Annotated in this window: 53 protein-coding genes, 3 tRNA genes and 1 pseudogene (1 of these 57 running past the window's edge); 39 read left to right on the top strand and 18 right to left on the bottom strand. The window is 65.3% G+C overall.

Annotation, left to right across the window (positions count from 1 at the left end):
* The 11 genes from A6M56_RS04415 to ftsB all read left to right on the top strand — a co-directional run.
* On the top strand, positions 1 to 178 hold the end of the coding sequence (locus A6M56_RS04415) for a DNA internalization-related competence protein ComEC/Rec2 (protein WP_102079620.1). 2345 nt of this gene lie to the left of the window's left edge; the window shows 178 of its 2523 coding nt (coding positions 2346-2523); its start codon lies off the left edge, out of view; the stop codon is at positions 176 to 178.
* A 104-nt stretch (positions 179 to 282) separates the two neighbouring features.
* Positions 283 to 1767, top strand: a complete 1485-nt coding sequence (locus tag A6M56_RS04410) for a circularly permuted type 2 ATP-grasp protein (RefSeq protein ID WP_045786495.1) — start codon at positions 283 to 285, stop codon at positions 1765 to 1767.
* Between the two features lie 46 nt (positions 1768 to 1813).
* The gene (locus A6M56_RS04405) at positions 1814 to 2764 is read left to right on the top strand and encodes an alpha-E domain-containing protein (protein ID WP_062739266.1); all 951 of its coding nucleotides are present in this window, start codon (positions 1814 to 1816) and stop codon (positions 2762 to 2764) included.
* Positions 2765 to 2821: 57 nt separating this feature from the next.
* Positions 2822 to 3658, top strand: a complete 837-nt coding sequence (locus A6M56_RS04400) for a transglutaminase family protein (RefSeq protein WP_045787834.1) — start codon at positions 2822 to 2824, stop codon at positions 3656 to 3658.
* Between the two features lie 97 nt (positions 3659 to 3755).
* Positions 3756 to 4658, top strand: coding sequence for a proteasome-type protease (locus tag A6M56_RS04395; RefSeq protein WP_045786497.1), 903 nt, complete (start codon positions 3756 to 3758; stop codon positions 4656 to 4658).
* A 17-nt stretch (positions 4659 to 4675) separates the two neighbouring features.
* Positions 4676 to 5497 carry an alpha/beta fold hydrolase gene (locus A6M56_RS04390; protein ID WP_102079621.1) on the top strand — a complete coding sequence of 274 codons (822 nt, stop codon included), beginning with the start codon at positions 4676 to 4678 and terminating at the stop codon, positions 5495 to 5497.
* Positions 5498 to 5576: 79 nt separating this feature from the next.
* A complete protein-coding gene (gene pyrG / locus A6M56_RS04385) occupies positions 5577 to 7241 on the top strand; it encodes a CTP synthase (protein ID WP_045786499.1) in 1665 nt (554 codons plus the stop codon).
* A 22-nt stretch (positions 7242 to 7263) separates the two neighbouring features.
* On the top strand, positions 7264 to 8118 hold the full coding sequence (gene kdsA, locus A6M56_RS04380; protein ID WP_045786500.1) for a 3-deoxy-8-phosphooctulonate synthase: 855 nt from the start codon (positions 7264 to 7266) through the stop codon (positions 8116 to 8118).
* 73 nt (positions 8119 to 8191) lie between these two features.
* Positions 8192 to 8482: a DUF1330 domain-containing protein gene (locus A6M56_RS04375; protein ID WP_062739265.1), complete on the top strand. Its 291-nt coding sequence runs from the start codon at positions 8192 to 8194 to the stop codon at positions 8480 to 8482.
* A gap of 56 nt (positions 8483 to 8538) precedes the next feature.
* Positions 8539 to 9822 (top strand): phosphopyruvate hydratase, encoded by a 1284-nt coding sequence (eno, locus tag A6M56_RS04370; RefSeq protein WP_045786502.1) that lies wholly within the window; start codon positions 8539 to 8541, stop codon positions 9820 to 9822.
* A 91-nt stretch (positions 9823 to 9913) separates the two neighbouring features.
* Positions 9914 to 10249 (top strand): cell division protein FtsB, encoded by a 336-nt coding sequence (gene ftsB, locus A6M56_RS04365; RefSeq protein WP_045786503.1) that lies wholly within the window; start codon positions 9914 to 9916, stop codon positions 10247 to 10249.
* 36 nt (positions 10250 to 10285) lie between these two features.
* On the opposite strand, the gene A6M56_RS04360 is transcribed toward ftsB, so the two are convergent.
* The 3 genes from A6M56_RS04360 to A6M56_RS04350 form a co-directional block, all read right to left on the bottom strand.
* Complete coding sequence (locus A6M56_RS04360; protein WP_102079622.1) at positions 10286 to 10690, bottom strand: hypothetical protein; 405 nt, start codon at positions 10688 to 10690, stop codon at positions 10286 to 10288.
* A 101-nt stretch (positions 10691 to 10791) separates the two neighbouring features.
* The gene (gene hslO, locus A6M56_RS04355; protein WP_102079623.1) at positions 10792 to 11805 is read right to left on the bottom strand and encodes an Hsp33 family molecular chaperone HslO; all 1014 of its coding nucleotides are present in this window, start codon (positions 11803 to 11805) and stop codon (positions 10792 to 10794) included.
* Positions 11802 to 12329 (bottom strand): gamma carbonic anhydrase family protein, encoded by a 528-nt coding sequence (locus A6M56_RS04350; protein ID WP_102079624.1) that lies wholly within the window; start codon positions 12327 to 12329, stop codon positions 11802 to 11804. The genes hslO and A6M56_RS04350 overlap by 4 nt, the downstream gene beginning before the upstream one ends.
* 114 nt (positions 12330 to 12443) lie before the next feature.
* Here A6M56_RS04350 and A6M56_RS04345 point away from each other — a divergent pair, with 114 nt between their 5' ends.
* A complete protein-coding gene (locus tag A6M56_RS04345) occupies positions 12444 to 13274 on the top strand; it encodes a ferritin-like domain-containing protein (protein WP_045786507.1) in 831 nt (276 codons plus the stop codon).
* Between the two features lie 79 nt (positions 13275 to 13353).
* Positions 13354 to 14271 carry an alpha/beta fold hydrolase gene (locus tag A6M56_RS04340; protein ID WP_045786508.1) on the top strand — a complete coding sequence of 306 codons (918 nt, stop codon included), beginning with the start codon at positions 13354 to 13356 and terminating at the stop codon, positions 14269 to 14271.
* A 9-nt stretch (positions 14272 to 14280) separates the two neighbouring features.
* On the opposite strand, the pseudogene A6M56_RS04335 reads toward A6M56_RS04340, so the two are convergent.
* From A6M56_RS04335 to A6M56_RS04325, 3 genes and pseudogenes are all read right to left on the bottom strand, one after another.
* A pseudogene (locus A6M56_RS04335) lies at positions 14281 to 14669 on the bottom strand (thiol-disulfide oxidoreductase DCC family protein).
* Entirely contained in the window at positions 14666 to 15208 is a 543-nt protein-coding gene (locus A6M56_RS04330; protein ID WP_102079625.1) for a DUF4166 domain-containing protein, read from the bottom strand. The pseudogene A6M56_RS04335 and the gene A6M56_RS04330 overlap by 4 nt, the downstream one beginning before the upstream one ends.
* Complete coding sequence (locus A6M56_RS04325) at positions 15205 to 16284, bottom strand: NAD(P)/FAD-dependent oxidoreductase (RefSeq protein ID WP_102079626.1); 1080 nt, start codon at positions 16282 to 16284, stop codon at positions 15205 to 15207. The genes A6M56_RS04330 and A6M56_RS04325 overlap by 4 nt, the downstream gene beginning before the upstream one ends.
* 148 nt (positions 16285 to 16432) lie before the next feature.
* On the opposite strand from A6M56_RS04325, the gene A6M56_RS04320 reads away from it, so the two are divergent.
* From A6M56_RS04320 to A6M56_RS04285, 8 genes are all read left to right on the top strand, one after another.
* Positions 16433 to 17293, top strand: a complete 861-nt coding sequence (locus tag A6M56_RS04320) for a 3',5'-nucleoside bisphosphate phosphatase (RefSeq protein ID WP_045786512.1) — start codon at positions 16433 to 16435, stop codon at positions 17291 to 17293.
* A gap of 13 nt (positions 17294 to 17306) precedes the next feature.
* Positions 17307 to 17930 carry an L-threonylcarbamoyladenylate synthase gene (locus A6M56_RS04315; RefSeq protein ID WP_045786513.1) on the top strand — a complete coding sequence of 208 codons (624 nt, stop codon included), beginning with the start codon at positions 17307 to 17309 and terminating at the stop codon, positions 17928 to 17930.
* Positions 17931 to 17986: 56 nt separating this feature from the next.
* Complete coding sequence (locus A6M56_RS04310) at positions 17987 to 18652, top strand: site-2 protease family protein (RefSeq protein ID WP_045786514.1); 666 nt, start codon at positions 17987 to 17989, stop codon at positions 18650 to 18652.
* A gap of 21 nt (positions 18653 to 18673) precedes the next feature.
* The gene (locus tag A6M56_RS04305; protein WP_045786515.1) at positions 18674 to 19876 is read left to right on the top strand and encodes a tryptophan--tRNA ligase; all 1203 of its coding nucleotides are present in this window, start codon (positions 18674 to 18676) and stop codon (positions 19874 to 19876) included.
* Positions 19877 to 19886: 10 nt separating this feature from the next.
* Positions 19887 to 20453 carry a class I SAM-dependent methyltransferase gene (locus A6M56_RS04300; protein WP_045786516.1) on the top strand — a complete coding sequence of 189 codons (567 nt, stop codon included), beginning with the start codon at positions 19887 to 19889 and terminating at the stop codon, positions 20451 to 20453.
* 118 nt (positions 20454 to 20571) lie between these two features.
* Positions 20572 to 21456 carry a 4-hydroxy-tetrahydrodipicolinate synthase gene (dapA, locus tag A6M56_RS04295; RefSeq protein WP_045786517.1) on the top strand — a complete coding sequence of 295 codons (885 nt, stop codon included), beginning with the start codon at positions 20572 to 20574 and terminating at the stop codon, positions 21454 to 21456.
* Between the two features lie 61 nt (positions 21457 to 21517).
* Entirely contained in the window at positions 21518 to 22726 is a 1209-nt protein-coding gene (gene bamC / locus A6M56_RS04290) for an NlpB/DapX family lipoprotein (RefSeq protein WP_102079627.1), read from the top strand.
* 34 nt (positions 22727 to 22760) lie between these two features.
* Positions 22761 to 23546, top strand: coding sequence for an MBL fold metallo-hydrolase (locus tag A6M56_RS04285; RefSeq protein ID WP_062739259.1), 786 nt, complete (start codon positions 22761 to 22763; stop codon positions 23544 to 23546).
* A gap of 133 nt (positions 23547 to 23679) precedes the next feature.
* Here the strand turns inward: A6M56_RS04285 and A6M56_RS04280 are convergent, their stop codons facing one another.
* Together A6M56_RS04280 and A6M56_RS04275 are read right to left on the bottom strand one after the other, a co-directional pair.
* Entirely contained in the window at positions 23680 to 23928 is a 249-nt protein-coding gene (locus A6M56_RS04280) for a hypothetical protein (RefSeq protein WP_045786520.1), read from the bottom strand.
* A 227-nt stretch (positions 23929 to 24155) separates the two neighbouring features.
* Positions 24156 to 25397: a ribosomal protein uL16 3-hydroxylase gene (locus A6M56_RS04275; protein WP_102079628.1), complete on the bottom strand. Its 1242-nt coding sequence runs from the start codon at positions 25395 to 25397 to the stop codon at positions 24156 to 24158.
* A gap of 11 nt (positions 25398 to 25408) precedes the next feature.
* Between A6M56_RS04275 and A6M56_RS04270 the strand changes: the two genes are divergently transcribed.
* Positions 25409 to 25936: an FKBP-type peptidyl-prolyl cis-trans isomerase gene (locus tag A6M56_RS04270; protein WP_045786522.1), complete on the top strand. Its 528-nt coding sequence runs from the start codon at positions 25409 to 25411 to the stop codon at positions 25934 to 25936.
* 45 nt (positions 25937 to 25981) lie between these two features.
* Here the strand turns inward: A6M56_RS04270 and A6M56_RS04265 are convergent, their stop codons facing one another.
* Entirely contained in the window at positions 25982 to 26971 is a 990-nt protein-coding gene (locus A6M56_RS04265; RefSeq protein WP_238587595.1) for a metallophosphoesterase family protein, read from the bottom strand.
* 53 nt (positions 26972 to 27024) lie between these two features.
* On the bottom strand, positions 27025 to 29673 hold the full coding sequence (gene mutS, locus A6M56_RS04260) for a DNA mismatch repair protein MutS (RefSeq protein ID WP_102079629.1): 2649 nt from the start codon (positions 29671 to 29673) through the stop codon (positions 27025 to 27027).
* A 266-nt stretch (positions 29674 to 29939) separates the two neighbouring features.
* Between mutS and A6M56_RS04255 the strand changes: the two genes are divergently transcribed.
* Complete coding sequence (locus A6M56_RS04255; protein WP_102079630.1) at positions 29940 to 31784, top strand: methyl-accepting chemotaxis protein; 1845 nt, start codon at positions 29940 to 29942, stop codon at positions 31782 to 31784.
* Here A6M56_RS04255 and A6M56_RS04250 read toward each other — a convergent pair.
* Together A6M56_RS04250 and A6M56_RS04245 are read right to left on the bottom strand one after the other, a co-directional pair.
* Complete coding sequence (locus A6M56_RS04250; protein WP_045786526.1) at positions 31781 to 32482, bottom strand: MOSC domain-containing protein; 702 nt, start codon at positions 32480 to 32482, stop codon at positions 31781 to 31783. The genes A6M56_RS04255 and A6M56_RS04250 overlap by 4 nt on opposite strands.
* A gap of 342 nt (positions 32483 to 32824) precedes the next feature.
* Positions 32825 to 33637, bottom strand: coding sequence for an inositol monophosphatase family protein (locus A6M56_RS04245; RefSeq protein ID WP_045786527.1), 813 nt, complete (start codon positions 33635 to 33637; stop codon positions 32825 to 32827).
* A gap of 122 nt (positions 33638 to 33759) precedes the next feature.
* Here A6M56_RS04245 and A6M56_RS04240 point away from each other — a divergent pair, with 122 nt between their 5' ends.
* Complete coding sequence (locus A6M56_RS04240; RefSeq protein WP_045786528.1) at positions 33760 to 34632, top strand: RNA methyltransferase; 873 nt, start codon at positions 33760 to 33762, stop codon at positions 34630 to 34632.
* A gap of 145 nt (positions 34633 to 34777) precedes the next feature.
* A complete protein-coding gene (gene cysE / locus A6M56_RS04235) occupies positions 34778 to 35524 on the top strand; it encodes a serine O-acetyltransferase (protein ID WP_045786529.1) in 747 nt (248 codons plus the stop codon).
* Between the two features lie 16 nt (positions 35525 to 35540).
* Here the strand turns inward: cysE and A6M56_RS04230 are convergent, their stop codons facing one another.
* From A6M56_RS04230 to A6M56_RS04215, 4 genes are read right to left on the bottom strand one after another with little or no spacing between them, the layout of a single operon-like run.
* Complete coding sequence (locus A6M56_RS04230) at positions 35541 to 36359, bottom strand: UDP-2,3-diacylglucosamine diphosphatase (RefSeq protein ID WP_045786530.1); 819 nt, start codon at positions 36357 to 36359, stop codon at positions 35541 to 35543.
* Positions 36356 to 36862: a peptidylprolyl isomerase gene (locus tag A6M56_RS04225; protein WP_045786531.1), complete on the bottom strand. Its 507-nt coding sequence runs from the start codon at positions 36860 to 36862 to the stop codon at positions 36356 to 36358. The genes A6M56_RS04230 and A6M56_RS04225 overlap by 4 nt, the downstream gene beginning before the upstream one ends.
* Positions 36863 to 36887: 25 nt before the next feature.
* Entirely contained in the window at positions 36888 to 37460 is a 573-nt protein-coding gene (locus A6M56_RS04220; RefSeq protein ID WP_045786532.1) for a peptidylprolyl isomerase, read from the bottom strand.
* Positions 37461 to 37501: 41 nt separating this feature from the next.
* The gene (locus A6M56_RS04215) at positions 37502 to 38164 is read right to left on the bottom strand and encodes a tetratricopeptide repeat protein (RefSeq protein WP_045786533.1); all 663 of its coding nucleotides are present in this window, start codon (positions 38162 to 38164) and stop codon (positions 37502 to 37504) included.
* 252 nt (positions 38165 to 38416) lie between these two features.
* Here A6M56_RS04215 and cysS point away from each other — a divergent pair, with 252 nt between their 5' ends.
* The 6 genes from cysS (at position 38417) to A6M56_RS04185 (ending at position 44694) form a co-directional block, all read left to right on the top strand.
* A complete protein-coding gene (cysS, locus tag A6M56_RS04210; protein ID WP_045786534.1) occupies positions 38417 to 39808 on the top strand; it encodes a cysteine--tRNA ligase in 1392 nt (463 codons plus the stop codon).
* Positions 39805 to 40686, top strand: a complete 882-nt coding sequence (locus A6M56_RS04205; protein WP_045786535.1) for a DNA-3-methyladenine glycosylase family protein — start codon at positions 39805 to 39807, stop codon at positions 40684 to 40686. Before cysS ends, A6M56_RS04205 begins: the two co-directional genes overlap by 4 nt.
* Positions 40687 to 40772: 86 nt before the next feature.
* Complete coding sequence (locus A6M56_RS04200) at positions 40773 to 41741, top strand: acetyl-CoA carboxylase carboxyltransferase subunit alpha (RefSeq protein ID WP_045786536.1); 969 nt, start codon at positions 40773 to 40775, stop codon at positions 41739 to 41741.
* A complete protein-coding gene (gene tilS / locus A6M56_RS04195; RefSeq protein ID WP_102079631.1) occupies positions 41710 to 43116 on the top strand; it encodes a tRNA lysidine(34) synthetase TilS in 1407 nt (468 codons plus the stop codon). The genes A6M56_RS04200 and tilS overlap by 32 nt, the downstream gene beginning before the upstream one ends.
* 96 nt (positions 43117 to 43212) lie before the next feature.
* Positions 43213 to 44463, top strand: a complete 1251-nt coding sequence (locus A6M56_RS04190) for an aspartate kinase (RefSeq protein ID WP_045786538.1) — start codon at positions 43213 to 43215, stop codon at positions 44461 to 44463.
* Between the two features lie 137 nt (positions 44464 to 44600).
* Positions 44601 to 44694, top strand: a tRNA-Ser gene (locus A6M56_RS04185).
* Between the two features lie 466 nt (positions 44695 to 45160).
* On the opposite strand, the gene fabI is transcribed toward A6M56_RS04185, so the two are convergent.
* Complete coding sequence (fabI, locus tag A6M56_RS04180; protein ID WP_045786539.1) at positions 45161 to 45955, bottom strand: enoyl-ACP reductase FabI; 795 nt, start codon at positions 45953 to 45955, stop codon at positions 45161 to 45163.
* A 293-nt stretch (positions 45956 to 46248) separates the two neighbouring features.
* On the opposite strand from fabI, the gene A6M56_RS04175 reads away from it, so the two are divergent.
* From A6M56_RS04175 to A6M56_RS04155, 5 genes are all read left to right on the top strand, one after another.
* Positions 46249 to 48135 carry an extracellular solute-binding protein gene (locus A6M56_RS04175; RefSeq protein WP_102079632.1) on the top strand — a complete coding sequence of 629 codons (1887 nt, stop codon included), beginning with the start codon at positions 46249 to 46251 and terminating at the stop codon, positions 48133 to 48135.
* Between the two features lie 4 nt (positions 48136 to 48139).
* Positions 48140 to 49192, top strand: a complete 1053-nt coding sequence (locus A6M56_RS04170) for a microcin C ABC transporter permease YejB (RefSeq protein ID WP_062739251.1) — start codon at positions 48140 to 48142, stop codon at positions 49190 to 49192.
* Positions 49193 to 49206: 14 nt separating this feature from the next.
* Positions 49207 to 50331, top strand: coding sequence for an ABC transporter permease (locus tag A6M56_RS04165; RefSeq protein WP_045786542.1), 1125 nt, complete (start codon positions 49207 to 49209; stop codon positions 50329 to 50331).
* On the top strand, positions 50328 to 51983 hold the full coding sequence (locus A6M56_RS04160; RefSeq protein ID WP_045786543.1) for an ABC transporter ATP-binding protein: 1656 nt from the start codon (positions 50328 to 50330) through the stop codon (positions 51981 to 51983). Before A6M56_RS04165 ends, A6M56_RS04160 begins: the two co-directional genes overlap by 4 nt.
* Before the next feature lie 242 nt (positions 51984 to 52225).
* Positions 52226 to 52870, top strand: coding sequence for a C40 family peptidase (locus A6M56_RS04155; protein ID WP_045786544.1), 645 nt, complete (start codon positions 52226 to 52228; stop codon positions 52868 to 52870).
* A 65-nt stretch (positions 52871 to 52935) separates the two neighbouring features.
* On the opposite strand, the gene A6M56_RS04150 is transcribed toward A6M56_RS04155, so the two are convergent.
* Positions 52936 to 53892: a patatin-like phospholipase family protein gene (locus tag A6M56_RS04150; RefSeq protein ID WP_102079633.1), complete on the bottom strand. Its 957-nt coding sequence runs from the start codon at positions 53890 to 53892 to the stop codon at positions 52936 to 52938.
* Positions 53893 to 54071: 179 nt separating this feature from the next.
* On the opposite strand from A6M56_RS04150, the gene gltX reads away from it, so the two are divergent.
* The 3 genes from gltX (at position 54072) to A6M56_RS04135 (ending at position 55852) form a co-directional block, all read left to right on the top strand.
* Entirely contained in the window at positions 54072 to 55469 is a 1398-nt protein-coding gene (gene gltX, locus A6M56_RS04145) for a glutamate--tRNA ligase (protein ID WP_102079634.1), read from the top strand.
* A gap of 113 nt (positions 55470 to 55582) precedes the next feature.
* A tRNA-Ala gene (locus tag A6M56_RS04140) sits at positions 55583 to 55658 on the top strand.
* A 118-nt stretch (positions 55659 to 55776) separates the two neighbouring features.
* Positions 55777 to 55852: transfer RNA gene (locus A6M56_RS04135), tRNA-Glu, on the top strand.
* Positions 55853 to 55970: the final 118 nt, after the last annotated feature.

Genomic DNA, 55970 nt, shown 5'->3' with positions numbered 1-55970 from the left:
CGAGACGCGCGGCATCGAAGGCTTGCGCACCGACCGGACCGGCGCCGTGGTCATCCAGACCGACGGTGATGGGCTCGATATCCGGACCGCGCGCTCGATGCGGCCGCGGTACTGGTCTTCCGCACACGAGGTGCAGGCCCTGGCGACGGCCACGGACGCAAATGATGCGCTGCCGTAAAACTCGGTTGCACGGCGGGTTCGCCCCATTGTGGCGCGCAAAACCGCCGTGCTATAAAAACCACGTGCCGCGTACATCGCGCGGCGCCGTCAGGGGAGAAAAGCATGGCAGTCCGGTTCTACGATGAAATGCTCAACTGGCATGATGGCGACCGCAGCCCCCATGCCGCCGAACCGGCCCCGGCAGCGCTCGTCCAGCAGGGCGAGGTCCGCAGCCACTACGGACGTTTCGCCGAATGGCTGGGCGCGCAATCCGCCACCACGCTGCAGAACAAGCGTGCCGAAGCCGACCTCATCTTCCGCCGCGTCGGGATCACCTTTGCCGTGTACGGCGACAAGGATGAAACCAACAGCGGCACCGAGCGCACGATCCCGTTCGACATCATCCCGCGCATCTTTCCGGCAAGCGAGTGGGCCACGCTGGAGCGCGGCCTGCGCCAGCGCGTGGATGCACTGAACCGCTTCCTGCACGACATCTATCACGAGCAGAACATCCTGCGCGCCGGCGTCATTCCGCCGGACCAGATCTACAACAACGCCCAGTACCGCCCCGACATGCTCGGTGTGAACGTGCCGCGCGACATCTATGCGCACGTGGCCGGCATCGACATCGTCCGTGCCGGCGAGGGCGAGTTCTACGTGCTCGAAGACAACCTGCGCGTGCCCTCGGGTGTGTCGTACATGCTGGAAAACCGCAAGATGATGATGCGGCTGTTTCCTGAGCTCTTTGCGCGCAATCGGGTCGCGCCGGTGGCGCATTACCCCGACCTGCTGCTCGACACGCTGCGCAGTGTGTCGCCGCAGAACATTGCCGAGCCGACGGTGGTCGTGCTCACGCCCGGCATGTACAACTCGGCGTACTTCGAGCACGCCTTCCTCGCGCAACAGATGGGCGTGGAACTCGTAGAAGGCAAAGACCTGTTCGTGCAGGACGACCACCTGTACATGCGCACGACGCAAGGGCCGCAGCGTATCGACGTGATCTACCGCCGGGTCGACGACGACTTCCTCGACCCGCTGGTGTTCCGGCCGGACTCCACGCTGGGCGCGGCCGGCTTGCTGTCGGTCTACCGCGCGGGCAACGTCACCATCTGCAATGCCATCGGCACGGGGGTTGCGGACGACAAGTCGATCTATCCGTACGTGCCCGACATGATCCGCTTCTACCTGGGCGCGGAGCCGATCCTCAACAACGTTCCCACCTACATGTGCCGCCGGCCGGACGATCTGCAATACGTGCTCGATCACATGGGCGAGCTGGTCGTGAAGGAAACGCACGGCGCCGGCGGCTACGGCATGCTCGTGGGCCCCGCTGCCACGCAGGAAGAGATCGCCGCATTCCGCGAGGTGGTGAAGGCGCGCCCCGACCAGTACATCGCCCAGCCGACGCTGGCGCTGTCTACGTGTCCGACCTATGTGGAGGCCGGCATCGCGCCGCGCCACATCGATCTGCGGCCGTTCGTGCTGTCGGGCCAGGATGTGCGCATGGTGCCTGGCGGCCTGACGCGCGTGGCGCTGCGGGCGGGCTCGCTGGTGGTCAACTCGTCGCAGGGCGGCGGCACGAAAGATACGTGGGTGCTGGAGCGCTGAAGCACCGCCGCGACCATCGACATAACCGGACACGACAGGGAACGCCATGCTCAGCCGCACCGCAGACCACCTTTTCTGGATGGCGCGCTACACCGAACGCGCCGAAAACACCGCCCGCATGCTCGACGTGAACTACCAGACCTCGCTGTTGCCGCAGTCGGCGGAAGTGGCCGAGCAGGGCTGGTGGGCGATGCTCGACATCTCGGAACTCACACAGGTGTTTGACGAGCGCTACGGGCTGCTCTCGCGCGATGACGTGATCGACTTCATGGTGCGCGACATGACCAATCCGTCGTCGATCATGAGCTGCCTGCGCGGGGCCCGCGAGAACGCCCGGGCCGTGCGCGGCTCCATCACGACCGAGGTGTGGGAAACCATCAACACGACGTGGCTCGATGTGCAGCGCCTCATTGCCGAAGGCATGCTGCGCGATGATCCGTCGCAGTTTTTCGAGTGGGTCAAGTTCCGCTCGCACCTCTCGCGCGGCGTGCAGGTTGGCACCATGCTCACCGACGACGCATTCCACTTCATGCGTCTCGGCACGTTCCTCGAGCGCGCCGACAACACCGCGCGGCTGCTCGACGTGAAATTCCAGTCCACGCCCACGCGCGACGAAGCTGCGGCCGAGCAGGGTGACTTCTATCACTGGGCGGCCACGCTGCGCTCGGTTTCCGGCTTCGAGGTCTACCGCAAGATCTACCGCAACGTCATCACGCCGACGCGCGTGGCCGAGCTGCTGATCCTGCGCAGCGATATGCCGCGCTCGCTGCTCGCCAGCATGGACGAGGTCGTGGCGATTCTTTCGGTCGTGCGCAACAGCCAGTCGGCGGAAACCGAACGACGCGCTGGTAAACTGCACGCCGACCTGCGGTACGCGCGCATCGAAGACATTTTTGCCGTGGGCTTGCACGCATGGCTGACCAACTTCCTGGAGCGCATCAACGATCTGGGCAACGGGATCAGCCAAGACTTCCTGGTGCCGCTCGATGTGGCGTAACGCGCGGGGCCTTCCGTACCTATCGGGCCGTCGCTCATGTGCGGCGCCCGCGTTATCGTGAAATACCAAATTCGACATACGACGGTCTACCGTTATGCCGAGCCGCTGCGCCACAGCGTGCATGAGCTGCGGCTCACGCCTCGCAGCGGCACGCTCCAGCAGGTGGACAGCTGGCAGATTCATGCGCCCGGCAACCTCACGCGCGCCACGGACGGTTTCGGCAACGTCGTGCACCACTTCACGCTCGGGGCGCGCACGGACGACGTCACCATCGACGCGCGCGGCATCGTCGAGGCCTTTCCTGCCGCCGCGCCGGGCAGCCGGCACTTTACCGATGCGCCGGGGGAAGGGCGCTATCGCGTGTCGCCACTGTACTTTCTCAGCACCACGCCGCTGACTTCAGCGCCGGCCGACATGACCGCCTTCGCGCGGCAGCACGGGCTCGTGCCAGGCAATGCCGAATCCGCATTGCGTCTTGCGCAGGCCATTGCCCAGCGTGTGCGCTACAAGTCGAACACGACGCATGTCGGCACCACCGCCGCCGAAGCGTTCGGCCTCGGCACCGGCGTGTGCCAGGACCAGGCGCAGGTGATGGTGGCGTGCTGCCGCGCGCTCGGCGTGCCGGCGCGGTATGTCAGCGGCTATTTCCACGCGATTGGCGAAGAGGAACTCGCCAGCCATGCCTGGGCAGACGTGTGCCTCGATGCCGAATCGCATACGTGGTGCAGCATCGACGTGACGCACCAGTGCTTTACCGACGAGCGCCATGTCCGGCTGGCCGTCGGGCGCGACTACCAGTCAGCCGCGCCTATCCGCGGCGTACGTCAGGGCGGTGGCGCCGAGACCATGGACGTCAGCATTTCCATCGAACCGCTGCCGGCCGATCCTTCCTGAGCCCGGGTGAATCGAGCATCCCTTCCAAGCGTGCCGGCACGTTGCCGCTGGCGCGCTAGAATGCGTTCGATCGACTGTTTCCGTACGTGCTTCGCCGATGACTTATTGCGTTGCCATGCGCCTGGACGCTGGCCTTGTCTTCCTGTCTGATTCCCGCACGAACGCTGGGGTGGACGCCATTTCCACCTTCCGCAAGATGACCGTCTTCGAGCGGGAAGGCGATCGCGTCATGGTGCTGCTCACTGCCGGCAACCTCGCCATCAGCCAGGCCGTGCGCCAGGTGCTGACCGAGGCGCGCGACAACCCACGTTCGCTGTGGACGGCGCGCGACATGTTCGAAGCGGCCACCATCGTCGGCGAAGCCGTGCGCGAGGTCTATGACCGTGACGCCGCCGCGCTGGCCAAGGCCCACATCGATTTCAATGTGAGCATCATCTTTGGCGGGCAGATCGGTGCCGAACGCCCGCGCCTGTTCAACGTCTACGCGGCCGGCAACTTCATCGAGGCCACGCCCGAGAACTGCTATTTCCAGATCGGCGAGGCCAAGTACGGCAAGCCGATCATCGATCGCGTGGTGACCCCGAGCCTGCCGCTCGACGAGGCCGCCAAATGCGCGCTGATCTCGATGGACTCCACCCTGAAGTCGAATATCTCCGTGGGCTTGCCGCTGGATCTGCTGGTTTACGAGGCGGACTCGCTGCGGGTGACGCGGTTTGTCGCCATCGATGAGGAGAACCCGTATTTCGCGATGATCCGCAGCACATGGGGCAAGCGGCTGCGTCAGGTCTTTGCCGAAATCGACGATCCGGACTGGGAGGCCCATCCCGAGGCGGCGCATCCGCTGCGCCGCGAAGGGCACCCGTCCATCGCCGTGGAGCCGGTGCGCATTGCGCCCCCGGCCGCCGATGCGCCGCCCGCGCCGAAACGCGCGCCGGAGCCGACGCTGGAGCAGGTGTCCACGATCCAGCGCGTGGCCGGCGGATCGCAGAAACCTCACTGAGGCGCCGGGAGCGGCATATGCGCGACGTGATGCTCTTTTCGCATGCCAACGGATTTCCGGTGGGCACCTACCGGAAGATGTTGGGCGTGCTGGCTGATGAATTCGACATCCGGGCAGTCGAGCGTTTCGGGCATGACCCGCGCTTTCCCGTCACGCGGTCGTGGCCGGGGCTCGTGAAAGAGCTGCTGGCCGAGATCGATGCGCAGCCCGAGCCCGTGTGGCTCGTGGGCCATTCGCTGGGCGGCTTCCTCAGTCTGATGGCGGCTCTGCGCCGGCCGGAGCGGGTGCGCGGTATCGTGATGCTGGATTCCCCGATCATTGCCGGGTGGCGCGCCAAGCTGTTGCGCGTGGCGCAGTGGCTGGACATCGACGAGCGCCAGTCGCCGGCCGCTGCCACCAAGAACCGGCGCAATGTGTGGCCCGACCTCGATTCGGTCTGGAGCCACTTCAAGGCCAAGAAGAAATTCGACCGCTGGGACGAAGACGTGCTGCGCGACTACGTCGAACATGGCACCGAACCCACTGGGCGTGACACGGAGCGCACACTGCGCTTTTCGCGCGAGGTTGAATACCAGATCTACCGGACACTGCCGACCAACATGGGCCGCAAGGTGGCTGGCGGTACGCCGTTCCCGGTCAGCTTCGTGGCGGGCACGCGTTCGCGCGAAATCCGGCAGGTCGGCCTCGGGGCCACGCGGCGCATCGTGGGCAGCCGCCTGCGGTGGATCGAAGGCAGCCACCTGTATCCGATGGAAAAACCGCTGGAAACGGCCGCGCTGGTGCGCCAGCTGATCAACGACATGCGTGCTGAAGCAGGCGCCATGCGGCACGCCGCCTGAGCCGACGAAATCCTCCGTTCTGTCACGGATCGTGGAGGGCACCTTTGGTATAATCCGGCTTTCCCCGGCAAGCTAGGTCATGACCAAGTTCGTATTCGTTACCGGTGGCGTAGTGTCCTCACTCGGCAAGGGCATCGCCGCCGCCTCGCTCGCGGCCATTCTTGAGTCGCGCGGCCTCAAAGTCACCCTCCTCAAACTCGATCCCTACATCAACGTCGACCCGGGCACGATGAGCCCGTTCCAGCACGGCGAGGTGTTCGTGACGGAGGACGGCGCAGAAACCGACCTCGATCTTGGTCACTACGAGCGCTTCGTCTCGGCCAAGATGCGCAAGGCCAACAACTTCACCACCGGCCAGATTTACGAATCCGTGATCCGCAAGGAGCGTCGCGGCGAGTATCTCGGCAAGACGGTGCAGGTCATTCCGCACATCACCAACGAAATCCAGGCTTTCATCGAACGCGGCGCCAAGGCGTCGCACGACGGCAAGGCGGATGTGGCGATCGTCGAAATCGGCGGTACGGTGGGTGACATTGAATCGTTGCCGTTCCTGGAAGCGGCGCGTCAGATGAGCCTGCGCCTGGGCCGCAACCAGGCGGCGTTCGTGCACCTGACGCTGGTGCCGTTCATTGCCAGCGCCGGCGAACTCAAAACGAAGCCGACCCAGCACTCGGTGCAGAAGTTGCGCGAGATCGGCGTGCAGCCCACCGCGCTGCTGTGCCGTGCCGACCGCCCCATTCCCGATGACGAGCGCGCGAAGATTTCGCTCTTCGCCAACATGCCGCAGGACGCCGTCATCTCGGTGTGGGATGTCGACACCATCTACAAGATCCCGCAGATGCTCAACGAGCAGGGGCTGGATCGCATCATTTGCGAAGAGCTGCGCATCGAGGCGCCGCCCGCGGACCTGTCCGTGTGGGCGCGCATGGTGCACACGCTGGAAAACCCGCAGCACGAGATCACCATCGGCATGGTCGGCAAGTATGTCGACCTGACGGAATCGTACAAATCGCTGATCGAAGCGCTGCGCCACGCCGGCCTGCATACCTCGACGCGCGTCAACATCGAGTACATCGACTCCGAAGAACTGGAGTCGGGCCACATGGATGTGCTCAAGTCGCTGGACGCCATCCTGGTGCCGGGCGGCTTCGGCAAGCGCGGTACGGAAGGCAAGATCCGTGCGATCCAGTACGCCCGCGAGAACGGCGTGCCGTACCTCGGCATCTGCCTGGGGATGCAGCTGGCCGTGATCGAGTTCGCGCGCCATCTGGCCGGCATGACCGACGCCAACAGCACGGAATTCAATGACGAGACCGAGCATCCGGTGGTCGCCCTCATCACCGAGTGGCTGGACCGCGATGGCCGTGTGGAGAAGCGCTCCGCCGATTCCGACATGGGCGGTACGATGCGCCTCGGTTCGCAACGCGTGCCGGTGCAGCCGGGCACCAAGGCCGCGCAGATCTATGGCACGGAAGTCAATGAGCGCCATCGTCACCGCTATGAGGTGAACAACCACTACGTGCCCCAGCTCGAGAAGGCCGGGATGATCATCTCGGCGCGCACGCCGTCGGAGAACCTGCCGGAAATGATGGAGCTGCCGAGCTCGATGCACCCCTGGTTCGTCGGCGTGCAGTTCCACCCGGAATTCACCTCGACGCCGCGTGACGGCCATCCGCTGTTCAAGGCTTACGTGGAAGCTGCGCTTGCGCACCACCAGCAGAACGCGCAACGCGCTGTCGCCTAGGGCGTCGGCGCACAGGAACATCATGAAACTCTGCGATTTCGAAGTCGGCCTCGACAAACCGTTCTTCCTGATTGCCGGCACCTGCGTGATCGAATCGGAGCAGATGGCGATCGACACCGCCGGTACGCTCAAGGAGATCACGGGCGCGCTTGGCATTCCGTTCATCTACAAGTCGTCGTTCGACAAGGCGAATCGTTCCTCGGATGCCTCGTTCCGCGGGCTCGGTATGGAAGAGGGGCTGCGCATCCTGGCGGAAGTCCGTCGCCAGGTGGGCGTGCCCGTGCTGACCGACGTGCACGAGATCGACGAGATCAAGCCTGTGGCCGAAGTCGTGGACGTCCTGCAGACCCCGGCCTTCCTGTGCCGCCAGACGGATTTCATCCGCGCCTGTGCGCAGAGCGGCAAGCCCGTCAACATCAAGAAGGGTCAGTTCCTCGCGCCGCACGACATGAAGAACGTCATCGACAAGGCGCGGCATGCGGCTCGCGATGCCGGCCTGCCGGAAGACAACTTCATGGCCTGCGAGCGTGGCGCTTCGTTTGGCTACAACAATCTCGTGTCGGACATGCGCTCGCTCGCGATCATGCGCGAGACGGGCGCACCGGTCGTGTTCGACGCGACGCATTCGGTGCAATTGCCGGGCGGCCAGGGCACCAGCTCGGGCGGCCAGCGCGAATTCGTGCCGGTGCTGGCCCGCGCAGCCATTGCGACGGGTGTGGCGGGCGTGTTCATGGAAACGCATCCGGACCCCGCATGCGCCAAGTCCGACGGCCCGAATGCCGTGCCGCTGCGCCGCATGAAAGACTTGCTGTCAGTACTGAAAGAACTGGATGCGCTCACGAAGCGCAGCGGTTTCCTGGAAAATCAGTTCGATTGAACGCTTGACCCCACCCGACCGGCGGCGCTGTTAGCCGCCGTCGTCGTTTGTTGCTGCTTCCGGAGAGAGACACATGGCCGCTGGCTACATCCTCGCGTACGTGGACGTGACCGACACGGTGCAATACGAGCAATACAAGGTGCTGTCGACCAAGGCCATGCAGGCCCACGGCGCCGAAGTCCTGGTGCGCGGTGGCAAGACCGAGCAATTGGAAGGGGAGTGGGCTCCCACGCGCGTCGTCGTGCTCAAGTTCCCGAGCTATGACGCAGCCAAGGTCTTCTATGACAGCGAGGAATATCGCGCCGCCCGCGACGCGCGCGCCAAGGCTGCCAAGATGAACATGATCGTGGTCGAAGGCGTTTAACCGGCGCCGGTCGACTTCGTAGCGTTACCTGCTTTAAGACACCAAGAGGGATTTTCATGAGTGCCATCGTAGATATCATCGGTCGCGAAGTGCTGGACTCGCGCGGCAACCCCACCGTCGAATGCGACGTGCTGCTGGAATCGGGCGTGATGGGTCGCGCCGCGGTGCCGTCGGGCGCCTCGACGGGCTCGCGCGAAGCCATCGAACTGCGCGACGGTGACAAGTCGCGCTACCTGGGCAAGGGCGTGCTGAAGGCCGTCGAGCACATCAACACCGAAATCTCCGAGGCCATCATGGGCCTGGACGCGTCGGAACAGGCGTTCCTGGACCGCACCCTGATCGACCTGGACGGCACCGAGAACAAGAGCCGCCTGGGTGCCAATGCCATGCTGGCCGTGTCGATGGCCGTGGCGAAGGCTGCCGCCGAAGAGGCCGGCCTGCCGCTGTATCGCTATTTCGGCGGTTCGGGCGCGATGCAGATGCCGGTGCCGATGATGAACATCGTCAACGGCGGCGCGCACGCCAACAACAGCCTCGACATCCAGGAATTCATGGTGATGCCGGTCGGCCAGTCGAGCTTCCGTGAAGCCCTGCGCTGCGGCGCCGAGATCTTCCACGCGCTGAAGAAGATCCTGGCCGACAAGGGCATGAGCACCGCCGTGGGCGACGAAGGCGGTTTCGCACCGAACTTCGCCAGCAACGAAGAGTGCCTGAACACCATCCTGTCGGCCATCGACCAGGCTGGCTACAAGGCCGGTGAAGACGTGCTGCTGGCACTCGACTGCGCCGCTTCGGAGTTCTACAAGGACGGCAAGTACCACCTGGAAGGCGAAGGCCTGCAACTGTCCTCGGAAGAGTTCGCCAACTACCTGGCCAACCTCGCCGACAAGTTCCCGATCGTGTCGATCGAAGACGGCATGCACGAGAGCGACTGGGCCGGCTGGAAGATTCTGACCGAGAAGCTCGGCAAGAAGGTGCAGCTTGTGGGCGACGACCTGTTCGTCACCAACACGCGCATCCTGAAGGAAGGCATCGAGAAGGGCATCGCCAACTCGATCCTCATCAAGATCAACCAGATCGGTACGCTGACCGAGACGTTCGCGGCCATCGAGATGGCCAAGCGCGCCGGGTACACCGCCGTGATCTCGCACCGCTCGGGCGAAACCGAGGACAGCACGATCGCCGACATCGCTGTCGGGACGAACGCTGGCCAGATCAAGACGGGCTCGCTGTCGCGCTCGGACCGCATGGCCAAGTACAACCAGCTGCTGCGCATCGAAGAAGACCTCGGTGATATCGCCAGCTACCCCGGCAAGTCGGCGTTCTATAACCTGCGATAATCCTTCGCAGTTTCGCCCCGCATGACCGTGCGACCGCCGATGTGGCGGTCGCGTGGTATCTGGGGCTGCACCTTCCACGCCCGACGTTCGCATGCGCCTGATCACGCTGTTCCTGCTGCTGTTGTTGCTTGCCATCCAGTACCCGCTCTGGCTCGGCAAGGGCGGCTGGCTGCGTGTGTGGGACATGCAGAAGCAGGTGAGCGCGCAGAATCAGCGCAATGGCGAACTGAAGCAGCGCAACACCAAGCTCGAGGGCGAAGTGAAAGACCTGAAGGACGGCACGGGCGCCATTGAAGAGCGCGCGCGCTACGAGCTTGGCATGGTCAAGGACGACGAGGGTTTCGTCCAATTCGTGGCGCCGGCGCCCAAGTCCAGCCAGACTCCCCCGCCGCCTCCGCCCCCGGCGGGCCAGCAGAGTCGGCACTGACAACGCCGGGTGGATGCCCCCCGGCATCGTCCCGCTTTACCAGTAGTACGGATAGCCCCAGACGGGCGCGCCATAGCGGAAACCCCAGCCACCCCGGTGGCGCCATCCACTGCCGTAGTAGACCGAGTAGCTGCCATAGTACGGATACGGCGCATAGTAAGGCGTGGCTGCATAGGCCCGCGCCTGGGCTTCGCGCTGAACGGCCTGGTCGGATTCGCGCAGCGCCTTGGCGTTCAGTTCATCAAGCTTCTGGCGATCTTCCGGCGACAGCGGTGCGGGTTCGGCAGGCTGTGTATCGGCCGGCAAACGTGCCGTATAAGGCGTGCCGCCGGGCCCGCGCGGCACGGCGACGCAGGCGGACGCCAGCAAGGCCACCGCCATCGGCAGCGCGAGCCTCGCGGTACGACGAACGTTGGATGACCGGTTGATGAGCTCTGGCATGGTGGACCCCGCAACGGGCGGATGACGGAACTGGCGGCTTGGAGTGTGGGCGGCGTGCGGAAGTGCCGCTATTCACGCATCTTCATACTATGTCGCCGCGCTCAGTGGCGCTGGTCCGGCGCGCCCTGAATACCTTGTGCGACAGTGTCCTGCGCGAAGAGCTGTGCACAATCCACCGCATCGAAGCTGTAGTGCTGACCGCAGAATTCACAGTCGATCTCGACCTTGCCGCGCTCTTGCAGGATGCTGTCGATTTCGGGCTGGCCCAGCGTGCGCAGCATCGCACCCACGCGCAGACGCGAGCACGAGCAACGGAAGTGCGGTGCCTGCGGCTCGAACATGCGGATGCCGGCGGCCTCGAGCTCTTCCCAGTACAGGCGCTTGATCAGCGTGTCGATCGGCTGCTCGAGCAGCTCTTCGCGGCGCAGCGTCTTGCCGAGCTGGCAGACGCGCTCCCACGTGTCGAGGTCCTGCTCGGGCGCGTTTTCATGGAGCGGCTGGCCGGTCTCGCCCACCTGCGCGGGTTCGCGATCGGGGCGCCCCTCCATGGCGCCTCCGTACGAGGGCAGGCGCTGCAGCAGCATGCCGGAGGCCACCTTCTCGTCGGCGGCAAGCCACAGGCGCGTGTCGAGCTGCTCAGACGTCTGCATGTAGTGCTCGAGCACCTCGGTCATGCTGGCGAGCGCCCCGTTCTCATCCGACAGCGGTACGATGCCCTGGTACGGCTGCTGGCCCGGCAGCTTGTCTTGCGGATCGAGCGTGATGGCGAAGCGGCCATGACCCTGCACGTTCACCATCGATGCCAGCGTGGCGTCTTCGGCGATCTCGGCGCCTTCGACGATCTTGGCGGTAGCGCGCATCGACAGGTCGGAGTTGCACTCCACGACGAGCATGCGCACTGGGCCATCGCCGTGCAGCTGCATGACCAGCGCGCCATTGAACTTCAGGTTGGCTGACAGCAGCGCGGCGGCGGCCATCATTTCGCCCAGCAACGTCTGCACCGCAGCGGGATAGCGGCGGCGGCGCAGCACCTCTTGCCAGGTCGCTTCCAGGCGCACCAGTTCACCGCGCACGGGCGCGGCGTCGAATACAAATTTCTTGAGCTCGTCAGTCATCCATCGATCCGTTTCAGTTGCTGCTTGTACATCGCCTGGCGCACCGCGTACGTTTCCGTATTCAGGTGCATCTTCGCGATGTCGTCTTCCGTCAGTTTGCGCACGGCCTTCGCGGGCGCGCCCAGGATCAGCGTGCCGTCTTCGAAGACCTTGCCTTCGGTGACGATCGCGCCGGCGCCCACCAGGCAGTTCTTGCCGATCACCGCCCGATTGAGCACCACCGCCTGGATGCCGATCAGCGAGCCTTCGCCGATCGTGCAGCCGTGCAGCATGGCCTGATGGCCGATCGTCACGCGGTCGCCGATGTTCAGCGGGCAGCCCGGGTCGGTGTGCAGCACGGCGCTTTCCTGCACGTTGCTGGCCTCGCCTACGGTGATCGGCTCGTTGTCGCCACGGATGACCGCGCCCGGCCACACGCTGGCGCGCGCCTTGAGCTCCACGCGGCCGATCACGGTCGCTTCGGGGGCCACGTAGGCGTTGTCGTCGATGGTCGGGGCAATGTCGCCGAGTTGGTAGAGGGCCATGCGATCGGTCTCCAGAATCTGCGTAGATGGGGGAATGGCGCGCGTCTTCAAGCCGGCCCCGCGGCCGCCGCGACACGTCGACTTAAAATGGCGGAAAGTCCGAATTGTACGCTGATGACCGCCCTCCAGACGCCCGCCGATTCGTTGCGCCACGCCGCTCTGGCCGCCTTGTGCCTCACCGATCCTGTCAGCAAGGTCGACGCCACGTTGCGCCTCGGCGAGCGCGCGAAGAGCGCGGACGACGCCAGTTGGCGCATCGATGCCGTCATTACGGCGCCTGCGGGAAGCGTGCCCGGTCGGCCGTGCGCGCCGGTCCTGGTGCCGCCCGCTGAAGTGCCGCGTCGCCGTGCGATCGATACGCCGCATGGCCGAGCCGTGCTGCTGCACGCGCTCGCCCATATCGAATTCAACGCGATCAATCTCGCGCTCGACGCCGTGTGGCGTTTTGCCGGCATGCCGGTTGCGTTCTACCAGGATTGGACGCGCGTGGCCGCTGAGGAGGCGACGCACTTTTCGCTGTTGTCGGCACATTTGGCCACGCTCGATTGCCGCTATGGCGACCATCCCGCCCACGACGGGCTGTGGCAGATGACCGAGAAGACTGCCGCCGACCCGCTCGCGCGCATGGCCCTGGTGCCGCGCACGCTGGAGGCGCGGGGCCTCGATGCCTCGCCGCCCATTCGCGCCAAGCTTGCAGCCGTGGGGGACATGGCTGCAGCCGGCATCCTCGACATCATCCTGCGCGACGAAATCGGCCACGTGGCCGTTGGTAACCGCTGGTACCGCTGGCTGTGCGAGCGGGCGGGGCTCGACCCCGTGTCGACCTATCGCCAACTGGCCGAGCAATACGGGGCACCGCGCCTGCGCGGGCCGTTCAACCTCGACGCCCGCCGTCAGGCCGGTTTCGACGACGACGAAATCGCGGCGCTCGAAGCGTCGTTCTAAGCGCCACGGGCGGAGCGGCCCGCCGCTATAATCGCCGGAAAAAGAACGATCGTTCGATTTCTATTCGGTGACGGAAACCATGGACTCCTCCACGCAGCCGGCAGTGCGCCAAGCCTCCCGCTCCACTTACCTGCCGGTTCGCGGCCTGCGCTACCACATTCGCGAGTGGGGTGAGCCGGGCGCGCCGATCCTGTTTCTCTTCCACGGGTGGATGGACGTGTCGGCATCGTTCCAGTTTCTCGTGGATGCCTTGCGCGAGCGCTGGCACATCGTGGCGCCCGATTGGCGCGGCTACGGGCTGACGGCGCGGCCGACCGAGGCGCCTGGCGTGGAGTGCTACTGGTTTGCCGACTACCTGGCCGATCTCGAGGCCATCGCCGACCACTACCAGCCCGAAGGCCAATTGACTCTGGTGGGGCACAGCATGGGCGCCAACGTGGTCTGCCTGTATGCGGGCATCCGGCCGGAGCGCGTGCGGCGCGTGGTCGATCTCGAGGGTTTCGGCATGGCCGCGTCAAAGCCGTCCCAGGCACCGCGCCGCTATGCGCGCTGGCTCGACGAGCTCAAGGACAAACCGAGCCTGAGCACTTACGCCACCGAGGGCGATGTCGCCGCGCGCCTGCAGAAAACCAATCCGCGCCTGCCGGCCGACAAGGCAGCGTTCCTGGCGCGGCACTGGTCGCGCCAGAACGCCGACGGCCGCTGGGAAATCCTCGGCGATCCGGCGCACAAGATCGTCAACCCGCAGCTGTATCGGCTGGATGAAGTGATGGAAGTCTGGCGACGCGTGACCGCGCCCGTGCTGCATGTCGAAGCCGTCGACTCGCCCACGCTCAAGGCCATTGCGGGCGACGTGCCGCTGCCCGAGTTCAAGGCGCGCTTTGCCGCATTTCCCGATTTTCGTGAGGTACTGATCGCCGATGCGGGGCACATGCTGCATCACGACCAGCCCGAGCAGGTGGCCGCGCTGATCGAGGAATTCTGCCGGCAGCCCTGAGGGCGCGGTTCAAGCGAGAAACCGGTGGGCCGCGTCCGGTGGCGGCAGGATGCAGGTAGCCGAACGTCCAAACCACCGATAGCGGTTGCGTGCGGCCCAGCGGTAAAGCGCGTCGCGCAGGGTCACCGGAATGAACCAGCCCATCCATGCCAGGCGCCATGGCCAACCGAGCACACGTGCGATACGTAGTACCGCAGCACTGTCACGCCACGCACGGCCCTCTCGCACGAACAGCATCGTATCGACGTCGTCCGCCTTCACGCCGGCCTGTGCGAGCAGTTGCCGGCCCGTATCGCCTTGCATGGACGCGAAGCGCAGCAGGCGGCGTCGATCATGCCGCAGCAGAAACTGGATTGCCCCGCTGCATAGCCACAGTGCGCGTCATAGACGACGATCATGCCAGCTCCAGCGTCGTCAGGTCCAGGTAGCCGCGATACGCCGCAACGAGGCCGAGCAGCGGCACGCTGGCGCGCACGTGGAAGTGCAAGCGCTCGCCGTTGCCCGTTTCCTCGGCGAGCACGGTGGGCCGCAGCCATGCGGGGCACGGGATACCGAGAAAGCGCAAGGCTTCCAGGCGCATCCGCAAGAGACCGTCCTGCGCTTCCAGCGCAAAGAACAGGTGCACCGCGCCGAGCCGCTCCATGACGCGCCCTCGATGCAGCGTCAACGTCGAGCGCATCGTGTGCCGCGGAAAATGACGCGTCCAGGTTTCCTCACGGGCCGTAGCGTGGAGCGCGAAGTGGATCGGGCCCTGCGTCGGCATGCGTGGCGTGCGGATGCACCACGCGAGCCAGCGCGCGGCACGGGAGTCGGGCGGTTCGGTTTCAACTTCTCCGTGCAGGCGCACTCGGCCCGCCATGCGGTGGAACGACTGGACCGCCGGCGCCAGCTGCGCGTACTGCGTGCCCAGCACGGTTTCGTAAAGCGAGGTGGTCATCCTGCCGTCGCCACATGCAGCTTCGTTTGCAGCCCGGTGTCGTTGCTCGAGTGCGTATGTACGAGCGTCTTATCGGGATACGCATAGCGGTAGGCCCGGCGCAGCGCCATCGCGACTTCATGAAAGCCGGAGAGGATCAGCTTCTGCTTGTTCGGATACAGGGCGATATCGCCGGCTGCAAATACCCCGGGCCGCGAGGTTTCGTACGCGGTGGTTTCCACGACGATGCGCCCTGCGCGCATTTCCACGCCCCAGTTGACGATCGGCCCCGGCTCAGACACCAGGCCGTACAGGGCGACCAGTTCATCGCACGGCAGGACGGTCTCGCCGTCGCGTCCGCGGATGGCCACGCCGGTGAGCGTGCCGTCGGGGGTGCTGTCCAGGCGGGAAAGCATGCCGAGCACGAAATCCATCTCGCCGGCGGCCACGGCAGCGCGCATCTCGGCCACGGTGGCATCTGCCGCGCGAAAGCCTTCGCGCCGGTGCACGAGCGTCACGCGCGCCGCGACCTTGCGCAATGCCAGCGCCCAGTCCAGCGCCGAGTCTCCGCCGCCCGCAATGACGACGCGCTTGCCCGCGAAGCGTGCCGTGTCGCGCACGGCGTAGTGCAGGTGGCGGCCTTCCAGGGCGGCGGCCTCGGGCAAGGCCACGCGCTGCGGGGTAAAAGCGCCGTTGCCTGCGGTGATGAGCACGGCCGCGCAGAGGAACGCATCACCGGCGCTCGTGGTGACGCGAAAGCGCCGTCCGTGCTCGTCTTCGAGTGTTTCGACGGCTTCGGCGCGGCGGCCGCACAGGATCGGATAGTTGAACGGCGCGCACTGCGCCATGAGGCGGTCGACAAGTTCCTGCGCGGTGCACGACACCAGCGCGGGGATGTCGTAGATGGGTTTTTCAGGGTAGAGCTCGGTGCACTGACCGCCAGGGCGGTCCAGGGCGTCCACCAGCACGCACGACAACCCGAGCACACCCGCCTGGAATGCTGCGAACAGGCCCACGGGGCCCGCGCCGACGACGAGCACGTCGATACGCTGTTCCACTGGGGAGGTCGAGTCGGTGGGGCGGGCGGCGGAAGTCATGGCAAGCACGTGGATAAAGCGATGCGGCCACTATAGCGCGCAGCCAGCGGCGCGCCGCGAACACCGGCACGGGCAGTCGGGTCTTCCCAAGCGCGCGCGGCGGCAGGGTACCCGCCCCGATCTCGCGCCGCAGCAGTAAAATGGCGGAATGTCGAATCTCTCCGCCGCCTCCGCCCGCAACGCCGACCTGCACTGTCATTCCACAGTGTCCGACGGCGCGCTTTTGCCGCACGAAGTGGCCGCGCGCGCCGCCGCCCACGGTGTGACGCTTTGGGCGCTGACCGACCACGATGAGGTGGGAGGCCAGGCCGCCGCGCGTGAAGCCGCGACGTCGCTCGGCATGGCGTATCTGGCCGGTGTGGAGATCTCCGTCACGTGGGCGGGGCGCACGCTGCATATCGTTGGTCTGGGCATCGACCCGGAGAACGCCGCACTGGTGCAAGGCCTGGAACGCACGCGCTCGGGCCGCTGCGCGCGCGCCGAAGACATCGCTGCAGCGCTCGCCAAGCTTGGTATCGAGGGGGCCTACGAAGGCGCGCTGCGCCATGCCGGCAATCCGGACATGGTCTCGCGCACGCACTTCGCACGCTTCCTGGTCGAGCAAGGCCATTGCCGCGACATTTCCGAGGTGTTCGAGCGCTACCTCGGCGATGGCAAGCCGGGCTATGTGCCTCACCGGTGGGCGCGTCTGGCAGAAGCCATCGGCTGGATCAAGGGCGCCGGTGGCGTCGCGGTGATGGCGCACCCGGGGCGCTACAGTCTGTCGCTCGTCGAACACAACGCGCTGTTCGATGAGTTCAAGGAACTGGGCGGCGAGGGCGTCGAGGTGGTGACCGGCAGCCACACGCCTGACCAATACGCGCTGTACGCAGACGTCGCACGCCGCTACGGGCTGCTGGCCTCGCGAGGCTCGGACTTCCACGGCCCGGGAGAGGGGCGTGTCGAGCTCGGCGGGCTGCCGCCGCTGCCCGACAACCTCACGCCGGTCTGGCACCGGTGGATGAGTTGAGCGCCGGCCGAGCATGTCCCAGTTTTTCCAGATTCACCCCGTCACGCCGCAAGGCCGGCTCATCCGCCAGGCAGCCGAGATCATCCGCGCCGGCGGCCTGGTCGCTCTGCCGACCGATTCATGCTACGCGCTCGCCTGCCACCTGGACGACAAGGCCGCGGTGGAGCGCCTGCGCCGCGTGCGCGGCATCGACGAAAAGCACCACCTGACGCTGATGTGCCGCGACCTCTCCGAGCTGGCCACGTTTGCGCGCGTCGACAACAAGCAATACCGCGTGCTGAAGGCGGCCACGCCGGGGCCGTTCGTGTTCCTGCTCGAAGCGACCAAGGAAGTGCCGCGCCGGCTATCGCATCCGTCGCGCAAGACAATCGGCCTGCGTGTGCCGGAGCACCCGATTCCGCTGGCATTGATGACCGAGCTGGGCGAGCCGCTGCTCTCGGCCACGCTGCAGCTGCCTGGTGACGACGTGCCGCTGAACGAAGCGGAAGCCATTCGCGCGCGGCTGGAGAAGCAGTTGGAACTCGTCATCGATGGCGGGCCGGCTCCGGCGGAGCCCACCACCGTCATCGACCTGACCAGCGGCGAGCCGGAACTCGTTCGCAAGGGCCGCGGCGATGCGGCCCGCGTTGGCCTGTAGTCGATGCCATACCTGGCCGGCGTGCTGTGGCGCGCGCTTGCTACAATAGCCGGCTTATGGACCCCACGCTGATCCAGAACATCGCGGTTTACGCGATCCCCGTCCTGCTTGCCATCACGCTGCATGAGGCCGCGCATGGTTACGTTGCCAAGCATTTCGGCGACGACACCGCCTTTGTCATGGGCCGCATCAGTCTCAACCCGCTGCGGCATGTCGACCCGATCGGCACCGTTGCGATGCCGCTGCTGCTGTATTTCGCCACGAGCGGCGCGTTCGTGTTCGGTTATGCGAAGCCTGTGCCGGTGCGTTTCGATCGCCTGCGTGATCCGCGCTGGAACGGCATGTGGGTGGCGTTGGCCGGGCCCGCCACCAACTTCGTCCAGGCGATTCTCTGGGGCGTGCTGGCGGTGGCGCTCGTCGTAGGTGGCGTCACCGAGCCGTTCCTGACTGGCATGGCCCGCGCCGGTATCCTCGTCAACATGGTGATGGCGGCGTTCAACATGTTTCCGCTGCCGCCGCTCGACGGCGGGCGCGTGCTCGCTGCGCTGCTGCCGCCGCGCGCGGCGATGGTGCTGGCCCGCATCGAGCCGTTCGGCTTTTTTATCGTGATGGCGCTGATCCTGTCGAACGTCATCACCAATGTCTGGATGCGCCCGATCATGGCGCTGCTGCTTCAATTGCTGCAGTGGATTCTGAGCCCGCTGCAGATGCTGTTTTCCTGAGTCTTCAACTCCATTCCCCACATGTTTCCTGAACGCGTTCTCTCTGGCATGCGTCCGACCGGTGCCCTGCACCTGGGCCACTACCACGGCGTGCTGAAAAACTGGGTCCGGCTGCAGGCCGAATACCCGTGCTTCTTCTTCGTCGCCGACTGGCATGCGCTGACCACGCACTACGAGTCGCCCGAGGTGATCGAGGAATCTGTGTGGGAAATGCTGATCGACTGGCTGGCCGCCGGCGTCGATCCGACGCAGGCCACGCTGTTCATCCAGAGCCGTGTGCCCGAGCACGCCGAACTGTTCCTGCTGCTCTCGATGGGCACGCCGCTGGGCTGGCTCGAACGCGTGCCGACGTACAAGGATCAGATCGAGAAGCTCAAGGAGAAGGACCTCTCCACGTACGGCTTCCTCGGCTACCCGTTGCTGCAGGCAGCCGACATCCTGATCTACCGCGCCGGCTTCGTGCCGGTGGGCGAAGACCAGGTGCCGCACGTCGAGATGACACGCGAAGTCGCCCGCCGCTTCAACTACCTGTACGGCCGCGAGCCCGGCTTCGAAGAGAAGGCGCTCGAAGCCGCCAAGAAACTCGGCGGCAAGCGCGCGAAGCTGTATCTGGAACTGCGCACCGCCTACCAGGAGCGCGGCGAAGACGAAGCCCTGGAGCAGGCCCGCGCATTGCTGGCTGAATCCCAGAGCCTCTCGATGGGCGACCGCGAACGCCTGTTCGGCTACCTAGAAGGCGCCCGCAAGATCATCCTGCCCGAGCCGCAGGTGCTGCTGACCGAGGCCTCGCGCATGCCCGGTCTTGATGGCCAGAAGATGTCGAAGTCGTACGGCAACACGATCCGCATGCGCGAGGACAAGGAATCCGTCGAGAAGAAGGTCCGCACCATGCCGACCGATCCGGCCCGCGTGCGCCGCACCGACCCGGGCGACCCGGACAAGTGCCCCGTGTGGCAGTTGCACCAGGTCTATTCCGATGCGGACACCAAGGAATGGGTGCAGAAGGGCTGCCGCAGCGCCGGCATCGGTTGTCTGGAGTGCAAGCAGCCGGTGATCGAAGGCATCCTGCGCGAGCAGCAGCCGATGCTCGAGCGTGCCCAGAAGTACATGGACGACCCGTCGTTGCTGCGCGCCATCATCGCTGACGGCTGCGACAACGCGCGCAAGGTCACGCAGGAGACCATGCGCGAGGTGCGCGAGGCGATGGGCCTGGCCTACAGCTGATACGCCGCAGATGCTGCCAGTCGTGACCGACCTGCACACGCTTGCCGCGCCGTCGCCCTGGGTGGTGCGATGGGCGGCCGGGTTGCCGGCCGGTGCATCGGTGCTGGATGTTGCCTGCGGCAGCGGCCGGCATGTCCGGTGGCTGGCCGCCCGCGCTCTGCGCGTGACGGGCATCGACCGGGATGCAACGGCGCTCTCCGGGCTTTCCGGCGTCGCCACGACGCTCGTTGCCGATATCGAGGGTGGCCCCTGGCCGTTGTCAGCCGGTGCGGTGTTCGACGCCGTCGTCGTCACGAACTATCTGCACCGGCCGTTGTGGCCGCAACTGCTCGCGGCCGTCGCCCCGGGCGGACGCCTTATCTATGAAACGTTCGCCGTCGGAAACGAAACCGTGGGCAAGCCGTCCAATCCGGCATTCCTGCTGGCGCCGGGGGAGCTGCTCGACGCCGTACGGGGCCGGCTGCGCGTGATTGCCTACGAAGACGGGTTTGTCGCGTCGCCAAAAAACGCTTATGTACAGCGCATTTGCGCGGTGCGCGAGCCTGGCGGCGTGACGGCCGTGCGCTACGCACTTTGAACTTGCTGAGGGCAGGGCCTTACCCGTCTCCTGACGGGTCTCAGATGTGGCGAATCCGTTCTGACGATCCGGTACAATCCGACTGTTTACGTTCACGCTTTTGTCTGCTTTCGAAACCATGACCCAGATTTCCGGCAGTCTCGTCGCCATCGTCACGCCCATGCACGAGGACGGCAGCCTTGATTTCCCGTCGTTGCGCAAGTTGATCGACTGGCACATCGCCGAGGGCACCGACGGCATCGTGATCGTCGGCACGAGTGGTGAATCGCCGACCGTGTCGGTGGAAGAGCACCGTGAGCTGATCCGGGTGGCGGTCGAGCAGGCGAACAAGCGTATCCCGATCATTGCCGGCACCGGCGGCAACTCCACCACCGAGGCCGTCGAGCTGACGGCCTACGCGAAGCAGGTGGGCGCCGATGCCTCCCTGCAGGTCGTGCCGTACTACAACAAGCCGACGCAGGAAGGCATGTATTTGCACTTCCGCAAGGTGGCCGAGTCGGTCGATCTGCCGGTCATTCTGTACAACGTGCCGGGCCGCACCGTGGCCGATATGACGGTCGAAACGATGCTGCGCCTGGCCGAAGTGCCGGGCATCATCGGCGTGAAGGAAGCGACCGGCAACATCGACCGCGCCGCGCAACTCATCAAGGGCGCGCCGACCTCGTTCAAGATTTACAGCGGGGATGATCCGACCGCCATCGCGCTGATGCTGCTGGGCGGTCACGGCAACATTTCGGTGACGGCCAATGTGGCGCCGCGCGCCATGCACGAACTGTGCGCCGCTGCCATGCGCGGCGACGTGGAAACGGCTCGCCGCATCCACATGCAGCTGCTGTCGGTGCACAAGAACCTGTTTGTCGAATCGAACCCGATTCCTGTCAAGTGGGCGCTCCAGGCCATGGGCAAGATGGAAGGTGGCATCCGCCTGCCGTTGACGCCGCTGGCACCCCAGTATCACGAGGTGGTACGCGCATCCCTCAAGGATGCAGGACTGCTCTCCTGATGTTTCAAGGCCCAGTCTGGGCACTTAAGGCCATCGTTCTCATCCGAAGGATCGCAAGTCAATGAAACTGCACCAAACCCGTCGCGGGGCTGTGGCGACGTCTGCTCACCTGTTGCTGGCCGCGCTGTCGGTTGCCATGATTTCCGGTTGCGATACCGTCAATGAGGTGATGCAGCCGGACCGCATCGACTACAAATCGCAGGCCAAGAAGGGGCCGACGCTCGAAGTCCCGCCCGACCTGACCAGCATCCAGTCAGATCGCCGCTACGCCGCACCGGACACGGGCACGACTACGCTGTCGGCCTACACGTCGACGGCACCGAAGGTGACGGCGCCGGGCTCGGGTGCCGACAACGTGCTCCCCTCCGTGTCCGACATGCGCATCGAGCGCGACGGCAACCAGCGCTGGCTCGTCGTGAAGACCACGCCCGACGCCCTCTGGCCGCAGCTGCGCACGTTCTGGCAAGAACTCGGTTTTCTGCTGGTGATTGATTCGCCCGAGACCGGCATCATGGAAACCGACTGGGCCGAGAACCGCGCGAAGATTCCGCAGGACATCATCCGTCGCACCGTTGGCAAGGTGTTCGACGGCCTGTACTCGACGGGCGAGCGCGACAAGTTCCGCACCCGCATCGAGAAAGGCCCGAACGGCACGGTCGAGGTCTACATCTCGCACCGCGGCGCGCAAGAACAGCTGGTCGGCTCGGCCAAGGACCAGACCGTGTGGACGCCGCGTCCTGCCGATCCCGAGCTGGAGGCCGAATTCCTCTCGCGCCTGATGCAGCGACTGGGCGCAAGCAAGGAAGCCGCGCAGCAGAAGCTCGCGCAGACGCAGGCCGCGCATCCGGTGGAACAGGGTGCGAAGGCGACCGAGGGCGTCCAGGCTGCGCGCACCGCAGGCCCGTCGCTGCTGACGCAATCGAATGGCCAGCCCGCTCTGCAGGTGCCGGAACCCTTCGACCGCGCCTGGCGCACCGTGGGCTTGGCGCTCGACCGCGTGAACTTCACCGTGGATGACCGCGACCGCTCGCAAGGCGTGTACTTCGTCCGCTACGCCGACACCAAGGCGGAAGCGAATGCGCCGGGCTTCTTCTCTCGCCTGTTCTCGGGCACGAAGATCGAAGACCTCAAGCGTGCCAAGCGCTATCGCGTGGTGGTCAAGGACGGCGGCAATTCATCGACCGTGACCGTGCAGAACGACGACGGCTCGGCGCAGACGGGCGACATCGGCAAGCGCATCCTGTCGCTGCTCGACGAACAACTGCGCTGATCGGCATCATGCAGTACAGCTGCCTGGGTGGGCGATGACACTGAGATTCGCCAGCCTCGGCAGCGGCAGCGAGGGGAATGCGCTGCTGGTCGAATCCAGCGATGGCACGACCTGCACGCGCATCCTGCTCGACTGCGGCTTTGGTATCCGCGAAACCGTGCGCCGGCTCGAACGGCTCGGTTGCACGGCGGAATCCCTCAACGCCATTCTCGTCACCCACGAGCATAGCGACCACGTCGGCAGCGCGTATGCGTTCGCCGCCAAGTTCGATATCCCTGTCTGGACCAGCCACGGTACGTATCGCGCGACCGAGAAACTGCGCGGTGCCGATCGTGCAGCCGTGCGGTTCTGTCGTGCCGACGACGTCTTCGGCATCGGCGATCTGCAGATCCTGCCGTACACGGTGCCGCACGATGCGCGCGAGCCACTGCAGTTCGTCTTCAGCGATGGTGCGCGGCGTCTGGGCGTGCTGACCGATGCTGGCATGTCGACCGAGTACCTGTGTTCGCATCTGGAAGGCATGCACGCACTTGTGCTCGAATGCAATCATGATCGTGAGATGCTCGAGAACTCGCCCTACCCGTGGTCACTGAAGCGCCGTATCGGTGGGGATTTCGGTCACCTGGCGAACGACATTGCCGCGGCGATCCTGACCCGCGTACACCATGCCGCGCTGCATACGGTTGTGGCGGCACATCTGTCCAGGCAGAACAACACGCCGCAGCTCGCCGCCGAGGCCATAGCGGTCCCGTTGGGTATCGGGGTGGAGGCGGTGCCTATTGCGGACCAGGAAGAGGGCTTGCCATGGCACAGCGTTTGAGCGCGTCGCTGGCAGCCTTGTAAGAATCAGAAACAACTTTGATTGGCGGTCGGGCAGGGCGGTGTTTGCCCGGTCATGCGCCCATGAAAAAAGCCGACCCGAGGTCGGCTTTTTTGTCTCGCGAGAAACGCGATTATTGCTTGGCGGCCGGGGCCGAAGCGTCGGCAGCCGGAGCCGAGGCAGCAGCGTCCGAAGCGGCCGGAGCAGCTGCGGCATCCGAAGCAGCCGGAGCAGCAGCGGCGGGAGCCGAGGCTTCCGGAGCAGCGGCGGCCGGAGCCGAAGCTTCAGGAGCAGCTGCCGGAGCAGCAGCTTCTTCCTTCTTACCGCAAGCAGCCAGAGCCACAGCAGCCATCAGCGAGGCGATCAGGAGAGACTTTTTCATTTTTTCGATCCTTAAACTGAATATGGAAAGCGAACAACAGAAAGGGCGATGAATAATTACCGGTAATTATCGCTCTGGTACGACACCTTCTTCTGCGCTGGCAGCCAGAGTGCACAAGAGCTGCTTGGCTGCAAGCTAGCGTCGGATTATAGCGGCCTTTACCTACCCTGTGTAGCTGAGTGGGGCGGGACGCACGCTCGATTCCGCCACTTTTGTAACGATGTGTTTCAGCCGCGGAATGAACGCCGGGCTGGGTCTGCAAGTCTGAGCCAGCCTTCCTCGTACCACGCGTGCAGGGTGTCCATGAGGTCCGGCAGATCAGCCGCCGCATCCACCGACGCAGCGCTTGCACCGCGGGCATCTGCCAACGCGGCAAGCCACGCAAGCAGCGTACCCGGAGGCTCGAACGTATCGCCGTTGATCCAGAACCGCTGGCTGTCGTACAACGCCTGCGTGCGAGCGTCGAGGACGATGCCTTCCTTGCGCGCGCGGGCGGCAAAGCGGGCAAGCGGCAAGCGGGGTTGCGTGACGAACTCCACGTGATCCTTCGGCTCGGTGAGATACGCCCCCAGGAACTCGCCGACCAGCTCGGGCGTCCAGCGCAGCGCATTGAGCTTTTGCGCGAGCGCCTTGACCATGGCGGCGGGCAGCTCGCCCGGGCGGTCCGTGGGCTTCTGGTCCGGATCGGCGTAGCGGCCGTCGAATTTCGGATCGTCCTCGAGCGTCTGCGAGAGGAAGCCCAGGAAGTGGCCCGCCAGCTCGCGATACGACGGCGAGCGGAAGCCGATCGAGTACGTCATGCAGTCGCCTTCTGCCACGCCGTCGTGGGCGTAGTGCGGAGGCAGGTACAGCATGTCGCCCGGCTCCAGCACGAACTCTTCCTCCGGCTGGAAGTTCGCGAGGATCTTCAGCGGCAGATCGGGCACGAGGGACAGGTCGTCCTGGGCCGAAATGCGCCAGCGGCGCTTGCCATGCGCCTGCAGCAGGAACACATCGTACGAATCGAAATGCGGGCCGACGCCGCCGCCGTCGGTGGCAAAGCTGATCATCACATCGTCGAGCCGCGCATCCGGGATGAAACGAAAGCGCCGCATCAGTGCTTCGACCGCGGGCTCCACGAGGTTCACGCCTTGCACCAGCACCGACCAGTTGCGCGTCTTGCGTGAGGGCAGCGGGCGCTCGTCGAATGGGCCGTGATTGAACGACCACCGCCCGCGGGATTGCGCGATCAGCCGGGATTCCACATCCGGGCGCTGCGCCAGGGCCAGCAGCCGCTCGGGCGAGAGCGGAAAGTGCAGTGAGCGCATCTCTTCGGCGGAGAGCGCCTGGCGGATCAGCAGTGGCTTTTTCTGCCAGTGCGTGCGCATGAAATCGCGTGGCGACAGGCCGCCGAGCAGCCGTGCCGGGTGCGCTGCGGCCAGGGCAGGTTGGACGCCGCCATCCGCAGCGTATAATGGGACTTCGTTCATGGAGTGCGCAATTGAAAATCGCGAAGAATACGGTGGTGTCGGTGGCTTACAAACTGTCCGACGCGCAGGGCAACGTCATCGAGGAATCCGATGAGCCGATGGTGTATTTGCACGGCGGCTATGATGGCACGTTCCCCAAGATCGAGGAAGCGCTGGACGGCCATGAGCAAGGCTTCGAGACCAAGCTGCAGCTCGAGCCGGACGATGCGTTCGGCGAATACGATCAGGAGCTGATCAAGATCGAGCCGCGTGACCGTTTTCCCGAGCCCCTCGAGGTTGGCATGCAGTTCGAGGGCGTGCCCGAAGACGGAGACGAGGAAGACGCCATTGTCTACACCGTCACCGATGTGGCGGAAGACAAGGTCGTGCTCGACGGTAATCATCCGCTCGCAGGCATGGCGCTGCGCTTCGAGCTGAAGGTGACCGATGTGCGCGAGGCCACGGCGGAAGAGATCGAGCACGGCCACGTGCACGGTGACCACGGCCTGGAAGTCGTCGACGAAGACGAAGACGACGACAAGCCGCACACGCTGCACTGATCGTCATCGGTCCGATACGAGAACGGGAGCTTCGGCTCCCGTTTTCTATTGCGCGGTCTGCGACGGCGGCGCGCCCTCGACGCGGCGTCCGCGCACGTGGAAGAGCGGTGTCCGGCCCGGCGTGACGGACACCTCCAGCCACTGGTCAAGCACCGGGGAGCCGTAAGTCCGCGCGCGCATGACGTGCGGATCGGGCCGGCCTTCATCGTCCTTGAGTGGGCGATCGAGCAGCAGCGTCTGGCTGGCCCCATGGATGATGAGTACCGCGCCGTCATAGTCGCGCGTGAGCGTGCGCAGTTGGCGCTTGAGCGCGAGATATCCGTCGTGCGAGCGCCGCAGCAGGCCATCCAGCAGGTTCGGAGCACGGCGATGTTCCCAGCCGTCTTCGAACAGCGGATCGGCTTGCATCATGATCACGATGCCTTCCATCTTGCGCTGGTGCGCCAGCGAGAACGCACGGGCCAGCCATTGCCGATTCGCTTCGAGCCGGTCTTCGTATTCGCCGTTCCGGCCGCCGGCCGTCTTGTAGTTGTTGTTGTCGCCCGGCACGTTGAGGGTGACGAACAGCACACGGTCGACGATCCATCGGGCGTTCTCGCGGTAGCTGCGAAACTTGGCCTGATCGGACTGGCGCATGACGGCCATCGTGCGCTGGCCGAGCGCGTTGTCGTCGGGGTAGAACAGCTCGCGCAGGCGCAGCAGACGTTCGAGCGGGTCAAAGCGGCCGGCGGCAGCGCGCTGGCAATCGCTCCAATCGTGGTCGCCCGGAATATAGACGACGGGCGAAATCAGGCTGTCGAGCAGTTCGTGGCGCGCTTCGAGGAGCTCGTCCGCGCATGATTCATCACGGCCCTTGAGGTTGCCCAGGTGCACGACGAAGGCCGGGTGCTCGGCATCGACGGCGTCAAGCAAGGCGCGCGCGGGCGCAACGTCTTCCGGGCGTTCCGGCACGTTGCCGATGACGGCAAAGCTGAACCCGCCCGGCGCTTTTGCTTGCCTGCCGGGCGCGGCCTGAACCGGCGCCCAAAGCAGCATGACTGCCGCCAGGGCAGCGCCGATGCAGCGACGAAGAGCCGGGCGGGGCTGCATCATCCGGCCCCAGATCCGGCGAGCGCCTTGAGCCGGTACAGCGCATCGAGCGCCTCGCGCGGCGTCATGTCGTCAGGGTCGAGGCCGGCGAGTGCTTCGGCCAGGGCAGTGTCGGGCGCCTCGGTGGATGCCGCGTCGTCTTCATCGTCCGGGCACTCGGCGAGGGCGAACAGATCCAGTTGCGGGGTGGCGCCCGTGTCGGCCGAATGCTGCTCGAGCCAGGCCAGCCGCTTGCGCGCCGCGCGGATGACCGCCTGCGGCACGCCAGCCAGCTGCGCAACCTGCAGACCGTAGCTCTGGCTGGCCGGTCCTTCCTGCACCGCATGCAGGAAGACGATGCCATCGCCATGTTCCACCGCCGACAGGTGGACGTTGGCCGCCTGGGCAAACTCCTGCGGCAGTTGCGTCAGCTCGAAGTAGTGCGTCGCGAACAGCGTGTGACTGCGATTGTGCGACAGCAGATGTCGCGCAATCGCCCATGCGAGCGCCAGGCCGTCGAACGTGCTGGTGCCGCGGCCGATCTCGTCCATCAGCACCAGGCTGTTGGGCGTCGCGCGGTGCAGGATGGCGGCCGCTTCGGTCATCTCCACCATGAAGGTCGAGCGCCCCCCGGCGAGGTCGTCTGCGGCGCCGATGCGCGTGAAGATGCGGTCGATCGGACCGATGGTGGCCGCTTCGGCCGGCACGAAGGCGCCCACGTAGGCGAGCAGCACGACCAGCGCGGTTTGCCGCATGAAGGTCGATTTACCGCCCATGTTCGGGCCGGTAATCAGCAGCAGCTTGCGCGTGTCCTGCAGCACACAGTCGTTTGCGACGAACTGTTCGACCTGCTGCTCGACCACGGGATGGCGGGCGCGCGTGAGTTCGATGCCCGGAACATCCGTGAGCGTCGGACGGGACCACGACAACGCGTGCGCCCGTTCGGCCAGCGTGGCCAGCACGTCGGCCTGCGCCAGCGCCGCGGCAATGCGCTTGAACTCGGCCAGGTGCGGCAGCAGCTTCTGGAGCAGCTCTTCGTAGAGCAGCTTCTCACGCGAGAGCGCGCGGTCCTGCGCGGAGAGGGCCTTGTCTTCAAACGCCTTCAGCTCGGGCGTGATGTAGCGCTCGGCATTCTTGAGCGTCTGGCGGCGGCGGTAGTCGTCGGGCACCTTGTCGGCCTGGCCGTTGGTGACTTCGATGTAGAAGCCGTGCACGCGGTTGTATTCGACACGCAGGTTCGCGATGCCGGTGCGCTCGCGCTCGCGGGCTTCCAAGTCGACGAGGAACTGGCCGCAGTTTTCGGAGATGTCGCGCAACTCGTCCAGGTCGGCGTCGTAGCCGCGTGCGATGACGCCACCGTCGCGCACCATCGCGGCCGGTTCGGCCATCACGGCGCGCTGGAGCAGCGCATGGGCGTCTTCGGGCACGGCCAGGGCGGCGCGCAATTCCGCTAGCAGCGGGGCGGCATCGCTTTGCGGCAGTGCTTCGCGAATCTCGGGCAGGCGGGCAAGCGTATCGCGCAGCGAAGACAGGTCGCGCGGGCGCGCAGAGAGCAGCGCCAGCCGCCCGGTGATGCGCTCCACGTCCGACAGCGTGCGCAGCGTCGCACGCAGCGTCCGCCAGTCGCTGCCGAGCAGCACCTCGATGGCCTGCTGGCGCGCCTGCGGCACCGCCCGTTCGCGCAGCGGGTGATGCAGCCAGTGCCGCAGCAGGCGGCTGCCCATGCTGGTCGAGCAGGTATCGAGCAGTGAGAACAGCGTGGGTGACTCCTGCCCACGCAACGTCTCCGTCAGCTCCAGGTTGCGGCGCGTGGCGGTGTCCAGGCCGATGAACTCGCTTTCGTGCTCGACCGTCAGGCCGATGACATGGCGCAGCGACTGGCCCTGCGTGGCCGCCGCGTAGTTCAGCAGCGCACCGGCGGCGGCGAGCGCGGCGGTCAACGTTTCCGCACCGAACGCGACGAGGCTGGTCACGCCCAGCTGCTCGCGCAGGCGGCGCGCGCCGGCGTCCACGTCGAAGTGCCAGTCGGGCAGGCGCGTGCGGGCGGCGTCGTACTGGATGGTGTTGAGCGTGGCGTCATCGGCCAGCACTTCAGCGGGGCGGATGCGTTCGAGCTCGCGTTCGAGCTGGTCGGGGCTGCACTCCATCACGCGCAGCTCGCCGCCGACGAGGTTCAGCCATGCCAGGCCTATCAGCGGCGCGGCACCGCGCTTGCCCGGCACGTGCGCAATGGCGAGCAGGTGGTTGTTGACCTTGTCGGAGAGCAACGCCGCATCCGTCAGTGTGCCGGGCGTGACGACGCGTACGACCTTGCGCTCGACCGGGCCCTTGGTGGTGGCCGGGTCGCCGATCTGTTCGCAGATGGCAACCGACTCGCCGAGCTTGACCAGCTTGGCCAGGTACTGCTCGACAGCGTGGAACGGCACGCCGGCCATGCGGATCGGCATGCCGTTGGAGCTGCCGCGCGCGGTGAGCGTGATATCGAGCAGGCGGGCGGCTTTTTCGGCGTCTTCAAAGAAGAGCTCGTAGAAGTCGCCCATGCGGTAGAAGACCAGCGTGTTCGGGTGCCCAGCCTTCAGACGCAGGTACTGCTGCATCATCGGGGTGTGCTTGTCGAAGGGGCCGTATTTCGGGTCGATCTCCAGAGCCGGAGCGGGGTGTTCAGCCATGCGGTGCAAATAAAGACGGAGGCGCGGCGTGCGATCGGGCGGTCGCGCGCCGGGGGTTGAATCTGGAATCGCGCAATTGTTGCACAGGTGGGCGACGGGCTTTTGCAGCGTGCCGGACGCGTCATCGCTCACCTGCGGGTGGGGCCGCTCGCGCCGGAATCGCTCAAGAACTGCGCCAGCCGTGCCGTTAGTCCTTCTGGAACCCTCAACCCATGGAAGAGCCCGCCCGCACATGCCGCGCGTGCTCCGTATCCGGAGAGTCTGGAATGAACAAGCTCAGCTTCCGCCAAAAGCTTTGGCTGCCGCTGGTATTCAGCCTGATCGCGCTGACGCTGATCTCGGTATTCAACGCCTGGCAGGCACGCGCGATCCGCATGGAAGAGCGCAAGAACAACCTGGTGAGCGTCACCACGCAGGCCGTCAACCTCGTCAAGCAGTACGACGACCTGGCACGTGCCGGCACCCTGACCAAGGACGAGGCACAGAAGCAGGCGCTGGAGCGCTTCAAGGCGCTGCGCTATGACAAGGACGGCTACTTCACGATCACGAACTCGCAGGAAGTGGTGGTCATGCACCCGGTGGCGGCCAACCTGATCGGGCAGAAGCGCAGCGATTTCAAGGATTCGCAGGGCAACGCGATCTACGTCGACATGACCAACGCGGCCAAGCAGCCGGATGGCGGCTTCACGCGTTACGTGTGGCCGCGCGTGGGCGGCACGGAACCGGTGCCGAAGCTCGCCTACGTGCTGCGGTATGAACCGTGGGACTGGATCGTTTCGACCGGCGCGTACATCGACGACATCAATGCGGCCTTCATGCGCTCGCTGTATCAGACCGGCGGCCTGCTGGCGGCGGTGGCCGTGGTGCTGGTGCTGCTGGCGGGCGTGGCCAACCGCAGCCTGCAGCGCACCCTGGGCGGCGATCCCGCTTATGCCGCAGACGTGGCCAACCGCATTGCAGCGGGCGACCTGACCGTGGAAATCGCCACGCGTCCGGATGACCAGCACAGCCTCCTTTACGCCATGAGCCGCATGCGCGGCGCGCTGGTGCAGACCATCGGGCGCATCAAGGGCGCGTCGGAAACCATCGGCACGGCCACGCGCGAGATTGCCAGCGGCAACCTGGATCTGTCTTCGCGCACCGAGCAGCAGGCCAGTTCGCTCGAAGAAACCGCGTCGGCCATGGAAGAGCTGATGTCGACCGTGCAACAGAACGCCGACAACGCGCAGCAAGCCAACCAGCTCGCCGCGTCGGCCTCCGACGTGGCGTTGCGCGGTGGCGAGGTGGTGACGCGCGTGGTGGAGACGATGGGCTCGATCAACGCCTCGTCGCGCAAGATCGTCGACATCATCGGAGTGATCGATGGCATTGCGTTCCAGACCAACATCCTCGCATTGAACGCCGCTGTGGAAGCGGCGCGCGCGGGCGAGCAGGGCCGCGGCTTTGCCGTGGTGGCCGGCGAGGTGCGCAGCCTCGCCCAGCGCAGCGCGGCAGCGGCCAAGGAGATCAAGGCGCTCATCGACGATTCGGTCGGCAACGTGGAGGCTGGCAGCGCGCTGGTGGAAGAAGCCGGCACGACCATGCGTGAAATCGTTGCGAGCGTGAAGCGCGTGACCGATATCGTGGGCGAGATCACGGCCGCGAGCCAGGAGCAGCGCTCCGGCATTGAAGAAGTCAGCCACGCGGTCACGCAGCTCGATGACGCCACGCAACAGAACGCAGCATTGGTCGAGCAGGCCGCGGCGGCCGCGCAGTCGCTCGAAGAACAGGCGGCGAGCCTCACGCAGATCGTCGCGCAGTTCCGCCTGAATGCAGACGCCCTGCGTGCGGCACCGCTGGCGCCAGCGAAGGCCGAACCGATGGCCGTCGCGCCCGCAGCGGCACCGGCCGTTCAGGATGGGTCGAAGACGCAACGCGAACCGGCCAAACCGAGCGCCGAGGCTGCCAAGGCCCGGCTCACTCCGCGCAAGGCGCCCGTGCTGCGCAAGGCAGCCGACAAGCCGGTCGCCGCGTCGGCAGACAAACCGGCGCCGCCGGTGGTGCCGGCCAGTCTCACCAAGGCGAAGCCCCTGGTCGCCGCCGGAGACGATTCCGACTGGGAAACGTTCTAACCGGCCGCTGGGCCATCGATCCGCTTGGCCCAGCTCTCGACTTCGCCGCGCGCGAGTCGGCCTTCCACCAGCTTGCGCCACGATGGCGTGAGCGGTAGCGCCAGCATGTCGGTCAACGCAGCATGGTCGAGCATGTTGCGATAGAGCACGTCCAGCACCCGCGCCAGCGGCCACTGCGGCCACGGGCGCTCGAGCCATTCCAGGGTGTCGCCCGCGCGCAGCGTGCCGCCTTCCAGCACGCGGTAGTACCAGCCGGTGCGGCCGGTGTGCTGCACGCGGCGCGCCATGTCGCGCGTGTCGAAACGGTCGTTGAGCTTCCAGCACGGCTGGCGCAGCTGCGAGACCTCCAGCACCACGTTGCCGGCGCGCAGCCGGTCTCCCACGCAGACGTCGGCCTCGGTCACACCCATCGTGCTGAAGTTTTCGCCAAAGGCGCCGGCTTGCGCCAGCAGCGGCCGGGCCCCCAGGTCTGCCTGCCAAGCCGCGTAATGATCGAATGGGTAATGGTGGATCGCCTTGTCCGGGCCACCGTGCACGCGCAGGTCGCCTTGCTCATCGCCGGTGATGCCGTTGATGCCTATCTGCACGGCATCGGCTACCGGGCGTTTGTCGATGGCGCTGCGCGAGCCGGGGCGGGTGTAGTCGACGGCGCGGCCGATGAGGAGGGTCTCGATGCGGATGGGGCGGGGCAGCGTCATGCGGCCTCCGCGCGGTCGGCCCGGCAGGTCATCGCTTTGCCGGTGTGTTGCGAGGCACGGGTTGCCCCAGTGTGGGCGTGGCCCGGCTTTCGTCGATGTGGCTGCAATAGGCCGATGGGCTCCGACGGAACGTGGCGCAGGTCGAGGACAGTGTTCATGGCAAGGCGTCGCACAAAGAGGACACTCATTGTGAACGACGGTCGAGCAGCGCAAAACCCGCGCACACGCTGTGGGTTTGTCATCGTCAAGCTCGGCCGGCGGTGTGCCGCGCACGGTCTCCAGCCGGAAAGAAAAAACCCGCGCGAGGGCGGGTTTTTTCTGCCTGCAGGGATGGCCGTGCGATCAGGCCTCAGCCTTCGCCCGCGAGAACGGCGCCGTGATCTTGATCATCTGCACAAAGGCCTTCGGGTTGCCGGCCAGGATTTCGCCCTGGTCGAGGTAGCCCGATTCACCGCTGTAGTTGCCGACCAGCCCGCCCGATTCCGTGACCAGCAGCGAGCCGGCGGCCATGTCCCACTTGCTCAGGCCCTGCTCGAAGAAGCCGTCGAGGCGGCCGCAGGCCACGTATGCGAGGTCCAGGGCGGCGGCGCCGGGGCGGCGCAGGCCCTTGCAGCTTTCCGTCATGGTGGCGAACAGGCGCGTGTAGTCGTACAGGCCCTCCATGTCGCGATACGGGAAGCCGGTGCCGATCAGGCAGTCGGCCAGCTTGTCGCGGCGCGTGACGCGGATCCGGCGGTTGTTCAGGAACGCGCCGGCGCCCTTGGACGCGGTGAAGAGTTCGTCGCGCGTCGGGTCATACACCACGGCCTGCGTGACCACGCCGCGCTGCATCAACGCGATCGACACGCCGTATTGCGGAAAGCCGTGGATGAAGTTGGTGGTGCCGTCCAGCGGGTCGATCACCCAGACGTTTTCGCTGGCGGTCTCGCCGTCGGCCCAGGACTGGCCTGACTCTTCCGCTAGAATCGCGTGATCGGGGTAGGCTGTCTTGATGACTTCGATGATCGCGGCTTCGGCCGCGCGATCGACTTCGGTGACGAAATCGTTGTGCTGTTTGCGCTCGGCGCGCAGGCTATCGACGTCGAAGGACGCGCGGTTGATGATGGTGCCGGCCTTGCGGGCAGCCCGGACGGCGATATTGAGCATCGGATGCATGACGGATCTCCGCGCCTGGCGCGCCTTGGCGGCAGGCGAAACAACACAGCGAATTGTAGAAGAACGAGCGGCGGGCCAATCTCGCGATCCTGCCCGCCGTCAAAAGAGTGGCCGTATTGTATATGAACCCCGCCTCCGTCGCCCCGGAAACCGCACCGAACCCCACACTCGCCGACCCGGAAACGTTGCGCCAGCGCGCAGCCCGCTGCCGTTTCGTGCTGGTGGAGACGAGCCACCCCGGCAATGTCGGCTCGACGGCACGTGCGCTCAAGACGATGGGATTCGCCGATGCGGGCAGCTTCGTGCTCGTGCGCCCGCGCCAAGCCGACGCCACCTCGCATGCCGATGCCGTTGCCATGGCAAGCGGCGCCGACGACGTGCTTGCTAATGCGCGCGTCGTCGAGGACATTGGTGAAGCGCTGGCCGGGGCTTCGCTCACCATCGCCCTGACCGCGCGCCCGCGTGAATTCGGCCCGCGCCGCATCGGCCCGCGCGCTGCCGCGGACGAGGTGGCCGCCTTGCTGGCCGCGCCGGACACGACGGTTGCCTTCGTCTTTGGCAACGAGCGCTTCGGCCTGCCAAACGAGGTGGTGGAGCGCTGCCATGTCGTCACGCACATTCCTGCCAACCCGGCCTATGCCTCGCTGAACCTGTCGCAGGCGGTGCAGTTGATCGCGTACGAGGTGCGCATGGCGCTGCTGGCCGACACCGGCACGGGCGACACGCGCGTCGAGGGCGTCGGCTTTGTCGGCGAGCCGGCTACCGCCGAGCAGATCGACGGCATGTTCGAGCACCTCGAGCGCGGCCTCGTCGAGATCGGCTTTCTCGACCCCGCACAGCCGAAGAAGCTGATGCCGCGCCTGCGGCGTCTGTTTGCCCGCACCCAGCTGGAGACCGAGGAGGTCAACATCCTGCGCGGGATCGCCAAGCGCATGCTGGGCCGCCGCGGCGATGCGGCCACGCCGCCCACGGGCGCAGCCGACGACTGTCGCTGATCGTCCTGATCGCCGCCTGCACGGCGGCGCGCTGCGTCTGTCCGTCGGGCTAAAACCCTTGCCATCGCGCGGTAAGGGATGCCTTACACTGCCCCCAGCGCACACCGATGCGCGGCAGTTTCATAACGATCCACACACGACCAAGATGTTCACACGCATTCGCGAAGATATCCGCGCCATCATGGAGCGAGACCCCGCCGCGCGCAGTCGCTGGGAAGTGCTGACCTGCTATCCGGGTCTGCACGCCGTCATCGTCCATCGGGTCGCGCATGCGTGTTGGAACGGCGGTTTCAAGTGGCTGGGGCGGTGGCTTTCGCACCTCGGGCGTTTTCTGACCGGCATCGAGATCCACCCTGGCGCGACGATCGGCCGGCGCGTGTTCATCGATCACGGCATGGGCGTGGTGATCGGCGAGACGGCCGACATTGGCGACGATTGCACGATCTACCAGGGCGTCACGCTGGGCGGCACCTCCCTGTACAAGGGCGCCAAGCGGCATCCGACGCTCGGCAAGGGCGTGGTGGTGAGTGCTGGCGCCAAGGTGCTCGGCGGCTTCGTCATCGGGGACGGCGCGCGGGTTGGCTCCAATGCGGTGGTGCTCAAGCCGGTGCCGCCGGGCGCCACGGCCGTGGGCATTCCGGCACGCATCGTCGAGCGCGATACGCCCAAGGAGGCCCAGCCGGCGCTCAAGCAGGAGTTCTCGGCCTACGGGATCACGCCGGATGCCGATGATCCGGTGTCGCTGGCGCTCAAGCGGTTGATCGACCACAGCGCGCTCCAGCAGGAGCGCATCGAGTCGATCCTGTCTGCACTCGACCGCCTGGGCGCGCACCTCGAGAACTCGCCGAACGATCCGTTCGATGCGAGCGAGCTGAAGCGGATGCTGAAGTAGGGCCGGGCGGTGACGGTCATGACGCCGTCACCGGCTCGACGGTCCATGCGCCTTTGTCGAATTTGAGGAAGCTGCCGCGCGGCTGCGGCGCATCGAAATCCCAATCGGAGAGCACCCAGCGCCTGCCGGCCGGTTCATGATGCAGCTGCGGGCGGTGCGTGTGGCCGTGGATCAGCGTGGCGGTGCCGGCGGCCTTGAACAGCGTATCGACGGCTTCGGGCGCGACGTCGCCCATCATTGCGGCGGCGCGTGGTTCGCCTGCCACGTTGGCGGACATGGCACGGCCGGCTTCGCTCTCCGCGCGCATCTTCTGCGCGATCCTCAGCCGCCAGCGCAGCGGCATCGCCAGGAAGATCCGTTGCACCCAGCGCCTGCGCGTCCAGCGGCGAAAGCGCATGTAGGCCGCGTCACGGGTGCACAGCGCATCGCCATGGGCGAGTGCGATGCGCTCGCCATCGACTTCCAGAACGCTCGGGTCGCCCAGCAGCGTGGCATGTGCGGCCGCCAGGAAGCGCTCGCCGAGCAGGAAATCGCGATTGCCGTGCATGAACAGCACGCGCGTGCCGGCGTTCGCCAGCTCGGCGAGCAGGCTGGCGATGTGCTGGTGGAACGGGTCGACGAGTTCTTCATCGCCGACCCAGTACTCGAAGAAATCGCCCAGTATGACCAGCGTGCGTGCTTCGCGTGCGCGCGTGCGCATGAAGCGCTCGAACGCGGCGGCGGTGGCGGGCATGCTGGCCGTCAGGTGCAGATCCGAAATAAAAAACACCGGCCCGGAAACCCGGACCGGTGTCTTCAGCGCGGATGCCGTGGAGGCGTGCGCTGCGTCGATCATTCGATGACTTCGGCGCTTTCGATGATCACGTCTTCCATCGGCACGTCCTGGTGGAAGCCGCGGTTGCCGGTGCGCACGGCACGAATCTTGTCGACCACGTCCATGCCTTCGGTCACCTTGCCGAAGACGGCGTAGCCCCAGCCTTGCGGCGTCGGCGAGGTGTGGTTCAGGAAGTCGTTGTCGACCGTGTTGATGAAGAACTGGGCCGTGGCCGAGTGCGGATCATTGGTGCGTGCCATGGCAATGGCGCCGCGCTCGTTCTTCAGGCCGTTGTTGGCTTCGTTCTCGATCGGGGCCTTGGTCGGCTTCTGTTTCATGTCGTTGCCCGGTTCGAAGCCGCCGCCCTGGATCATGAAGCCCTTGATGACGCGGTGGAACACCGTGTTGTTGTAGTGGCCGTCCTTGACGTAGCTCACGAAGTTGGCGACGGTCTTGGGCGCCTTTTCGGCGTCCAGGGCGAGCGTGATGTCGCCGTGGTTGGTGTGCAGCTTGACAGTGGTCATGATGTTTCCTTCGGTGAGCAAAGCGTTACTTGGAGACGACGGTGGCCGATTCGATGACGATCGGCTTCACGGGCACATTCTGGTGGGGGAACCGGGTCGTGGTTTCCACGGCCTTGATCTTGTCGATGGTGTCGGTGCCCTCGACCACCTTGCCGAAGACGGTATAGCCGTAACCGTCCTGACCAGGGTAGTTCAGCATGTTGTTGTCGACCACGTTCACGTAGAACTGAGCGGTGGCGGAGTTCGGATCCATGGTGCGGGCCATGGCGATCGTGTACTTGTCGTTCTTCAGGCCGTTCTTCGATTCGATCTCGACGGGCGGGCGGGTGTCCTTCTGCTTCATGTCGGGCGTGAAGCCGCCGCCCTGGATCATGAAACCGTCCATCACGCGATGGAAGATCGTGCCCTTGTAGAAACCATCCTTCACGTACTGCAGGAAGTTGGCGACCGTCTTGGGGGCTTTGTCCGGATAGACCTCCACGGTGAAGTTGCCCATCGACGTCTTGAACTGGACGCGCGGCGCGGGCGCGGCTGCCGCAGCCGCGGACACGGCCAGCGCACACACCAGCCCGGCAAAGAGAGAGCGAATACGAAGCATGATCGAGAGGGAAGGATCGGAAAGGAGAATGGCCGCGCGCCTCAATGACGCTTGGCCGGTTTGCCGGTGACGCCGCTTGCGGCGGGCAGCGCGGCAGCGGGCTCTGCAGCGGGATGCACGCCCGGGAGGTCGGGCAGCGCATCCAGGCGTGCACGTGCGTTGGCGTTCTTCGGGTTCAGCTTGATCGCGTTCTGGTATGACTGGGCGGCCAGACGGACGTAAATATCGCCGAGGTTCGATTGCGCCAGCGCATTCTCGGGCGCCACGCGGCTCGCCATGATGAGGCTGTCCCGCGCACGCAGCAGCTCGCCGCGTTCGGCATACAGCGCCGCCAGGTTGATGTACGGCTCGGGCAGTTCAGGGAAGTCCTGCGTCATCTGGCTGAATGCCACGATGGCATCGTCGCTGCGGCCGAGGCCGGCAAGCGCCACGCCACGCTGGAAACGGGCCTGCGCGTTGCGCGGTTGCGCCGCGACATCCTTGTCCAACTCGGCCAGCGCCTCGGCGTATCGCTTGCCGGCGAGTTCATCATCGATGCGCTTCTGGCGTGCGACCTGCGGCGGTTGCTGGTTGCTCGGCGTCAGGTCTGCCGGCAGTGCAATGCCGGCGGTCTGGGCGATGGCCGGCGTGGCTGACACGGCAAGCAGGCAGGCCAGGGTTGCAGCGCACAGGGTTGCACCGTGCAGACGCAGCGTACTGTTCATGAGAATCGGTTCCGTTATACTCCGCCGCATTCTAACAAACCGTCTTTGTGCGCAGCAGCGGCCATGCGCATCGGGAAAGGTGCTTGACGGGGAGCAAGCCGGCGCGCCGGCCGCCCGACTCGTCGGCGCAGTTCCGGTAAGATATGCCGCTAGTTTTTCGGGCGCTGTACCGGCGCCGACTGCCTCCAATTTGGTCCGCCTGCATCGGCGCATCTCGCATGCGCGGCGCGCTGAATCTCCCGACACCGCTTCATGGAATCACTCAAGATCTACAACACGCTTGCGCGTGAGAAACAGACGTTCGTCCCCATCGAGCCTGGCCGCGTGCGCATGTACGTGTGCGGGATGACGGTGTACGACTACTGTCACGTCGGGCATGCGCGGGTCATGGTGGTGTTCGACATGGTGCAGCGGTGGTTGCGTGCATCGGGTTACGAGGTGACCTACGTGCGCAACATCACCGACATCGACGACAAGATCATCAGGCGCGCGGTGGAAAACGGCGAGACGATGCGCGCGCTCACCACGCGCTTCATCGAGGCGATGCACGAAGACGCCGATGCGCTCGGCGTGCAGCGCCCCGATCATGAGCCGCGCGCGACGCAATACGTGCCGCAGATGCTGAGCATGATCGGCAAGCTGCAGCAGAATGGCCTTGCCTACCAGGCCGCCGACGGCGACGTGAACTACGCCGTGCGCAAGTTCCCCGGCTACGGCAAGCTGTCGGGCAAGTCGCTCGAAGACCTGCGCGCCGGCGAACGGGTTGCGGCCAACGATGCCAAGCAGGATCCGCTCGACTTCGTCCTGTGGAAGTCCGCCAAGGCCGACGAGCCGGCCGAATCGCGCTGGGCTTCGCCATGGGGCGAGGGCCGCCCCGGCTGGCATATCGAGTGCTCGGCGATGAGCTGCGAGCTGCTCGGGGAACATTTCGACCTGCACGGTGGCGGCGCCGACTTGCAGTTTCCCCACCACGAAAACGAGATCGCCCAGTCCGAGGGCGCGACCGGCAAGCCCTTCGTCAACACGTGGATGCACAACGGCTTCGTGCGCGTGAATGACGAGAAGATGTCGAAATCGCTGGGCAACTTCTTCACCATCCGCGATGTGCTGAAGGTGTACGACGCGGAAGTGGTGCGCTTCTTCATCCTGCGCTCGCACTATCGCAGCGATCTGAACTACAGCGATGCACACCTTGACGACGCCCGTCACGCATTGACGCGCTTGTATACAGCGCTCAAGGACGTGCCCGCATCGGCCAATGCGCAGCCCGACTGGAACGAGCCGCACGGCAAGCGTTTCCGCGAGGCCATGAACGATGACTTCAACACGCCGGTCGCGGTGTCGGTGCTGTTTGAGCTGGCGAGCGAAGTCAACAAGACGCGCTCCCCTGAGCTGGCCACTCAGTTGGCGGCGCTGGCCGGCGTGATGGGTTTGCTGGGGCGCGATCCGCACGCGTTCCTGCAAGGCGGCGTGTCGGCCGATGGCCTGGATGCGGCTGAAGTCGAAGCCCGCATCGAAGAGCGCCGCGCCGCCAAGGCCGCACGAGACTTTGCCCGCGCCGACGCGATCCGCGCCGATCTGCTGGCCGCGGGCATCGTCCTGGAAGACAAGCCGGGCGGCGTGACCGAGTGGAGACGCGCATGAACGCGGTGGCCAAGAAAGCCAGCGCAGGGCGCGGCACGGCCGCCAGGAAGGCGCCTGCCGTGAAAACGGCGGCCCCCCGGAAGGCCTCCGCCAAGAAGATCGACGGCGCGCCGAGCAAGACGGTTGCCGCCAAAAGCACGACCATCAAGGCCGGCAAGGTGACGCAGGCCGGTCCTGCCAAGCGCGCTGCAACCAAGGTGCCGCTGCCGGAAACCCTCGCGACCAACGAAACCGTGCCCGTGCCGGCCGAGGTCGTGCTGTCGGGCCCACCCGCGTACTGGCAAGAGGCGTGCGCCGACCTGATGAAGCGCGACCGCATCCTGCGCAAGATCATCCCGACGTACGGGCCGGCGCACCTCGCATCGCGCGGCGATCCATTCGTCACGCTTGCCCGATCGATCGTGGGCCAGCAGATTTCAGTCAAGGCGGCGCAATCGGTGTGGGAGCGCGTGGTGATGGCGTGCCCGAAACTCGTGCCTGCACAGTTCCTGCGGGCCGGGCAGGAGAAACTCGCGGCCTGCGGCTTGTCCAAGCGCAAGGCCGAGTACATCCTCGATCTGGCCGAGCACTTCCGCAACGGTACGGTGCACGTGGCCAAGTGGGCGGAGATGGACGACGAGGACGTCATCGCCGAGCTGACCCAGATTCGCGGCATCGGCCGCTGGACAGCCGAGATGTTCCTCATGTTCAACCTGATGCGCCCGAACGTGCTCCCGCTGGACGACATCGGGCTGATCAACGCGATCTCACAGAACTATTTCAGTGGCGAACCCGTCACTCGCAGTGAGGCGCGCGAAGTGGCCGCCAACTGGGAGCCGTGGCGCACCGTGGCGACGTGGTACATGTGGCGCAGCCTCGATACGGCCACCACGTATTGAGCTGTCAACTTCAATGAAACGGCGCGCATCGCCGGGCGGCCAAAATCCGGTAGAATGCGCGCCTTCAAGAGCCTTTCAGAAGATCCATGAAAACAACCTTCCTGGAGTTCGAGCAGCCGATCGCAGAACTTGAGGCGAAGATCGAAGAACTTCGTTTCGTTCAAGACGATTCCGCTGTCGATATTTCTGAAGAAATCTCCCGCCTGGCCGCAAAGAGCCAGCAGCTCACCAAGGATCTGTACGCCAACCTGACGCCCTGGCAGGTCGCACAGATCGCCCGGCACCCGCAGCGTCCTTACACGCTGGACTACGTCCGCGAGATCTTCACCGACTTCCACGAGTTGCACGGCGACCGCACGTTTGCGGACGACCTATCCATCGTGGGCGGTCTGGCGCGCTTCAACGGCCAGGCTTGCATGGTCATCGGCCACCAGAAGGGCCGCGACACGAAGGAGCGCGCGCTGCGCAACTTCGGCATGTCCAAGCCCGAGGGCTATCGCAAGGCCAAGCGCCTGATGGAACTGGCCGACAAGTTCGGCCTGCCGATCTTCACCTTCGTCGATACGCCGGGCGCCTTCCCGGGTATCGATGCAGAAGAGCGCGGCCAATCCGAAGCCATCGGTCACAACCTGTTCGTGATGGCCGGCCTGAAGGTGCCGCTGATCGCCACCATCATCGGCGAGGGCGGCTCGGGCGGGGCGCTGGCCATCGCCATGGGCGACGCGGTCCTGATGCTGCAGTTCGCGACGTACGCCGTGATCTCGCCGGAAGGCTGCGCGTCGATCTTGTGGAAGACGGCCGAGAAGGCGCCCGAAGCCGCCGAGGCACTGGGCCTGACCGCGCACCGCCTGAAGGCGCTGGGCCTGATCGACAAGATCGTCAACGAGCCGCTGGGTGGCGCCCACCGCGATCCGAAGGCCATGGCCGCCATGCTCAAGCGCGCGCTGGCCGAGTCGCTGCGCCAGTTCCAGGGCATGAAGACGTCGGAACTGCAGGCGCGTCGCCACGAACGGCTGATGGCCTATGGCAAGTTCAAGGAAACCGACGGTCGCTGATTCGTCTGCGCTGCTGGTCGACAAGGTCGCACAACGCGTTGCCGCGTGTGCGGCCTTTGTCGTTTCTGGCGGCGTGCCGACCGTGGCCATTGCGCTGTCGGGCGGGCGCGATTCCGCCGCGCTGCTGCACGCGTGCGCGGCGTGGCGCGATGCAGGGGCGCACGTACGGCTCGTTGCGCTGCATGTCAATCACGGCCTGCAGGCCGATGCCCACGCCTGGGAGCGCGCCTGTTCCCGCATGGCCGAAGCCGTCGCCGTCGAGTTCCACGCGCGCCGCGTCCATGTCTGCGCCAGTGCAGGACAGGGCGTCGAGGAAGCCGCGCGCGAGGCCCGCTATGCCGCATTGGAAACGCTTTGCACCGAGACCGGCGCGTCGCTTCTGTTGACGGCGCACCACCTGGACGATCAGGCGGAAACCGTCCTGCTGCAGCTGATGCGCGGTGCGGGCCTGGACGGGCTCGCCGCCATGCCGATGGTGCGCCCCGGCGCATTCCCGCTGTTGCGCCCCTGGATCGATGTGCCGCGCAGCGAGATCGAGCGCTATGCACACGCGCGTTCGCTGACTTGGGTTGACGACCCCTCGAACGATGACACGCGCTACGCGCGCAATGCATTGCGGCCGCTGCTCAAGGGAATGGCCGCGCATTTTCCCGGGTATCGCGAAGCACTGGCGCGCAGCGCGGCGCACCTCGCGCATGCGGCTGAGCTCGTCGATGAAGTCGCACGGGCGGATCTCGCGCAGATCGTTTCCGCGAACGGTCTCAGCATCGCAGGACTGGCCGCGCTGTCGCGCGCGCGCCAGCGTGCGGCCCTGCGGCTGTGGCTCGGGTCGGAAGGCATGCGGGCTCTGTCCGCGCGCCGGCTGGACGATCTGCGCACACAACTGGTCGAGGCCCGCCAGGATGGCGCGCTGTGCGTCAACCTGCCGGCCGGGCGCTGCGTCAGGCGCTACCGCGGGATGGCATGGATGGAACGCGCCGAGGCCGATCCCGCGCGACAGGCTGCCGGCGAGGTCATCCCCTTTGATGGGACGCGGCGTACCGAGCAGCGTGTCGATGTGGCGGCGTGGAAGGGGGTGCTCGTTTTCTCGCCCGTGTCGAACGGCATTCCGACGCACGCGTTGCGGGGACCGCTCTCACTCGTGCCGCGCCGAGGGGGCGAGCGCATCGTGCTGCGCACAGGCGGCCCTACGCGCGCCCTGAAGCAGGCCTATCAGGAAGCGGGAATCCCCGCCTGGCAGCGGGCGAAGCTGCCGCTGCTGTACGCGGGCGACACGCTGGTCTTCGCCGCGGGTCTGGGCATCGACCGCTCGCTCGTGGAGCGGGGTGCCGCGTGGGACATTGCCTGGCTGCCGGCAGGCCTACGTGGGGGATAGGACACATCGCTTCGCGCGATTTGCTTGCCGATCAATGCAGTTTGCTGTATTTTCAAAAGCTTTTGCACCGCACCGCCTCCTCTCGATCTTCCCAAGATGGCTCTCATCGTTCACAAATACGGCGGCACCTCGATGGGTTCAGTTGAACGCATCAAGAACGTCGCCAAGCGCGTTGCCAAATGGCATCGTGCCGGTCACCAGATCGTGGTCGTTCCGTCGGCCATGTCCGGCGAAACCAACCGCCTGCTGGGTCTGGCCAAAGAGATTTCGGCCCAGCCCGACCCGCGTGAACTGGACATGATTGCCTCCACGGGCGAGCAGGTGAGCGTGGGCCTGCTGGCCATCGCGCTGCATGCCGAAGGCATTGACGCCCGCAGCTATACCGGCTGGCAAGTGCCGGTCAGGACCGACTCGGCCTACACCAAGGCCCGCATCCAGTCGATCGACGACCAGCGCGTGCGCGCCGATCTCGATGCCGGCCGCGTGGTCGTCATCACCGGCTTCCAGGGCATCGACAGCGAAGGCCACATCACCACCCTCGGCCGCGGTGGCTCGGACACCTCCGCCGTGGCGGTCGCCGCCGCGCTCGAAGCCGAGGAATGCCTGATCTACACCGACGTCGACGGTGTCTACACCACTGATCCGCGCGTGGTGGACGACGCTCGCCGGCTGGACAAGATCACCTTCGAGGAGATGCTGGAAATGGCCAGCCTGGGCTCGAAGGTGCTGCAGATTCGCTCGGTGGAGTTTGCCGGCAAGTACCGCGTGAAGACGCGCGTGCTGTCGTCGCTGACCGACCCGCTGATGCCGCTCGACGTCGAGATGAACTCGGGCACGCTGATTACTTTTGAGGAAGATTCGAACATGGAAGCCGCCGCCATTTCCGGCATCGCCTTTGCCCGCGACGAAGCCAAGATCACCGTGATCGGTGTGCCGGACAAGCCCGGCATCGCTTATCAAATCCTGGGTCCGGTCGCCGACGCCAACATCGACGTCGACATGATCATCCAGAACCAGTCGGTGGAAGGCAAGACGGACTTCACCTTCACCGTGCCGCGCGGCGAATACCAGCGCGCCCTGGCGATCCTGAACGACAGCGTGAAAGGCCACATTGGCGCGGCGAGCGTGTCCGGCGACCCGAAGGTGTCGAAGGTGTCGGTGGTGGGCGTGGGCATGCGCTCGCACGTGGGCATCGCCAGCAAGATGTTCCGCACGCTGTCGGAAGAGGGCATCAACATCCAGATGATCTCGACTTCGGAGATCAAGATCTCGGTGCTGATCGACGAGAAGTACATGGAGTTGGCCGTGCGCGCGCTGCACAAGGCGTTCGAGCTGGACCAGGCGTAATCGCCTGAGCATTGCCGGGTGGCGACCCGGAGCTGCTGCTCCCCACCGCTGTCATGCAGTTGTCGTTGACCGGGTGGGGTGAAGTGGCTAGAATACGCGCTTCGTCGCGCGGGCTCCTTCGTGCGACGGACAGTTTGGGAGACGTGGCCGAGAGGTCGAAGGCACTCCCCTGCTAAGGGAGCATCCGGGCCAAAACCTGGATCGAGGGTTCGAATCCCTCCGTCTCCGCCAGCAATGGCGGAACAACCCCGGAAGATCGCGGTCTTCCGGGGTTTTCTTTTTGGCGCGCGCCCTACGAGCAAGCCACCATATTCGCCGGCCGTTTCCTGCTTGGCACGAGGCAGGGCATGACGCCGGGGCTGCATGCAGTGGGCGACGTTTGCACGGGCGGGTGACAGCCGCGTTCAGCGTTGCCCATACCCACCGCGATACGTGAGCAACGGAGCCTGGCGGCAGCGCAGTGCGATGGGTCATGCCGAGCGCCTCCGGTATCAGGAGCGATTTGCCCGGTTGGGAGACGTGGTGACGTTGCGCGGATGGCAGAGGGCAGAGGGGAGAGGGGCTTGGCCCCGGAGGACGTGCGGCTATGTACGGGAGAGGGCTGTCGCCATCCACGAAAAACGGGACCCGATTGGGTCCCGTTGGCTCGTGCGTTCACGTGCGGTGACACGGAGGTGGGCCGCACGCCCGTTCAGCGTCAGCCCTGGCCGACGCTCTCCGGCACACCGGCGGTCACGTTGAAGCCGCAGTCGACGTAGGTGATCTCGCCCGTCACGCCGCTGGACAGATCGGAGAGCAGGAAAGCGGCCACGTTGCCGACTTCTTCAATGGTGACGTTGCGGCGCAGCGGTGCGACGTCTTCCATGTACTTGAGCAGCTTGCCGAAATCCTTGATGCCAGACGCCGCGAGCGTCTTGATCGGGCCGGCCGAAATGCCGTTGGCGCGGATGCCCTTCGGCCCCAGAGAATTGGCCAGATAGCGCACGCCGGCCTCCAGCGATGCCTTTGCCAGCCCCATCGTGTTGTAGTTCGGGACCACGCGCTCGGCGCCCAGGTAGGTCAGGGCGAGCAGAGACGCATTGGGCGACAGCATCGGCAGTGCGGCCTTGGCCAGCGCCGGAAAGCTGTACGCCGAGATGTCGTGCGCGATACGGAACGACTCACGCGACAGGCCGTCGAGGAAGTCGCCGGCAATCGCTTCGCGCGGCGCAAAGCCGATCGAATGTACGAGGCCGTCAAAGTGGCCCCAGTGCTTGCCGAGGTCTTCGAACACCTTGGCGATCTGCTCGTCGCTACCGACGTCGCAGTCGTACACCAGTTTGCTGCCGAACTCGTTGGCGAATTCGGTAATGCGGTCTTTGAAGCGCTCACCGACGTAGGTGAAGGCCAGTTCGGCGCCTTCGCGCTTGCAGGCGTTGGCGATGCCGTAGGCGATCGAGCGGTTGGACAGAAGGCCGGTGATCAGAATGCGCTTGCCAGCGAGGAATCCCATGGTTTCTCCGTGCAGATGTGGGGCAACGTCGCGCCGATACGCCACGGCGGCATGGAGCGGGCGTGATTGCGGGCGCGACGTGATTGGGTCGGCGCGATCATACCGGAAAGCTCCGTACCGCTGCGCTTTTGCGCGGTAGTGCATACGCTGTGCCCGCCTTGTCAATGCGGGACGATCCTGCCGGCCGATTTGACGGGATTGCCTCGGCAGGGCGTTAGAATCGTCCAAAACACTGTTTTACACACCGATCAATCGGATCAACGCATGCAAGGACAACGGGGGCAAGGGGCGCAATGAGCGTGCGCGCTGCGGCACACACACGATGGATGGCACTGGCTTGCCTGCTGGCGGCCACATGCGCGGCGCCAACCTGGGCGGCACACGGTTATGCGGAATACGGCGACCTGAAATATCCGGCCGGCTTTTCGAACTTCGCCTATCTGAATCCGAAGGCACCCATTGGCGGGATGCTGCTGCTGGGTAACCCCGACCGGCGCACGAGTTTTGACAAGTTCAATCCGTTCACGATCAAGGGGACGTCCGCGCCGGGCCTGAACCAGCTGGTGTTCGAAAGCCTGCTCATTTCAAGCTGGGACGAGACGGCCAGCGGCTATGGCCTGCTCGCCGACGACGTCAACGTCGCGCCGGACGAGCTGTCGGTGACGTTCCATCTCAACCCGAAGGCGCGGTTCTCCAACGGCGACCCGGTACGCGCGTCCGACGTCAAGTACTCCTACGACATGTTGATGGGCAAGGGCGCGAGCCCCGCCTACCGCAGCATGACGGCCGACGTATCGAAGGTGACGGTCGTCGATGCCGCCACCATCCGCTATGAGTTCAAGCGCAAGAACAAGGAGCTGCCGCTCATCGTAGGCGGCTTGCCGGTGTTCTCGCCCAAATGGGGCAAGGGCAGCGGCAAGGCGGAGGACCCGGATGGCGGCAAGGATGTCCCGTTCGACAAGCTGACCTTCCAGGACCCCATTGCAAGCGGGCCGTACGTGATCGAGCGATTCGATCCGTCGCGCGGCATCACATTCCGGCGCAACCCGAACTACTGGGGCCGCGACCTGAACGTACGTCGCGGCTCGTTCAACTTCGAGCGCATCCAGTACAAGCTGTACAAGGACGAGACCGCCCGCCTCGAAGCGTTCAAGGCCGGTGAATACGACGCCATGGTCGAATACCGTGCCAAGAACTGGGCCAAGAGCTACGTCGGCGTGAAGTTCCGCAACGGCGAGCTGATCAAGAGCGAGTTCCCGCACCGCAATGGCGCCGGCATGCAGGGGTTCGTGATGAACCTGCGTCGGCCGCTATTCCAGGATCTGCGGGTGCGCCAGGCGCTAGGGCTTGCGCTCGACTTCGAGTGGCTCAACCGGCAGCTGTTCTACGGCGCATATCGACGGCTGGACAGCTACTTCGCCAACAGCGAGCTCGCGGCCTCGGATTCGATCACGGGCATGCCCGGCAAGGGCGAGCTCGCACTGCTGGAACCGCTGCGCAGCAAGCTCGAACCCGAGGTGTTTGGCGTGCTCTCGCCGCCGCCCTCCACCGACCCCCCACGCTCATTGCGCGACAACCTGCGCCAGGCGCGCCGCCTGCTGGCCCAGGCGGGCTGGACATATACCGACGGCGCGTTGCGCAACGCCAAGGGCGAGCCCTTCGTCTTCGAGATGCTGGACGACGGTGGCGCCATGAGCCGCGTGATGGCAGCCTACGCGCGCAATCTCGAAAAGCTCGGCATCCAGGTCAACCAGCGCATGACCGACTTTGCCCTCTACCAGAAGCGGCTCGAAGAGTTCGATTTCGACATGATCTCGCTGCGCTTTCCCGACTCACAGAGCCCGGGCAATGAGCTGAAGGACCGGTTCGGTTCCGCGGCGGCGGACGAGCAAGGCTCCGACAACGTGATCGGCCTCAAATCGCCGGCGGTGGATGCCTTGATCGACGACGTGCTGCGCGCACAGACTCGCGACGAACTCGTCATCGCCTCGCGCGCGCTCGACCGTGTGCTGATGCATGGGTCTTATGTGATTCCGCACTGGTATTCGGCATCGCACCGCGTGGCCTACAACAAGAACCTGATGTATCCGGAGCGCCTGCCGTACTACTACTCGGCGGAAACCTGGGTGCTGACGGCCTGGTGGCGCAAGCCGGAAGCCTCCCAATCACCCCATCGGTGACGCCATGTTTGCCTACCTGATCAAACGGCTGCTGCTTTTGATCCCGACGTTGATCGGGGTGATCACGCTCACATTCGTGGTGATCCAGTTCGTGCCCGGCGGCCCCGTCGAGCAGATGATGATGGAGATGAAAGCGCGCGGCGGCGGCAGCGAGGCCAGCGGCGGCGGCGCGTTCGATTATCGCGGCCGGCGTGGCGTGGACGCCGAGAAGATCAAGGAAATCCGGGCGCTGTACGGCTTCGACAAGAGCCCCGTGGAGCGTTACTTCCTGATGCTCGGGCGCTTTGCGCGATTCGACCTGGGCGAGAGCTACTTCCAGCACCGCAGCGTGTGGGAGTTGATCAAATCCAAGCTGCCGGTATCGATATCGATCGGCCTGTGGACCTTCTTTCTCACCTACCTGATCGCGGTGCCGCTCGGCATTGCGAAGGCGGTCCGGGCGGGCAGCCGGTTTGACCTCGTGACCAGCATCGTCGTGCTGGTCGGCTATGCCATCCCCGGGTTCGTGCTCGGTGTGCTGCTGCTGGTGCTGTTTGGCGGCGGCACGTTCTTCCAGTGGTTTCCGATCCGCGGCATCACGTCCGACAACTGGGATCAGCTGAGCCTGCTCGGCAAGGTGACGGACTACCTGTGGCACATCGCGCTGCCGGTGACGGCGTCGGTAGTGGGCAGCTTTGCCGTCATCACCATGCTGACGAAGAACGCATTTCTCGAAGAGATCCGCAAGCAGTACGTGCTGACGGCGCGCAGCAAGGGCCTGTCGGAGCGGCGTGTGCTGTGGAAGCACATTTTCCGCAACGCACTGCTGCCGTTGGTGACCGGGTTTCCGACCGCGTTCATCGGCGCGTTCTTCACGGGGTCGCTGCTGATCGAACAGCTGTTCTCGCTCGACGGTATGGGCTTGTTGTCGTACGAGGCCGTGGTCCGGCGCGACTATCCGGTGGTGCTCGGCACGCTGTACCTGTTTACGCTGATCGGGCTGGCAGCGCGGTTGATCTCGGACGTTTGCTACGTGCTTGTCGATCCGCGCATCCATTTCGGCTCGGTGGGGCGCTAGGCGGACAGAGCATCATGACCCAGTATTCGCGTACCTCCGCACATCCGTCCAACGTCGCCGCGCCGCATGCGGTGCGCCATTCGCCGTCGCCGCTCAAGCGTGCATGGCGGCGCTTCAAGCAGCATCGGCTGGGCTACTGGAGCCTCGTCATCTTTGTCGTGCTCTTCGTGCTCAGCCTGGCGGCCGAGGCCATTTCGAATGACCGGCCGCTGGTCGTGCGGTACCACGGCAAGTGGTACTTCCCGATCGTGAAGACGTACCCCGAAACGGCGTTCGGCGGAGATTTCCCCACGCCCACGGATTACCTCGATCCTTACATCCGCGAGAAGTTCAAGGAGCCCGGCAGCTTCGCGATCTATCCGCCCAATCCGTATTCGTACGAGACGCTGAACTACTTCTCGAAGGAGCCCAATCCGGCGCCGCCGTCGGCCGAAAACTGGCTCGGCACCGATGACCGGGGGCGCGACGTGTTTGCGCGGCTGCTCTATGGCTTTCGCGTCTCGGTGCTGTTCGGGCTGGCGCTCACGCTGCTCGGGGTGCTGATCGGCACGCTCACCGGCGCCCTCATGGGCTTTTTCGGTGGGCGCTTCGATCTGGTGTCGCAACGTCTGATCGAGATCTGGAGCTCGATGCCAGAGCTGTACCTCTTGATCATCTTCGCGTCGATCTTCACACCGAGCCTCGGCCTGCTGATCATCCTGCTGTCGTTGTTCGGCTGGATGAGCTTGTCGGACTACGTGCGCGCCGAGTTCTATCGCAACCGCTCGCTGGACTATGTGAAGGCGGCGCGGGCCATGGGCCTGTCCAACTGGCAGATCATGTGGCGCCACATCATGCCCAACAGCCTCACGCCGGTGATCACCTTTCTGCCGTTCCGCATGAGCGCGGCCATCCTCGCCCTCACGAGCCTTGATTTTCTCGGCCTGGGCGTGCCACCGTCGACGCCGAGCCTCGGCGAACTGCTCGCCCAAGGCAAGGCCAACCTCGATGCGTGGTGGATCTCGCTGTCGACCTTCGTGGTGCTCGTGCTAACCCTCGTGCTGCTGACGTTCATGGGCGACGCGCTGCGCGATGCGTTCGACACGCGCCTGTCATTCGCGCACCTGCGTGCGCGCCAAAAGCCGGCGGGGGTGAAATGAGCCGCGTTGATCTGCGCTCCCCCGCGCCGCGGTACGACGGCCCGCTGCTGCGGCTGGACGATCTGTGCGTGCGCTTCGAATCCGAGCACGGCGAGACGACTGAGGCCGTCAAGCACGTTTCGCTCGACCTGCAGGCGGGCGAGCGGTTTGCCTTGGTTGGGGAATCCGGCTCGGGCAAGTCCGTTACCGCCCTGTCGATCATGCGGCTGCTGGCCGATGCGCACTACAGCGGGCGCATCCTGTTCGAGGGTCGAGACCTGCTCGCCGCCAGCGAGCGCGAGATGCGCGGCCTGCGCGGCGCCGACGTCGCCATGGTCTTCCAGGAGCCCATGACGGCGCTCAACCCCCTGTACACGATCGGCAACCAGATCGTCGAAACGCTGGAACTGCACGAAGGCCTGGACAAGCGCGCTGCCAAGGCCCGCGCGATTGCGCTGCTCGAGCGCACCGGGATTACCGAGGCGCCACGCCGCTTCGACGCGTTTCCGCACCAGCTCTCGGGCGGGCAGCGCCAGCGCGCGATGATCGCCATGGCGCTGGCATGCTCGCCCAAGCTGCTGCTGGCCGACGAACCGACCACCGCGCTGGACGTCACTGTGCGCATGCAGATCCTGCAATTGCTGCGCGAACTGCAAGCCGAGTTCGGCATGGCGATCATGCTGATCACGCACGACCTCAACATGGTGCGCGCCTTTGCCGAGCGCGTCGGGGTGATGGAGCGCGGCGTGCTCGTCGAGAGCGGCAATACGGCCGACGTGTTCAGCGCGCCCCAGCATCCCTACACGGTGCGCCTGCTCGAGAGCCGCCCGCAACGCGACGTGCTGCCCCTGGTGCCGCTTGCCCCGGTCCTGCTCGAAGCCGACAGGCTCACGGTCACGTACGAACGCCATCGACCGGGCTTTGCCGGGTGGTTCCGCTCCGACCCATTTACCGCGGTCGATGCGGTGTCGCTGCAGCTGCGCGAAGGCGAGACGCTTGGCATCGTGGGCGAATCCGGCTCGGGCAAGACCACGCTTGCCCAGACGCTGCTCGGGCTGCAGGCGCCGAAGGGCGGCGATCTGCGTTTCCTCGGCAACTCGGTGCTGCGCATTTCGCGCGATGAACGCCGCGCCGTCCGTGCACGCATGCAGGTCGTGTTCCAGGATCCGTATGGCTCGCTGTCGCCGCGCATGACGATCGAGGAGATCGTGGGGGAGGGCCTCGCGCTGCATCAGCCGCATATCAACGCCGCCGACCGTCGGCATCGCGTGATCGAAGCCCTGCGGGAAGTCGGCCTGGACCGCACGGCGCTCGGGCGGTATCCACACGAATTCTCGGGCGGCCAGCGCCAGCGCATTGCTATCGCGCGTGTGCTGATCCTCAAGCCGCAGGTACTGGTGCTCGATGAGCCGACTTCCGCACTCGATGTCTCCATCCAGCAGCAGGTGCTTTCGCTGCTGTCCGCCCTTCAGAAAAAGTACAACTTGTCGTATCTCTTCATCAGCCATGACCTGGCCGTGATCCGGGCGATGTCACATCGCGTGATCGTGATGAAGGACGGAAAAGTGGTCGAAGAGGGCGACACGGAGGCGGTTCTGGCGTCACCTTCGCATCCGTATACCTGCAAACTCATGGCCGCCGCGTCACTCATTCCTGCTCGGGATAACCCGTAAGGACGGCCGTCCGCTCCCAAAAGCGGTGCAGTTTTGGGGCGTCCTATTTGTAAGAATGCGCATCGAAAGTCATGTGTAAGTACCTGATTCGTCTATGGATTCAGGGAAATTTGTAACGACCTTTGACAAGTCAAAGTGTCACTTTTATCATCCTGCGAGATTGTTTTTAACAGGATTCGGACTGTTCTCATTTCGGTTGGCGTATGTGTGGCCGACCATAACGAGTTTCCGAGGGAGAACCAATGCAGCACTTCGTACTTCATTCCATGGCGCGCCTGGCGGTAGGGGTTGTGATCGGCTGCGGCGTGATCGTGTCGAATGCAGTACAGGCTGATACGGTCTTCAAGGACACGGAAGTTCACGCCGACGCCAAGTCCGATGCCAAGCCCGGCCTCATCTCCAACGTGATGAGCAAAACCGGCGACGTCGTCATGAACGCGCTGGGCATGATCGGCCTGCGTTATCGCTTCGGCGGCAACACGCCTGAATCGGGCCTCGACTGCAGCGGCTTTGTCCGCTACGTCTTCAACGACACCTTCGGTTTCCTGCTGCCACGCCGCGCTGTTGAGATGAGCCGCGTCGGCACCAGTGTCGACATGGCCGAGTTGCGCCCCGGCGATCTGGTGTTCTTCAACACCATGCGCCACACCTTCTCGCACGTCGGCATCTACATCGGTGACAACAAGTTCGTGCATGCGCCGTCCACCGGCAGCAAGATCCGCGTTGATGACATGACGGCCTCGTACTGGGTGACGCGCTACAACGGTGCGCGCCGTATCGATGGCAACGCGAGCTCCATCAAGGATGGTGCGGACAACTTTGTCGAGCAGCTCAAGCGCATCGATCCGAACGCCGCTGGCAAGCCGCTGGCCATGTACGGTGGCTGATCTGGCACGTGTCGAAGAAAAAAGACCGCCGAGGCGGTCTTTTTTGTTGCCCGCCGCGGGTGGGCTCAATGCGGCGACGACGGAGAGGCCGCGGTCGTCTGCGTGAGGTGCAGCTTTTCGCGCAGCAGCGGCATGGCGGCCTGCGCGGCTTGCTCGCCCGCGAGGATGGCCTCGTTGCGTGCGGCAAAGTCGCTGCCTTTCACGAACGGCAGCGATGGAGTGATCACCACATCCGCCTGTGCGAGTTCGGCCTTGTTGATGCTCTGGCCCATGATGGCGGTGGTCTGCAGCAGCATGCTGGCCTGGCCGGATACAGCCTGGCTGGACGGGTCCGCCGAGATGTTCACCGCGATCACGAACGTTGCGCCCATCTGCTTGACGTACGTCACGGGCACCGGGGCGACGAGCCCGCCGTCCACGTATTGCCGTCCGCCGATGGTCACGGGCTGAAACACGCCCGGGATGCTGCACGACGCGCGTACGGCCTGGCCGGTATTGCCGCGCCGAAAGAGGATCGGCTTGCCGCTGGCCAGATCCGTCGCAACGATGCCCAGCGGCGTGCGCATCTGTTCGATGGCCTTCTGCTTGACCAGGCGGTTGACGTACTTCTCCAGCGCTTCTCCCTTGAGCCATCCGCCGAAGCGGGTGCCGAACGGCAGCGCCCAGTCGGCGATCAGGGCCTCGTCCATCTTGAGCGCCATGCGGTTCATCTCAAGCCCCGACATGCCCGACGCATAGAGCGCCGCGACCACGCTGCCGGCGCTGGTGCCGGTCACAAAATCGATCTGGATGCCCTGCGCTTCGAGCATCTTGATGACGCCGATGTGCGCGAAGCCGCGCGCGGCGCCGCCGCCCAGTGCCAGCCCGATGCGTACGGGCACGGTTGCGGGTTGTGCCGTGGGCGGCAGCACGGCCGTCGGCGGTGTGACCGGTGTTTCGGTCTTGCCCGAGGAAAAGCCGGTGACGGTGCACGCGGACAGCATGGAGGCGCCGGTGGCGCCCAGGAATAAGCGGCGTTGCATGGGGACGGTCAGGGCGGTGAGAGATCGGCGCAGTCGCGTCAGGGGCGCTGCAGCCGGCCGCCATTGTGCCAAAGTTCGGCGGCGGGCCGGGCAGCTGCGCGGGGCGCGGTTGCTATAATTTCCGTTTTACAGGGCCGCCTGTCATCCGACTGCGTGGCCCTCTTCGTTCAGCCATTCCTATGACCCAGCGCGTCCGCACTCGTTTCGCTCCCAGCCCCACCGGTTTCATTCACCTCGGCAACATCCGCTCGGCACTGTATCCGTGGGCGTTTGCCCGCAAGATGCGCGGCGATTTCATCCTCCGCATCGAAGATACCGACGTGGAACGCTCCACGCAGGAAGCCGTCGACGTGATCCTCGAAGCGATGGACTGGCTCGGCCTGGACATCGACGAGGGCCCGTTCTACCAGATGCAGCGCATGGATCGCTACCGCGAGGTCATTGCGCAGATGGTCGAGCAGGACATGGCCTATCCGTGCTACATGAGCACCGAAGAGCTCGACGCCCTGCGCGAGGCGCAGCGCGCGCGCGGTGAGAAGCCGCGCTACGACGGCACGTGGCGCCCGGAACCCGGCAAGGTTCTGCCGACGCCGCCCGCAGGCGTGCAGCCGGTGATCCGCTTCAAGAACCCGATCGGCGGCAGCGTGGTCTGGGATGACGCCGTCAAGGGCCGCATCGAGATCTCCAACGACGAGCTGGACGACCTCGTCATCGCGCGCCCCGATGGCACGCCCACGTACAACTTCTGCGTGGTCGTGGACGACATGGACATGCAGATCACGCACGTCATCCGCGGCGACGACCACGTCAACAACACCCCGCGCCAGATCAATATCCTGCGTGCGCTGGGCGGTACGCCGCCCGTCTACGCGCACCTGCCGACCGTGCTGAACGAGCAGGGCGAGAAGATGAGCAAGCGCCATGGCGCCATGAGCGTCACCGGCTACCGCGATGCGGGCTACCTGCCGGAAGCCATCGTCAACTACCTCGCCCGTCTCGGCTGGGCCCACGGCGACGCCGAGATCTTCTCGCGCGAGCAGTTCGTCGAATGGTTCGACCTGGAGCACCTCGGCAAATCGCCCGCTCAATACAATCCCGAAAAGCTCGCCTGGCTGAACAACCACTACATCAAGCAGGCCGACAACGCGCGCCTGGCCGGCCTCGTGAAGCCGTTCATCGAAGAGCTCGGTGGCAAGGTCGACGGTGGTCCGGTGTTGGCCGACGTCATTGCCTTGGTGAAGGATCGCGCCAACACGCTGCGCGAAGTTGCGCAGACCGCGCTGCTGTTCTACCGCACCGACCTGAGCGTCGATCCGGAACTCGCTGCGCAGCACCTCACTGGCGACGTCCGCCCGGGCATTGCCGCCCTTGCAGAGAAGCTCGGTGCATTGCCTGAGTGGAAGCGCGAGGCGATCGGGGCGGCCTTCAAGGACGTCCTTGCCGCACACGGCTGGAAGATGCCCAAGCTGGCCATGCCGGTGCGCCTGCTGGTGGCGGGGCAACTGCAGACGCCGTCCATCGACGCCGTGCTCGAACTGTTCGGTCGCGATGTCGTTCTGCGCCGCCTGGCCGCGTGATGCCGGCCGCGCAAAAAATTTTTCGAAAGGGTATTGCCAAGCGCTGAACACTTCCCCTATACTCTTGTTTTCGCTGCAACACGAAGCGAAAACGCGGTAAAAAGCAGTAACTTGGGGCTATAGCTCAGCTGGGAGAGCGCTTGCATGGCATGCAAGAGGTCAGCGGTTCGATCCCGCTTAGCTCCACCAAAATGCCGGAAGATTCGATTCAAAAATAAATTTGAAAAGAAGCTTCCAAAACGCTAAAAAGTTCGTTATAGTAGCGGACTTCGCAGCGTAAGACAGAAAACGTTGCAAAACAGTTTCTGTCCCCTTCGTCTAGAGGCCTAGGACATCACCCTTTCACGGTGAGTACAGGGGTTCGAATCCCCTAGGGGACGCCAAAACAAGAGCTTAACCAGAAGCTCAATCGCAAAGCCAGTCTCTAGCTGGTCGAGCAAGCCGACAAGGAGTGGTAGTTCAGTCGGTTAGAATACCGGCCTGTCACGCCGGGGGTCGCGG

The sequence above is a fragment of the Ralstonia sp. RL genome, assembly GCF_001683835.1.
GTDB classification, from domain to species: Bacteria; Pseudomonadota; Gammaproteobacteria; order Burkholderiales; family Burkholderiaceae; genus Ralstonia; species Ralstonia mannitolilytica.
This window is presented reverse-complemented; position numbering and strand designations above follow the sequence as displayed.

Bases quoted from the DNA above. Each gene is read 5' to 3' on its own strand.
- A6M56_RS04410 (WP_045786495.1), top strand. From the start codon at position 283: ATGGCAGTCCGGTTCTACGATGAAATGCTCAACTGGCATGATGGCGAC.
- A6M56_RS04405 (WP_062739266.1), top strand. From the start codon at position 1,814: ATGCTCAGCCGCACCGCAGACCACCTTTTCTGGATGGCGCGCTACACC.
- A6M56_RS04395 (WP_045786497.1), top strand. From the start codon at position 3,756: ATGACTTATTGCGTTGCCATGCGCCTGGACGCTGGCCTTGTCTTCCTG.
- A6M56_RS04390 (WP_102079621.1), top strand. From the start codon at position 4,676: ATGCGCGACGTGATGCTCTTTTCGCATGCCAACGGATTTCCGGTGGGC.
- pyrG (WP_045786499.1), top strand. From the start codon at position 5,577: ATGACCAAGTTCGTATTCGTTACCGGTGGCGTAGTGTCCTCACTCGGC.
- kdsA (WP_045786500.1), top strand. From the start codon at position 7,264: ATGAAACTCTGCGATTTCGAAGTCGGCCTCGACAAACCGTTCTTCCTG.
- A6M56_RS04375 (WP_062739265.1), top strand. From the start codon at position 8,192: ATGGCCGCTGGCTACATCCTCGCGTACGTGGACGTGACCGACACGGTG.
- eno (WP_045786502.1), top strand. From the start codon at position 8,539: ATGAGTGCCATCGTAGATATCATCGGTCGCGAAGTGCTGGACTCGCGC.
- ftsB (WP_045786503.1), top strand. From the start codon at position 9,914: ATGCGCCTGATCACGCTGTTCCTGCTGCTGTTGTTGCTTGCCATCCAG.
- A6M56_RS04360 (WP_102079622.1), bottom strand. From the start codon at position 10,690: ATGCCAGAGCTCATCAACCGGTCATCCAACGTTCGTCGTACCGCGAGG.
- hslO (WP_102079623.1), bottom strand. From the start codon at position 11,805: ATGACTGACGAGCTCAAGAAATTTGTATTCGACGCCGCGCCCGTGCGC.
- A6M56_RS04350 (WP_102079624.1), bottom strand. From the start codon at position 12,329: ATGGCCCTCTACCAACTCGGCGACATTGCCCCGACCATCGACGACAAC.
- A6M56_RS04345 (WP_045786507.1), top strand. From the start codon at position 12,444: ATGACCGCCCTCCAGACGCCCGCCGATTCGTTGCGCCACGCCGCTCTG.
- A6M56_RS04340 (WP_045786508.1), top strand. From the start codon at position 13,354: ATGGACTCCTCCACGCAGCCGGCAGTGCGCCAAGCCTCCCGCTCCACT.
- A6M56_RS04330 (WP_102079625.1), bottom strand. From the start codon at position 15,208: ATGACCACCTCGCTTTACGAAACCGTGCTGGGCACGCAGTACGCGCAG.
- A6M56_RS04325 (WP_102079626.1), bottom strand. From the start codon at position 16,284: ATGACTTCCGCCGCCCGCCCCACCGACTCGACCTCCCCAGTGGAACAG.
- A6M56_RS04320 (WP_045786512.1), top strand. From the start codon at position 16,433: ATGTCGAATCTCTCCGCCGCCTCCGCCCGCAACGCCGACCTGCACTGT.
- A6M56_RS04315 (WP_045786513.1), top strand. From the start codon at position 17,307: ATGTCCCAGTTTTTCCAGATTCACCCCGTCACGCCGCAAGGCCGGCTC.
- A6M56_RS04310 (WP_045786514.1), top strand. From the start codon at position 17,987: ATGGACCCCACGCTGATCCAGAACATCGCGGTTTACGCGATCCCCGTC.
- A6M56_RS04305 (WP_045786515.1), top strand. From the start codon at position 18,674: ATGTTTCCTGAACGCGTTCTCTCTGGCATGCGTCCGACCGGTGCCCTG.
- A6M56_RS04300 (WP_045786516.1), top strand. From the start codon at position 19,887: ATGCTGCCAGTCGTGACCGACCTGCACACGCTTGCCGCGCCGTCGCCC.
- dapA (WP_045786517.1), top strand. From the start codon at position 20,572: ATGACCCAGATTTCCGGCAGTCTCGTCGCCATCGTCACGCCCATGCAC.
- bamC (WP_102079627.1), top strand. From the start codon at position 21,518: ATGAAACTGCACCAAACCCGTCGCGGGGCTGTGGCGACGTCTGCTCAC.
- A6M56_RS04285 (WP_062739259.1), top strand. From the start codon at position 22,761: ATGACACTGAGATTCGCCAGCCTCGGCAGCGGCAGCGAGGGGAATGCG.
- A6M56_RS04280 (WP_045786520.1), bottom strand. From the start codon at position 23,928: ATGAAAAAGTCTCTCCTGATCGCCTCGCTGATGGCTGCTGTGGCTCTG.
- A6M56_RS04275 (WP_102079628.1), bottom strand. From the start codon at position 25,397: ATGAACGAAGTCCCATTATACGCTGCGGATGGCGGCGTCCAACCTGCC.
- A6M56_RS04265 (WP_238587595.1), bottom strand. From the start codon at position 26,971: ATGCTGCTTTGGGCGCCGGTTCAGGCCGCGCCCGGCAGGCAAGCAAAA.
- mutS (WP_102079629.1), bottom strand. From the start codon at position 29,673: ATGGCTGAACACCCCGCTCCGGCTCTGGAGATCGACCCGAAATACGGC.
- A6M56_RS04255 (WP_102079630.1), top strand. From the start codon at position 29,940: ATGAACAAGCTCAGCTTCCGCCAAAAGCTTTGGCTGCCGCTGGTATTC.
- A6M56_RS04250 (WP_045786526.1), bottom strand. From the start codon at position 32,482: ATGACGCTGCCCCGCCCCATCCGCATCGAGACCCTCCTCATCGGCCGC.
- A6M56_RS04245 (WP_045786527.1), bottom strand. From the start codon at position 33,637: ATGCATCCGATGCTCAATATCGCCGTCCGGGCTGCCCGCAAGGCCGGC.
- A6M56_RS04240 (WP_045786528.1), top strand. From the start codon at position 33,760: ATGAACCCCGCCTCCGTCGCCCCGGAAACCGCACCGAACCCCACACTC.
- cysE (WP_045786529.1), top strand. From the start codon at position 34,778: ATGTTCACACGCATTCGCGAAGATATCCGCGCCATCATGGAGCGAGAC.
- A6M56_RS04230 (WP_045786530.1), bottom strand. From the start codon at position 36,359: ATGATCGACGCAGCGCACGCCTCCACGGCATCCGCGCTGAAGACACCG.
- A6M56_RS04225 (WP_045786531.1), bottom strand. From the start codon at position 36,862: ATGACCACTGTCAAGCTGCACACCAACCACGGCGACATCACGCTCGCC.
- A6M56_RS04220 (WP_045786532.1), bottom strand. From the start codon at position 37,460: ATGCTTCGTATTCGCTCTCTCTTTGCCGGGCTGGTGTGTGCGCTGGCC.
- A6M56_RS04215 (WP_045786533.1), bottom strand. From the start codon at position 38,164: ATGAACAGTACGCTGCGTCTGCACGGTGCAACCCTGTGCGCTGCAACC.
- cysS (WP_045786534.1), top strand. From the start codon at position 38,417: ATGGAATCACTCAAGATCTACAACACGCTTGCGCGTGAGAAACAGACG.
- A6M56_RS04205 (WP_045786535.1), top strand. From the start codon at position 39,805: ATGAACGCGGTGGCCAAGAAAGCCAGCGCAGGGCGCGGCACGGCCGCC.
- A6M56_RS04200 (WP_045786536.1), top strand. From the start codon at position 40,773: ATGAAAACAACCTTCCTGGAGTTCGAGCAGCCGATCGCAGAACTTGAG.
- tilS (WP_102079631.1), top strand. From the start codon at position 41,710: ATGGCAAGTTCAAGGAAACCGACGGTCGCTGATTCGTCTGCGCTGCTG.
- A6M56_RS04190 (WP_045786538.1), top strand. From the start codon at position 43,213: ATGGCTCTCATCGTTCACAAATACGGCGGCACCTCGATGGGTTCAGTT.
- fabI (WP_045786539.1), bottom strand. From the start codon at position 45,955: ATGGGATTCCTCGCTGGCAAGCGCATTCTGATCACCGGCCTTCTGTCC.
- A6M56_RS04175 (WP_102079632.1), top strand. From the start codon at position 46,249: ATGAGCGTGCGCGCTGCGGCACACACACGATGGATGGCACTGGCTTGC.
- A6M56_RS04170 (WP_062739251.1), top strand. From the start codon at position 48,140: ATGTTTGCCTACCTGATCAAACGGCTGCTGCTTTTGATCCCGACGTTG.
- A6M56_RS04165 (WP_045786542.1), top strand. From the start codon at position 49,207: ATGACCCAGTATTCGCGTACCTCCGCACATCCGTCCAACGTCGCCGCG.
- A6M56_RS04160 (WP_045786543.1), top strand. From the start codon at position 50,328: ATGAGCCGCGTTGATCTGCGCTCCCCCGCGCCGCGGTACGACGGCCCG.
- A6M56_RS04155 (WP_045786544.1), top strand. From the start codon at position 52,226: ATGCAGCACTTCGTACTTCATTCCATGGCGCGCCTGGCGGTAGGGGTT.
- A6M56_RS04150 (WP_102079633.1), bottom strand. From the start codon at position 53,892: ATGCAACGCCGCTTATTCCTGGGCGCCACCGGCGCCTCCATGCTGTCC.
- gltX (WP_102079634.1), top strand. From the start codon at position 54,072: ATGACCCAGCGCGTCCGCACTCGTTTCGCTCCCAGCCCCACCGGTTTC.